Source organism: Saccharopolyspora terrae (assembly GCF_004348435.1).
GTDB classification, from domain to species: Bacteria; Actinomycetota; Actinomycetes; order Mycobacteriales; family Pseudonocardiaceae; genus Saccharopolyspora; species Saccharopolyspora endophytica.
This window is the reverse complement of record NZ_SMKS01000033.1, coordinates 1-57,671: the sequence shown is the minus strand read 5'-3', so window position 1 is coordinate 57,671 and position 57,671 is coordinate 1. Positions and strand designations below refer to the sequence as shown.

The window sequence follows — 57,671 nt, the reverse complement described above, 5'->3', positions numbered from 1 at the left end:
CCGACGTGGTGCACCGGGTGTGCCACGAAGGGCTGGAGCCGGGGCCTGCCGCTGCGGAGTTGTTGGGACGCGAGCGCAAGGCGGAGTGATCCGGTCCGGGCGCTCGCGTCGATCGCGAGTGCGGGAGTGACCACAGTGGATCTTGGGGATTTCGGCGACGGAACGCGCGTGGTGCACGGCGGGCACCCGGAACCGGAGGCGGGCGCGCCGCTGCTGCCGGGGCCGGTGTTCGCCGCGCCGTACCACCTCGGGGAGAACGGTCCCAGCGGTGATTTCTACGGCCGCGCGGGCAATCCCACCTGGCGCGGGCTGGAATCGGCGATCGGCGAGCTCGACGGCGGGCACTGCGTGCTGCTGCCCTCGGGCATGGCCGCGATCAGCACCGTGCTGCGTTCGGTGCTGCGGGCCGGCGACAAGCTGGTGCTGCCCTCGGACGGCTACTACGCGTCGCGGCAGCTCGTCAGCGACGAGCTGACCGAGCTGGGCTTGGACGTGCGCGAGATCCCCACGCCCGGCCCGTGGACCGACGAGGTCTTCGAGGGCGCGCGTCTGGTGCTGCTGGAAACGCCGTCGAACCCGGGCGGGGACGTCTGCGACATCGCCGAGCTGGCCGAGCGCGCCCACGCGGCCGGTGCGCTGCTGGCGGTCGACAACACGACCGCGACACCGCTGGGGCAGCGTCCGCTGGAGCTGGGCGCGGACATCGTCATCGCCAGCGACACCAAGGCCCTGTCCGGGCACAGCGACATCCTGCTGGGGCACGTGTCGGTCCGCGACGAGGAGCTCGCGAACCGGCTGCTGCGCGCGCGTTCGCTGTCCGGTGCGATCCCCGGGCCGTTCGAGACGTGGCTGGCGCACCGCAGCATGGGAACTCTCGACCTGCGGCTGTCCCGGCAGGCCGAGAACGCCGCCGCGCTCGTCGACGCCCTCGCCGACCACCCGGCGGTGACCGGTCTGCGCTGGCCGGGCTGGTCGCAGGACCCGGCGCACGAGCTGGCGAGCCGGCAGATGCGCCGCTTCGGCGGGGTGTTCCGCTTCGAGCTCGCCGACGCCGACGCGGTCCAGTCCTTCATCGCGAAGAGCCGGTTGGTCGTCGCGGCCACCAGCTTCGGCGGCCTGCACAGCACGGCCGACCGCCGAGCCCAGTGGGGCGACCCGGTCCCGGAGGGCTTCCTCCGCTTCTCAGCAGGCTGCGAAAACCCCCAGGACCTCGTCCAAGACGTCCTCCAAGCCCTCTCCTGACCATCACCCGTCCCACCTGACCCGTCCCGACCACTCCTGTCCCACCCGCACCTCATCCCGGTCGCGGCGGGACGGATTACTCCGGTATTCCGGGTCCTGATTACGGCGGTATTCCGGGTTTCCGGACCGGACACCGCCTGTGATCGGTACCCGGAATACCGCCGTAATCGGGGTTGGGCGACGGAACACTGCCGTAATCAGGTTCCTGAATACGGCCGTAATCGGGTCGCCTCACTCCAACGGGTGTGAAGTGGGTCGCGGGTCGTGGGCGGTGGGAGTGGGAGGTGGTTGACGGCGGAGTGGGGGACTGGTTGAGTGCGTGGCGTGTTGAAGCGCGCGTTCATCGGCCGACGGGGTCACATCGACCTGCACCGCGTCGCCAGCGCGCTCTGTTCGTGTTCTTCGTGTTGATCGATCTCATCCGCCTCCCGGGTTGATCGCGGCGTCCTCTCGCGCCTGCGCCCCGGGGTTCGTTCACGATCTCCGAAGGACTTCACCGTGTTCGCCGTTCCGCCCAACACCCTTGCCGCGCCCGCTGACCTGAGCATCGCGCACCCGGCCCGCATCGCCCGCGAGTTCGCCGCCGACCGCGAATCCTGGGCGCACCTGCTGCGCTACGACGCCGAGGAGCGCTGGGCCGGGCTGCTCGCCCGCACCGACGCCTACGAGGCGTGGCTGCTGAGCTGGCTGCCCGGCCAGCACACCGATCTGCACGACCACGGCGGCGCCACCGGCGCTTTCACCGTCGTGCAGGGGAATCTGACCGAGCGGGTCGCCCGTCCCGGCAACTCCGAGGTGCTGCACTCGCTGACCACCGGCCAGTCCCGGGTCTTCGGCCCGAACTACGCCCACCAGGTCAGCAACCTCGGCGTCGACCCGGCGGTGACCATCCACGTCTACCGCCCGCAGCGGGCGAACCGCACGATCCGCGGCTGATCCGCTCAGGACCGCCGCAGAACGTGCTCGGGCACGGGCAGTTCCGCGATCAGGTCCGCTGAAGGCACCGGTGCGCCCCAGCTCCGGTGCAGCGGGAGCACGCCGGCCCACGCCTCGTTCGCCTCCACGTCCTCGGCGTCGTCGCCCGGGTCGCCGGTGCGGATCTTCACGGCGGCCTCGGTGAGGTCCAGCGCCAGGACGGCGGTGGCGGCGAGCTCCTTCTTGTTGGGTCGGCGCGCGTAGTCCCACGATCCCGGCGCGAGCTGCTCGGTGATCACCCGCAGCCCTTCCCACCGCTCGGCGGGGTCCTCGACGTGCCGGACGCGTCCGTGGATCACCGCCGAACGGTAGTTGATCGAGTGGTGCATCATCGACCGCGAGTAGACGACGCCGTCCACGTGGGTCACCGAGACGCACACCTCACCGGCTTCCCGGAGGCTGCGCGCCCCGGTCGATCCGTGCAGGTAGAGCGTGTCGCCGCGACGCCCGTAGCCGGTGGGCAGCACGCGCGGCGAACCCTCGACGACCAAGGCCAGGTGGCAGACCAGCCCGGCGTCGAGGGTGGCGTGGAGTTCGCCGCGGTCGGTGCGCGCCCGCTCGGCGCCTCGGCGGATGGTGGACCGTTCGGTGGGGGAGAGCTGCGAAGTCACGTCCCCAGCCTCACCTGAGAAGTGGCATCATCGAAGTGCCAATCAGGGAGAATTCCGAAATGCCACATGACGTGCCCGCGGCCAGCTCACCGCTGCTGGAACTGGCCATCGACCTGCACCGGGACGGCGATCTGCCGCTCGCGGTGCAACTGGCCGACGCGTTGCGGCACGCGGCCACCATCGGCCAGCTGCGCGGCGGCGACCGGTTGCCCTCGACGCGCGCGCTGGCCCGTCACCTGGCCGTCAGCCGCACCGTGACCGCCGCCGCCTACGAGCAGCTGCACGCCGAGGGCTGGATCGTCGGGCGGCGCGGTTCGGGCACCTACGTCACCACCAGCCCGCCGGGCGCGCGCAGCGACGCCGTGCCGCCACCGGTCCTGCAGCACCGGCACGCCGAACGCCCGATGATCGTGCTGGTCCCCGGGGTTCCGTGGGCCGACGGCATCGACCGCGCCATCTGGCGCCGGGCGTGGCGCGCCGCCGCCGACACCGCACCCGATCTGCGCCCGCAGCGGGCGGGCCTGCTCAGCTACCGCGAGGCGGTCGTGGAACACCTGCTGCGCCACCGCGGTCTGGTCGTCGGCGGCTGGACGCCGGAGAACGTGCTGGCCACCGGTGGCACCAGCACCGCGCTCGGTGAGCTCGCCGCCGCCGTGCTGCCGCGCGGGGCGAAGGTCGCCGTCGAGGAACCCGGCTACCAGCGCGCGGTCGGTGCGCTGAAGACGGCCGGCATCGAGGTCGTGCCCGCGCCGGTCGACCACTCCGGTCTCGTCGTCGACGACGTCCCGAGCGACGTGGCGGCCGTCTACTGCTCACCGGCGCACCAGTTCCCGATCGGCGGGAGGCTCCCCGCCGAACGACGCATCGCGCTCATCGAACGCGCCCGCTCCGAGGGCTGGTTGATCGTCGAGGACGACTACGACGGCGAACTCCGCTACGACGTCGCGCCGCTGCCGGTGCTGGCCTCGATGGCGCCGGACGTCGTCGTGCACCTGGGCACCACCAGCAAGATCCTCACCCCGACGCTCGGGGTCGGCTGGATGCTGGCCGCCGAGAAGATCACCACCGCCGTGCAGCGGCACCGCGAGCGCATCGGCGTCGGCCCGGCTGCCGCCGGGCAGCGCGTGCTGGTGGAACTCGCCCGCCACGGAGACCTCGGCAGGCACCTGCGGCGGCTGCGGCGGGAGCTGTCGCAGCGCCGCGCGATCGTCGTCGAACGCCTCGCCGCCGAAGGCGTGAGCGTCTTCGGCGACCGCGCGGGCGCCCACGTCGTGCTGCCGCTGCCGGACGCCGAGACCGAGCAGCGCGTCGTCGACGAAGCGGCGGAGAGGGGGATCGTCCTCGACGGGCTGCGACGTCACCACGACGGTCCGCAGCGGTGGCACGGACTCGCCCTCGGCTACGCCGCCTGCACCCGCGATGAGCTCGAAGCCGCGCTGCCGGTCGTGGCGAGGTTGTGCCGAACCGGCGCGTGACCGCATCGTGTCGCAGGCGGTAGGGCTTCGTAGAACGACGCGTGCTCGCGCGAGGTATGGTCCGGCGCATGACTTCGCGCAAGACCCGGGTGGCCGTCGTCTTCGGCGGGCGCAGCACCGAGCACGGCATCTCCTGCGTGTCCGGCGGTAGCGTGCTCGCCCACCTGGACCAGGACCGTTTCGAGATCGTGCCGGTCGGCATCACTCAGGAAGGCGCCTGGGTGCTCGGCACCGACGACCCGAAGCAGCTGGAGATCCGGGACCGCAAGGAACCCCAGGTGGTCTCCGGCACCGCGCTGGCCCTGCCGGGCGACCCGACCCGCCAGGAACTCGTGCTGCTCGAACCGGAGAGGGGCGGCGAGGTCCTCTCCGGCGTCGACGTCGTCTTCCCGGTGCTGCACGGCGCCTTCGGCGAGGACGGCACCATCCAGGGCCTGCTGGAGATGGCCGACGTGCCCTACGTGGGCCCGGGCGTGCTCTCCAGCGCGGTGTCGATGGACAAGGAGTACACCAAGAAGCTGCTCGCGGCCGAAGGCATCGAGGTCGGCACCTACGAGGTGCTGCGCCGGGGCCAGGAGACGCTGACCGAGGCGCAGCGCGACCGGCTGACCCTGCCGGTGTTCGTCAAGCCCGCGCGCGCCGGTTCGTCGCTGGGCATCACCAAGGTCACCGATTGGGCCGACCTGGACGCCGCGATCGCCGAAGCCCGCCGCACGGACCCGAAGGTCATCATCGAGACCGGTGTGGTCGGGCGCGAGATCGAGTGCGGCGTCCTGGAGTTCCCCGACGGCCGCGTCGAGGCGTCGCAGCCCGCCGAGCTGCGGGTCACCGGTGAGAGCGACTGGTACGACTACGAGTCGAAGTACCTCGACGACGTCACCGAGTTCGACCTGCCCGCCAAGATCAGCGACGAGCACACCGCCGAGCTGCGCGACATGGCGGTGCGCGCCTTCGCCGCGCTGGAGTGCCAGGGACTCGCCCGCGTCGACTTCTTCCTGTCCGACGAGGGCAAGCTGATCATCAACGAGGTCAACACGATGCCGGGCTTCACCCCGATCTCGCTGTACCCGCGGATGTGGGCGCACAGCGGCATCGACTACCCGGCGCTGCTGACCACGCTGGTCGACACGGCGCTGGCGCGAGGCACCGGCCTGCGCTGAACCAGACACGAGAAGGCCGTCCCCCACTTCGGTGAGGGACGGCCTTCTCGCGTCGTGAGCTGGTCCCCGACTTCCACTGAAATCGCGTCACCCCCGGGGCAGGCCCCTGACTTCCACTGAATTCCGGTTCCCGATTTCCACTGAAATCCGGTTCCAGGCGCGCGGAGTCCGCGGAGCGGGTCGGGTTCGGCCGCCCGCTCCGGCGGGCGAGCTCCTACGGGAAGACGGGCTGCTTGGGGAGTTTCCCGCCGATCAGCTTCGACAGGTCCTGCAGCGGGCCCGTTCCGATGTCGGCCGGGGCGCTCAGCGCCACGTAGACCGGCCGGTCCACGGCCAGCCACGAGGAATCGCCGCCCTGGTTGATCTCCAACCAGCTGACCCCGGAGACGTCCATCAGCTGCGAGGTCGGGGTCAGCTCGGCGGGCGCGTCGATGCCGCAGCGCACGGTCACCGGGTCGTGCTCGGCGTCGCCCCAGGCGACGGTCGCCGCCGGTGCGGGCTCGGCCAGGGGCCTGCGCGGCACCTGGGCACCACCGATCGACAGCTGCGCGGGCAGCGCGGACATCACCGCCGCGCACTCCGGGGACTGCGCCTCGGGGGCCGGGATCGGTGCCGCCGCCAGCGGACCGGTGCGACGGGCGGCCTCGGCGGCCGCGGTCTCCTGACGGAGCCGGTGCTCGCCGTACCAGCCGTAGACGCCGACACCGGCCACGCCCGCGGCCAGCAGCACGCCGAGCGCGATCGCGATGATCAGAACCGGCCTGGGAACGCCGGAATCCTCGTGCTCAACCACGCCGTCCATCACAGCACCACGCCGCGAACCGGCCCGAACAGGGGTTCCTCAGAGGTGAACCACCGGACAGGTCAGCGTGCGCGTGATGCCCTCGACGTTCTGGATCTTCGCGACGACCATCTTGCCGAGCAGGTCGACGTTCTCGGCCTCGGCGCGCACGATGACGTCATAGGGACCGGTGACGTCCTCGGCGCTGATGACACCTTCGGACCCTGCGATCTCGCCGGCGACGGCGGCTGCCTTGCCGACCTCTGTCTGGATGAGGATGTATGCCTGTACCACGGCGTGCCCCTTCGTCTAGCCCGTGTGCTCGGGGTAGGAAACTGGCAGAAAGCTACCCCATCTGACCGAGCTGATGCTCAAGGAAGGAAGGTCCCAGTTGGGTCCTGACTCGTCCCAGGAACCACAGACCATTTCCCAGGTGGGTGAGTTCAATCTCATCGATCGAGTGACAGCTGGTCGTCATCAGTCGCCGGGCACGCTCCTCGGCCCGGGTGACGACGCCGCCGTGCTGGCCGCTCCCGACGGTCGCGTGGTGGCCAGCACCGATGTGCTGGTGGAACAGGTCCACTTCCGCTTCGACTGGTCCACACCGCACCAGGTGGGCCGCAAAGCGGTCGCGGTGAACCTCTCCGACATCAACGCCATGGGCGCGGTGCCCACGGGTCTGCTGGTCGGTCTCGGCTGCCCGCCCGACACGCCCGCGACCGTGGTCGACGAGCTCGCCGACGGCCTGTGGGAAGAGGCGCAGCAGGCCGGGATCGGGATCGTCGGCGGCGACATGGTGTCGTCACCGTCACTGACGATCTCGATCACAGCCCTCGGCGACCTGCAGGGCAGGGAACCCGTCACCCGCTCCGGCGCGCGTCCGGGTGACGTCGTCGCGGTGGCGGGCAGGCTCGGCTGGTCGGCGGCGGGGTTAGCCGTCCTGGGGCGAGGATTCCGCTCCCCGGTCGCCGTCGTCGGCGCGCACCGCGTGCCCGAACCGCCCTACGGCGCCGGACCGCAGGCCGCCGTTGCCGGTGCCACGTCCATGGTGGACACCTCCGACGGGCTGCTGGCCGACCTGGGCCACATCGCCACCGCCTCGAAGGTCGCCATCGACCTCCGCCTGGAGCAGGTCGAGGTCCCTCAGCGGCTCACCGAGGTCGCCTCCGCACTGGGGGCCGACGCCCGCCACTGGGTGCTCACCGGTGGTGAGGACCAGGCCCTGATCGCGACCTTCCCCGCCAACCGGCCGCTGCCGCCGGACTTCCGCGAGATCGGCGTCGTCGCGGAGGGTTCGGGCGTGACCATCGACGGCAAGGACTACGAAGGCCCCACCGGCTGGGAGCACTGGCGGTAGGAGCGAAGAGGAGGACGCCCCCCGGATGAACCAGGGGGCGTCCTCGAATGTGGTGGGTTCGGCGCAGTCAGCTCGCCGGGGCCGCCGCGGGGGCGTCCTGCATCAGCGGCTTCCTCGCGGTCTCCTTCATGAGCAGGATCGGCACCAGGGCGATCAGTGCCGCGCCCATCAGGTAGAAGGCGGGGAAGTAGCTGTTGCCGGTGTTGGTCACGACGGCGTCGTTGACCAGTGGCGCAGTGCCACCGAAGACGGCAGTGGAGATGTTATAGCCGACCGAGAAGGCCGCGTAGCGGACCTTGGTCGGGAACATCGCCGGCAGCGTCGCGGCCAGCGGCCCGATCAGCTGCACGTGACCGACGGCCAGCAGCGCCAGGCCGAGGATGGTGGTCAGCACCGTGCCCTGGCCGATCAGCCAGAACGCGGGGACCGGCAGCACCAGGAAGCAGATGGCCGCCGAGATGAACAGCGGTTTCCGGCCGACGCGGTCCGACAGCGCGCCGATGGGCGTGATGATGCACATCATGAACGCGACCGTCAGCAGCAGCGGGACCAGCACCTGGTGCTCCTGCCCGTCGGGCACGTTGAGCGTGTCCGAGAGATAGGTCTCCATGTAGGTCAGGATCGTGTAGTTGGCGACGTTGATCAGGATCACGATGCCCATGAGGATCAGCAGCTGGCGCCACCACTCGCGGACCAGGTCCCGCAGCGGGGACTTGGCGACCTGGTGGGTGTTCTCCAGCTGCTTGAACGCCGGGGTGTCCTCCAGCCTGGACCGCAGGTACAGACCGACGCCGCCGAGCGGACCGGCGATCAGGAACGGGATGCGCCAGCCCCACGTCTCCATGGAAGTGCTGTCCAGTGTGAGGATCAGGATGGTCGGCACCAGCGCGCCGAGTCCGAATCCTACGAGGGTGCCGAATTCGAGCCAGCTGCCCCAGAAGCCGCGCTTGCGGTCGGGGGCGTACTCGGCGATGTAGGTCGCCGCGCCTCCGTATTCGCCACCGGTGGAGAAGCCCTGCAGCAACCGGCACAGCAGCAACAGCATCGGCGCGAAGATGCCGATGGTGCCGTAGGTCGGCAGCAGACCAATGACGAACGTCGAGCCCGACATCAGCAGAATCGTCACCGCGAGGACCTTCTGCCTGCCGATCCGGTCGCCGAGCGGGCCGAAGAACAGGCTGCCCAGCGGGCGGAACAGGAAGGAGATGGCGAAGACGCCGAACGCGGAGACGGTCTCCCACGGACCGGGGAAGAACTGGTGGCCGACATATGCGGCCACATACGCGTAGACGCCGAAGTCGTACCACTCCGTGCAGTTACCGATTGCGGCTGCGCCGACCGCTCGACGCAGCAACGACTTCTGCTCGGCCTCTGATTCGGCTGTTTCCTGAGAAGTCATGAGATGCGGCCCACCTCCGGGTGTTGTCTCCACGGCCGTGGTCGTTTTGGAACTTCGCCAGAACCTAGCCGAGTGGCCAGGGGGAGGCCACCAAAAGCGCGACATCGAGCATTCCCACGTTATTTGCTTTATGCGCCACCGCACGTTCGAAGTGCCGAAACCTGCTCCCGAAGCGTCACTGATTTGACGAGTGCATTTCCGCGATGACGGGCGAAAATGGCTCTTTCGGAGTAGTTCCGATTACGCATGCGGGCAAGGTCGCGATCACCGTTACGTCATCGGTATGTGACGTGTGACACTGTCGAGTGGTTGTGGGGCTGTGCGTGAGGCCGTCGATGTCGATCGCTAACCTGCTCGGCATGGCAGCACGTCCCCTGCACGAAACCGTCGAAGCCGGCTGGGCGGAGGCGCTCGCGCCGGTCGCGGATCAGATCGCGTCGATGGGCGCCTTCCTGCGTTCCGAGGTCGCCGAGGGCCGCACCTACCTGCCGGCCCCGGAGAACGTGCTGCGCGCCTTCCAGCAGCCGTTCCACGACGTGCGCGTGCTCATCGTCGGCCAGGACCCGTACCCGACGCCCGGTCATCCGGTGGGTCTGAGCTTCTCGGTCGCCCAGGGCGTCGCGCCGCCGCGCAGCCTGGTCAACATCTTCCGCGAGTACAGCGAGGACCTCGGTCACCCGAAGCCCTCCAGCGGGGACCTCACGCCCTGGACCGAGCGCGGCGTGCTGCTGCTCAACCGCGCCCTCACGGTCAGCCCGGGCAAGCCCGGCTCGCACCGCGGCAAGGGCTGGGAGCAGGTCACCGCGCAGGCGATCAAGGCCCTGGCCGCGCGCGACGAGCCGCTGGTGGCGATCCTGTGGGGACGCGACGCCCGCGACCTGCGTCCGCTCATGCCCGGCGTGGAGTGCGTCGAGTCGCCCCACCCGAGCCCGATGTCGGCCGACCGCGGGTTCTTCGGATCGAAGCCCTTCAGCCGGGCCAATGAGATCCTGCAGCGCAAGGGCTGGCAACCCATCGACTGGAAGCTTCCGTAGGCTTCGGAACTTCTCAGTGGTCTTGCTGCTCGGCGGTGCGGGTAGCGGAACCTCAGACGCCTTCTGGCTCCGGGATCCGCGACTGATGTATGTCCAATACACGGCGCTGCGGCTGTCCTCACCAGAAGACGTCTGAGAACCCGCGGCGGTGCCGGTTGCTCTGGTCGGGTACTGAGAAAGCACCTTCGGTGCTTGACGTGCCTGGGTCGCGCACGTTGACGTTGGCCCTGAGCAGCAGAAAGCCCCGAGGTTCTATCACCTCGGGGCTCCTAGCTAAGAACACATCCTCAGCCGCGGGCGACCTTGCCTGCCTTCATGCAGGAGGTGCACACGTTCATGCGCTTGCGCTGGGACAGACCGATCTTGGCGTGCACGGTCTGAATGTTCGGGTTCCACCGGCGCTTGGTCTTCCGGTGGGAGTGCGAGACCGAGTTGCCGAAGCCTGGTCCCTTGCCACAGACGTCGCAGACGGCAGCCACGTCAGACACCCCTTACTTTGCTTGACGGTTACAGCGATGAGAGCTCCGCTGTCGTGCCACGCCGAATCGGAGAGGCATTGCGGGAGCGCTTCCTGCTCACCGCCGTGCGGCGGACTGAGCCCGGAGAACCCGGTTGCCCGGGGTCATCGCCACCCTGGGACCCGATGAGTCTAGCCCACGGCCACCGGCTGCTCCTGAGCCGGGGGCCGATGTGCGGCGGAGCACCGTGCGGGCGCCGCCTGCGGATAGTCTCGGCTGCGACCGATCCTAACGTGCGTGGGAGGTTCCCGGGTGTTGCGGACGCTGAGCGCGGCGACTGCCCGCCGCTGGGCGGACCTGGCCATGTCGGCGCTGTCGGCCGAGCGCGAGGCGATCGACCGGATCAACGTCTTCCCGGTCGCCGACGGCGACACCGGGACAAACCTGCTGCAGACCATGCGCGCGGCGGTGCGCACCCTCGACGAGGCCGCTCCGGACACCCTCGGCGGCGTGTTCGCCGCGCTGGCCAAGGGCGCCCTCGGTGGCGCATGCGGGAACTCCGGGATGCTGTTGTCGCAGGCCATCAGGGGTGTGGCCGAGCAGCTGCGGGACGCCGAGACCGCGGACGGCGTGGCGTGGCGGGAGGCCCTGCGGCGAGCCGATGAGCTGGCCCGGCGGGCCGTCGCCGAGCCGCAGGAGGGAACCGTGCTGTCGGTCCTGCGCGCCGCGGCCCGCGGTGCGCAGCACTCCGAGGACCTCGCCGAGGTGGTGCGCTCCTCGACGCGCGCGGCGATCGACGCGCTGGCCGCCACGCCCGCGCAGCTGCCGGTGCTGTCGGAGGCGGGCGTCGTCGACGCGGGCGGGCGGGGCCTGGTGATCCTGCTCGACGCGCTGCACGCGGTGGTCGTCGACGGCGAGTGGCTGGCCCCGAACTCGCCGGTGCCCGCCGAGTCGGACCTGCTGGAGCACGAGTCGAGCTTCGACTACGAGGTCATGTACCTGCTGGCCGACACCGACGCGGAGCGGGCCGAGTCGCTGCGCGGGCGGCTGGGAGGCCTTGGCGACTGCGTGTCGGTCGTCGGTGACGGAGCCGACGCCTGGGCGGTCCACGTGCACTGCGACGACATCGGGGGAGCGATCGAGGCGGGGGTCGAGACCGGCCGGGTGCACCGGATCAAGGTGACGCGCTTCGCCGATCAGCAGGCCGCCTACGCCCGCGACGTGGCGGTGCTGGCGTGCGTGCCGGGGGACGTGCTCGGCGAGGTCTTCGCCGCCGAGGGCGCCGATGTGCTGGTCACCGGCTCGATCCCGGTCCCGGCGGAGCTGCGGGAGGCGATCGTCGGCACCGGTGCCGGCCACGTGGTCGTGCTGCCCAACGACCTGGACACGGCCCTGGTCGTGGAGCGGGCCGTGGCCGGTCAGTCCGGCGAGGGACCCGAGGTCGTGGTGGTGCCGACCGCGTCGCCGGTGCAGGGGCTGGCCGCGCTGGCGGTGCACGATCCGCACCGGCGCCGCGCCGACGACCAGGTCGCGATGGCCGAGGCCGCCGCGGCGACCCGTCGCGGTGAGCTCTACGTCGCCGACGCCGAGGCCCTGACCTGGGTCGGTCGGTGCCGTCCCGGCGACATCCTCGGTCTGATCGACGGGGAGGTCGTGCTCATCGGCGAAGACCTGACCACCACGGCGCGGGAGCTGCTGACCCGGATGCTCACCGCCGGTGGTGAGCTGGCCACCGCGCTCGTCGGCGACAACACCCCGCCCGAGCTGCCCGGGGAGCTGTCGGCTCACCTGCGTCGCGCCCACCCCGAAGTGGAGATGACCAGCTACCCGGCGGGCGCTCTGGACTCGTTGCTGCTGATCGGCATCGAGTAGTTCCGCTCTGCGCGCGGGGGCCTCCGGGTTCCCCTCGTTCGTCGTGCCCGGTTCCGAAATGAACCGGATGGTGCTAGTTTCATTGGCACCATGTTGCTCACGTTGGACATCGAGGACGGGCGGCCGCTGCACGAGCAGGCCGCCGATGCGATCCGGCGCGCCATCGCCGACGGGGAGGTCGAGCCGGGTGACCGGCTGCCGCCCGCCCGCGACCTGGCCGACGCGATGAGCATCAACGCCAACACCGTGCTGCGAGCGCTGCGCGAACTGCGCGCTGAGGGCCTGCTGGAGTTCCGCCGCGGCCGAGGGGTGACCGTGCTGCGGCGTCCCGACCCGGAGACGGGGCTGCGCGCCCAGCTGCGCGACCTGGTGGCCGAGGCGCGGCGCCGGGGCTTCACCACCGCCGACCTGGCGCGGTGGATCGAGGAGGAATCGTGAACCACCGCAAGGCATTCCTGGTCCTGTCGATCGCGTGGACGGTGCTGGTGACCGTCGCGCTGGTCCTGCCGATGGTCGTGCTGCGCGAGCGGCTCCCGGACCCGATCGCCACCCACTTCAGCGGCTCCGGCGTTCCCGACGGATCCACGTCCCTGGCGACGTTCCCACTGGTCGTGCTGCCGGGGTGGGTGCTGTTCGCCGGGTTCGCGGTGGTCGTGGGAGCGGTGGGCGAACGCCGGGCGCACCGGGCGGGTTCGGCGGCGGTCCTGGGTGCGGTGGCCGCCTTCTTCGGGGGCATCACGGCCTCGACGCTGTGGACGAACCTCGACCACACCGCCTGGCAGGACACCCGGTTGCCGATGTGGCACGTGCTCCCCGTGCTGGTGGGGGCGGCGGTGGCGGGCTTCGCCGGCTGGCTGGTCGGCAACCGGGGCCCTGACGAGTCTGGAGCCGAATCCGACGAGGTCGATGGCACCGCCGGGCTCGACCTCGAACCGGGTCGCCGAGCGGTGTGGATCTCCTCGGTGTCCAGCCGGGTCCTCGTCATCGTCGGAGCCGCCGGGGTGCTGGTGGGCGTGGGGATGGTCGTCCTGACCGGCTGGCAGGTCGCGCTGCCCGCGCTGCTCGTGGGAATCGTCGTGTCAGCGCTGTCGACGGTGCGCATCCGCGTCGACGAGCAGGGCGTGCGCGCCGCGTTCGGCCCGCAGCGCTTCCCGGTGCGCCGGATCCGGTTGGAGCAGATCAGCAGCGCCCGGGTCGCCAGCCACCGCGCCCTGGAGGTCGGCGGCTGGGGTTATCGGGTCCTTCCCGCCACGACCGCGATCATGCTGCGCGGCGGCGAATGCTTGGTGCTGCGCCTAAACTCCGGGCGCGACTTCGTCATCAGCGTGGACAAGCCCGATCGCGGGGCGGATCTGATCAACGCGCTGCTCGCGGAGCGCTCGGCGATGTGAGCGTGCCGAACCTCGTCGCGCCCGCGCGTCGTCCCGGGTGGTCGGCGGTGATCACCGGCGGTGCCGCTAACCTCGAACCGAGTCATCAAGTGACGCGGGAGACAGCAGTGCGCATCCGGAGCCGGTACGTGTGGTTGATCGCCGGCTGGACGCTGTCCGTGGCCGTGCTGATGGTCGCCGTGCCGCTGCTGGTGGGCGCGCGGCTGCCCGAACCCATCGCCGTGGAGTGGACCTCCACCGGATCACCCGAGAGTTCGAGCTCGCTGCGCGATTTCCTGGTCGGCAAGCTGGTGTGGTGGCTGGTGGTCGCCGCGGTGTGGAGCGCGCTGGTGCTGCGCGGGGTGCTGCGCGCGCGGGCCACCGCGCTGGCCGCGGCCGTGATGGCGGTGTTCGGCTGGGTGATGCTGGGAACCGTCGTGTTGACCACGATCGCCAACCTGGACGCGCCGGACTTCCGCGACGCCACCGAACTGTCCGGCGAGGGCTGGCTGCTGCTCGGCGCGCTGCCGGTGGCGTGGGCCGGCTGGCGGGTCGGCGGCCGGGAAACCGTCGGTGCCGCCGAGTAGCCTGCGGTGCCATCCGAGTACGCAGGCGGAGGACTTGCAGTGACCACATTGGACGCGAAGCTCGACCGGTTGTTGGGTGCCAAGACTGGCAAGGCGCTCGAGTCTGCGCTGGGCCTGGTCACCGTCGGCGATCTGCTGCGGCACTACCCCCGCCGCTACGCCGAGCGCGGGGAGCTGACCGCGATCGCCGGGCTGGAGCTCGGCGAGCACGCGACCGTGCTGGCCAAGGTCGAGCGGGTCACCAAGCGCACCATGAAGTCCCGCCGCGGCACGATCGTCGAGGCCCGCATCACCGACGGGCACCGGTCGCTGTCGTGCACGTTCTTCAACCAGGCGTGGCGCGAGCGGGAGCTGATCCCCGGCAAGCGCGGCATGTTCGCGGGCAAGGTCACCGCCTTCCGCGAGCAGCTCCAGCTCGCGCACCCCGAGTACCAGCTGTTCGACTCGGAGGCCACCGACGTCGGTGCCGTCGCCGAGGAGTTCGCGAGCGCGCTGCTGCCGGTCTACCCGTCGGCGCAGGGTTTGCCGTCGTGGTCGATCGCGCGCTGCGTGAAGCAGGTGCTCGACGTGTGGGACGGGACCGACGACCCGCTGCCGACCGAGCTGCGCGAGCGCCTGGGCATGTCGGTGCTGGAGGAGGCGCTGCGCAAGATCCACCTGCCGCAGAACTTCGGCGAGGTCGCCGCGGCGCAGGAGCGGCTCAAGTGGGACGAGGCGCTGGCCGTGCAGCTCACGCTGGCGCAGCGGCGCAGCAACACCAAGTCGCACCCGGCGCCGGTGTGCGAGCGCCGCGACGACGGAGTGCGGGTGGCCTTCGACGAGCGGATGCCGTTCGAGCTCACCCAGGGCCAGCAGGAGATCGGCGAGCAGATCGCCACCGACCTCGGCACCGAGCACCCGATGAACCGCCTGGTCCAGGGCGAGGTGGGCAGCGGCAAGACCGTGGTCGCGCTGCGCGCGATGTTGCAGGTGGTCGATGCCGGGCGGCAGGCGGCGATGCTCGCGCCGACCGAGGTCCTGGCGGCGCAGCACGCTCGTTCGCTGCGCGAACTGCTCGGCGACCTGGCCATGGCCGGGGAGCTGGGCGGGGCGGAGAACGCGACGCGGGTGACGCTGCTGACCGGTTCGCTCAACACCGCGCAGCGGCGCAAGGCGATGCTGGAGGCGGCCTCCGGCGAGGCGGGGATCGTCGTCGGCACGCACGCGTTGATCCAGGACAAGGTGTCCTTCGCCGATCTGGGGCTGGTCGTGGTCGACGAGCAGCACCGCTTCGGCGTCGAGCAGCGCGACGCCCTGCGCGCCCGTGCGGGTGAGGAGACCGCGCCGCACGTGCTGGTGATGACGGCGACGCCGATCCCGCGCACGGTGGCGATGACGGTCTACGGCGATCTGGAGACCTCTGCGCTGCGCGAGCTCCCGCAGGGCCGTTCCCCGATCAGCACGAGCGTGGTGCCGGTGGCTGAGAAGCCGGCGTGGCTGGACCGGGCGTGGGCGCGGATCCACGAGGAGGTCGCCGCCGGGCACCAGGTCTACGTGGTGTGCCCGCGCATCGGTGACGACGAGGAGCCCTCGGGCAAGGGCAAGAAGTCGAAGAAGCCCACTGTGGATGACGGTGACGGCGAGGAGCCGCCGCCGGACGACGGTGGTGAGCAGCGGCGTCCGCCGGTCGCGGTGATCGACGTGGCCGAGCAGCTGGCGGCCGGGCCGCTGTCGGGCCTGCGGCTGGGGATCCTGCACGGCAGGCTGGCCGCCGACGACAAGGACGCGGTGATGCGCGCCTTCGCCGCGGGCGAGCTGGACGTGCTGGTGGCGACCACGGTGATCGAGGTCGGCGTCAACGTTCCCAACGCGACCGTCATGGTGATCATGGATGCGGACCGGTTCGGCGTCTCGCAGCTGCACCAGCTGCGCGGCCGGGTCGGCCGGGGCAGCGCGCCGGGGCTGTGCCTGCTGGTCACCGAGGCCATGGGCGGCACGACGACGCGCGAGCGGCTGGACGCGGTCGCCTCCACCACCGACGGTTTCGAGCTGGCGCGGCTGGACCTGGAGCTGCGCCGGGAGGGCGACATCCTGGGTGCGGCGCAGTCGGGTCGCAAGTCCGGGTTGAAGATGTTGTCGTTGTTGCGCGACGAGGACGTGATCGCTCAGGCGCGCGAGGAGGCGGACCGCTTCGTCGCCGCGGATCCCGCGCTGCGGGAGCACCCGGGGTTGGCCCGGATGGTGGCCGAGGTCGTCGACGAAGAGCGCGCGGAGTACCTCGAAAAGTCCTGATCGTCTTCCGGTAGGACGTGAATTTCCCGGATGCTGGGCAGTTTTGGCCTGAACTGCTCGGGAAAATGCGACACGACCCCCGGGCGGTTCGGACCAGAACCGCCCCTTGCTGTCGCCCGGATGGCCGCGAGGTGACCTCCAGGCTTCGAATAGGCGATCGAAAGTTCTGCGACGGGAAAGAAGTCATGATTTTCTTTCCGCTACAGCTTGTGTGCGTCACGCGTTTGAGCTGGTCATGAGGGGTGCCGAGGTCTTCGTCACCTGACAGGTTCTCCCGTTAAGGGGAATTTTCGCGGTAGTGTCACTCACACCGACCGACGCCTGTTATCCGAGGGAGCCGGCATGTTCCGCAAGGTGCTCGTCGCCAACCGCGGCGAGATCGCGATTCGCGCTTTTCGCGCCTCCTACGAGCTGGGAGCGGGGACCGTCGCGGTCTTCCCGCACGAAGATCGCAACTCGCTGCACCGCCTGAAAGCCGACGAGTCGTACGAGATCGGCGAACCCGGCCACCCGGTCCGGGCCTACCTGTCCGTCGACGAGATCATCAAGGCCGCGCGCCAGGCGGGAGCCGACGCGGTCTACCCGGGCTACGGCTTCCTCTCCGAGAATCCCGAGCTGGCCGGTGCGTGCCGCGAAGCAGGCATCACGTTCGTCGGTCCGCGCCAGGAGATCCTGGAGATGACCGGCAACAAGGCCACCGCCGTGGCCGCCGCGCGCGAAGCCGGCGTGCCGGTGCTGGACTCCTCGGCCCCGTCCCGGGACATCGACGAGCTGCTGGCCGCCTCCGAGCAGATGACCTTCCCGGTCTTCGTCAAGGCCGTCGCCGGTGGTGGCGGTCGCGGCATGCGCCGCGTCGATGACCCCTCCGCGCTGCGCGAGGCGCTCGAAGCCGCCATGCGCGAAGCCGAGTCCGCCTTCGGCGACCCGACGGTGTTCCTGGAGCAGGCCGTGGTCAACCCGCGGCACATCGAGGTCCAGATCCTCGCCGACAGCCACGGCAACGTCGTGCACCTCTTCGAGCGCGACTGCTCCGTGCAGCGGCGCCACCAGAAGGTCATCGAGATCGCCCCGGCCCCGAACCTCGACCCGCAGCTGCGGGAGCGGATCTGCGCCGACGCGGTCGCCTTCGCCCGCAAGATCGGCTACGTCAACGCCGGAACCGTCGAGTTCCTCGTCGACGAGCGCGGCAACCACGTCTTCATCGAGATGAACCCGCGCATCCAGGTCGAGCACACGGTCACCGAAGAGGTCACCGACGCCGACCTGGTCCAGTCGCAGCTGCGCATCGCCGGTGGCGAGTCGCTGGAGGACCTGGGCATGACCCAGGACAAGATCCAGCTGCGCGGCGCCGCCCTGCAGTGCCGCATCACCACCGAGGACCCGGCCAACGGGTTCCGGCCCGACACCGGCATGATCAGCGCCTACCGTTCGCCGGGCGGCGCGGGCATCCGCCTCGACGGCGGCACCGCCTTCGCCGGCACCAGCATCAGCGCGCACTTCGACTCGATGCTGGTCAAGCTGTCCTGCCGGGGCCGCGACTTCCAGACCGCCGTGGGTCGCGCCCGCCGCGCCCTCGCCGAGTTCCGGATCCGCGGTGTCTCCACGAACATCCCGTTCCTGCAGGCGGTGCTCGACGACGACGACTTCGCCGAAGGCCGCGTCACCACCTCGTTCATCGACCAGCGCCCGCAGCTGCTCACCGCCCGGCACTCCGCCGACCGCGGCACCCGGCTGCTCAACTACCTCGCCGACGTCACCGTCAACCGGCCCAACGGGGCGCGCCCGAGCGCGGCCGACCCGAGCTTCAAGCTCCCCGAGGTCGACCTGACAGCCACCCCGCTGCCCGGCTCGAAGCAGAAGCTCACCGAGCTCGGCCCGGAGGGCTTCGCGCGCTGGATGCGCGAGGCCAACAACGTCGGCGTCACCGACACCACCTTCCGCGACGCCCACCAGTCGCTGCTGGCCACCCGAGTGCGCAGCAAGGACCTGCTGGCCGTCGCGCCGCACGTGGCGCGGATGACGCCGGACCTGCTGTCGGTGGAGTGCTGGGGCGGCGCCACCTACGACGTCGCGCTGCGGTTCCTCGCCGAGGACCCGTGGGAGCGGCTGGCCAAGCTCCGCGAGGCAATCCCCAACATCTGCCTGCAGATGCTGCTGCGCGGCCGCAACACCGTCGGCTACACGCCGTACCCGACGGAGGTGACCGAGCACTTCGTGCAGGAGGCCACCGACACCGGCATCGACATCTTCCGGATCTTCGACGCGCTCAACGACGTCGAGCAGATGCGCCCGGCCATCGAAGCCGTGCGCAACACCGGGAAGTCCGTCGCCGAGGTCGCGCTGTGCTACACCGCTGATCTGTCCAATCCGGACGAGAAGCTGTACACACTGGACTACTACCTGCGGCTCGCCGAGCAGATCGTCGAGGCGGGCGCGCACGTGCTGGCCATCAAGGACATGGCGGGACTGCTGCGCGCGCCTGCCGCGGCGACGCTGGTCACCGCGCTGCGCAACGAGTTCGGCCTCCCGGTCCACCTGCACACCCACGACACCGCGGGCGGGCAGCTGGCCACCTACATGGCCGCCATCCAGTCCGGTGTGGACGCCGTGGACGCGGCGACCGCGTCGATGGCCGGAACCACCTCGCAGCCCGCGCTGTCGTCGCTGGTCGCCGCGACCGACTACACCGAGCGCACCACCGGCCTGGACCTGCAGTCCGTGTGCGACCTGGAGCCCTACTGGGAGTCGGTGCGCAAGATCTACCAGCCCTTCGAGGCGGGCCTGGCCTCGCCGACCGGCCGCGTGTACTCCCACGAGATCCCCGGCGGTCAGCTGTCCAACCTGCGCACCCAGGCGGTCGCGCTCGGTCTCGGCGACAAGTTCGAGGAGATCGAGGCCATGTACGCGGCGGCCGACCGGATCCTCGGCCGGCTGGTCAAGGTCACCCCGTCCTCCAAGGTCGTCGGTGACCTCGCCCTGCACCTGGTGGGTGCGGGCGTCGACCCGGCCGACTTCGAGGCCGAGCCGCGCAAGTTCGACATCCCCGACTCGGTGATCGGCTTCCTGCAGGGCGAGCTGGGCGACCCGCCGGCCGGCTGGCCGGAGCCGTTCCGGACCCGCGCGCTGGAAGGCCGCACCACCACCCGCAAGATCGCCGAACTGTCCACCGAAGATCGCGACGGGCTGGTCAACGACCGGCGCAACACGCTCAACCGGTTGATGTTCGCCAAGCCCACCAAGGAGTTCCAGGACCACCGCGACGCCTACGGCGACACCTCGCTGCTGCGCAGCAAGGACTTCTTCTACGGCCTCAAGCCGGGGGAGGAGTACTCGGTGGACCTGGAGCCCGGCGTGCGGCTGCTCATCGGGCTGGAGGCGATCAGCGAACCCGACGAGCGCGGCATGCGCACCGTGATGGCGGTGCTCAACGGGCAGCTGCGACCCATCCAGGTGCGCGACCGCTCGGTGGCCAGCGACCTGCCGGTCGCGGAGAAGGCCGACCGCTCCAACCCGGGTCACGTCCCCGCCCCGTTCGCCGGTGTGGTCACCCTCGCGGTCGCCGAAGGTGACGCCGTCGAGTCGGGCCAGACGGTCGCGACGATCGAGGCGATGAAGATGGAGGCCGCCATCACCGCCCCGCAGAGCGGTCAGGTCAAGCGCCTCGCCATCGGCGCGGTGCAGCAGGTCGAGGGTGGAGACCTCATCATCGAACTCGGCTGACCCTGAGCAACGGACCCCACGACGCCGGACCCCTGGAACGGGCCGCTTCCCCCGCGGGAGGCGGCCCGCTTCGTTCGCGGCTTTCGAATTTCGCGCGAAATTCGACCTCGAACTTTGGCGGTCGAATTTCGCGCGAAATTCGAAAGGTCGAGGGCGCGCGGGAGCTGCGGGTGGAGCGTCCTTCATCCGATGCGGTGAATGCGGGGATGTGCGGCAACTGGATCGCGTTGAGCCCCCGTGTCTTCGGCAGCGGACTACGACGCGATCGAGACAGGGGGACGTCATGCGCGAGCGGGTCATGGCGGGCGCGTGGGCGCTCGTGGCCGCGGGGCTGATCGCCGGGAGCGGTGCGGCTGCGGCCGACGTGCAGCAGGTCGACTGGCACAACGCCGAATTCGAGGTACCGCAGGTGGGATCCTGCCCGAGGCAGGTGGTTTCGTTCACCGACGGAGCCGGTGAAGCCGGAGACCGGGTCTACCGGTTCACCCCGGACAAGCCGATCGGCTACGCCGACGTGACCGGCGAAGGGGTCGAGGACGCCCTGATCCTGATCGAGTGCGGGCCGCGGGACGCCGAGTACTCCCGGGCGTTGATCGGCATGACCACGGACCCGGGTGGCGCCGCGCCGCGCACGCTGGGAACCGTGGTCAGCCCGCCGGTGTGGACCCAGGTGCCGGAGGAGTTCCAGGTGTTCCACCACGACATCGCCGTGTGGATCAACGACTTCGACACCGGCCAGGGCCACACCGAGCACTACCGCTGGGCCTCCTCGGCCCAGGCGTTCGTCCGGATCGACGGTCAGTAACCGGCCTCCGACCAGGACGCCAGGATGCCGGTGACCTGCTCGCGCTGCTGCGAGGACAGGCCACCGGCCGGTGGCCGGACCCCTTCACCGCACAGCCCCTGCTGGGCCAGGGCCTCCTTGACCACCGCCACGTTGCAGGCGGTGGCGTCCTCGGCCCGCATCTTCTCGAACGGGGCGATCAGCGACCACAGCCGCCGGATCTCGGCCCGGTCGCCGCTGCACAGGGCCAACAGGTAGTCCAGCGAGAGCCTCGGCGCGACGTTGACGCCGCCCGAGGTGAAACCGGCCGCGCCCAGCGGCCAGAACGACGGCGCCCACCGCTCGGCGAGCCCGCAGGACCAGGCCACCCGGTCGGCGCCGAGCGCGGCGCAGATCTCGCCGAAGCGCAGCGGATCGGCGACCGCGTACTTGATGCCGACCACGTTGGGGCACGCGTCGAACAGCGAGCCCAGCGCGTCGGCGTCGATGCGGGAATCCTTGACGTAGAGCACGAAACCGAGCCCTGGCGCGGACTGTGCGATCAGCCGGTTGTAGGCCGCCCACCCGGCCACCGACTGGTGCGGGTGCACCGGCTGGTGCAGCATCGCCAGCGGCGCGCCGAGCTGCTGCACCGCCACCGCCATGTCCTGGGCGGTGGCGATGTCGTAGCCGATGCCGGGCATCACCACCGAGTCGCCGGCGGCGGCCATCGTGACCTCGTTGGCCCGCTGCCACTCCTGGCGGGACAGCGCGTAGAACTCGCTGGTGTTGCCGTTGGGCGTGATCACGTGGACTCCGGCCGCACCCATCCGCGCCACGATCGCCTCGTAGCCGGACCAGTCGGGTGCGCCCGTGCCGTCGAACGGGGTCACGGTGATCGCGGTGACCCCGCGCAGCGCGTTGACGCTGGTGGACATCCGAGCCTCCGCTCGCGTCAGTGGATCGCCGGTTCGGGCGCGCCGCCGGTGCCTTCGAGGAAGTCGAAGTCGCAGCCCTTGTCGGCCTGGGTGATGTGCTGGGCGAACAACTTGCCGTAGCCGCGCGAGAAGACCGGTTCCGGCCGCGTCCACTCGGCCCGTCTGCGCTCCAGCTTCTCGGCGTCGACGTGCAGGTCGAGCCGGCGTCCGGGCACGTCGAGCTCGACGACGTCGCCGTCGCGCACCAGCGCCAGCGGCCCGCCCGCGACCGACTCCGGCGCCACGTGCAGCACGCAGGTGCCGTAGCTGGTGCCGCTCATGCGCGCGTCGGAGATCCGGACCATGTCCGTAACCCCTCTTCGCAGCAGCTTCTTCGGGATCGGCAGCATGCCCCACTCCGGCATGCCCGGCCCGCCCAGCGGCCCGGCGCCGCGCAGGATCAGCACCGAGTTCTCGTCGACGTCGAGGTCCTCGGCGTCGATGCGGGCCTCCATGTCGTCGTAGGAGTCGAACACGATCGCCCTGCCCCGGTGCTGCAGCAGTTCCGGACTGGCCGCGCTGGTCTTGATCACGCAGCCGTCGGGCGCCAGCGAACCGCGCAGCACCGCCAGCCCGCCCTGCTCGGTCAGCGGGGCGTCGCGGCGGCGGATCACGTCGGTGTCGTGGATCTCGGCGCCTTCGAGGTTCTCGCCGAGCGTGCGGCCGTTGACGGTGATCGCGTCGCGGTGCAGCAGTTCGCCGAGCTCGGCCATCAGCCCGCGCAGGCCGCCCGCGTCGTAGAAGTCCTCCATCAGGTACTCGCCGGAGGGCCGGATGTTGGCCAGCGCCGGAACCGCGCGGGAGAGGTCGTCGAAGACCTCCAGCGGCAGGTCGACCTCGGCGCGACCGGCCATCGCCACCAGGTGGATCACCGCGTTCGTGGAACCGCCCATCGCCATCACCACCGCGATGGCGTTCTCGAAGGCCTCCCGCGTCAGGACCTCGCGCGGGGTGACGTCCTCCCAGACGAGGTCGACGATCCGGCGTCCGGTGGCCACCGCCAGCTGCGGGTGGTGGGAGAACGCGGCGGGGACCGAGGAACCGCCGGTCAGCGTCAGCCCCAGCGCCTCGGCGGCGGCGGTCATCGTCGAAGCGGTGCCCATCGTCATGCAGTGGCCCGGTGAACGGGCGATGCCGTCCTCGATCTCGCCCCACTCCCGCTCGCCGAGGGTGCCCGCGCGGCGCTGCGCCCAGTACTTCCAGGTGTCGGAGCCGCTGCCGAGGGTCACGCCCTTCCACCGCCCCTTGAGCATCGGGCCGGCGGGCAGGAAGATCGAGGGCACGTCGACGCTGGTCGCGCCCATGATCAGGCCCGGTGTGGTCTTGTCGCAGCCGCCCATCAGCACGCAGCCGTCGATGGGGTAGGAGCGCAGCAGCTCCTCGGTCTCCATCGCGAGCATGTTCCGGTAGAGCATCGTGGTCGGCTTCTGGAACGGCTCCGACAGCGACATCGCCGGCAGCTCCAGCGGGAACCCGCCCGCCTGGAGGACGCCGCGCTTGACGTCCTCGGCGCGCTCCCGGAAGTGCGTGTGGCACGGGTTGATCTCGCTCCAGGTGTTGACGATGCCGATCACCGGCTTGCCCGAGTAGTCCTCGGCGTCGAAGCCCATCTGCTTGGCGCGGGACTTGTGCCCGAACGAGCGCATGGTGTCCACGCCGAACCAGCGGTGACTGCGCAGCTGCTCGGCGGTGAGCCTGGGACGGGACATGCCGGCGAGCCCCCTTCCGGTGTCTGGAACTTCGTCGTTCGCGTGACTTGATTGGTCGGTGTCGTGACCGGGCCGGGTGTGCGGTATATGATATCTCAGATGTCCGACGATGCGAAGGGTCGAAGATGGTGGACACCTCGATCAAGGCTCACGATCCGCTGCCGGAGGGCACCCTGCAGGCGCTGCGCCGCGCGAGCACGGCGACCATCACCACGCAGCTGCTCTCGCGCGGCCTGCGCAACCAGTTCATGCAGGGCCTGCGGGCGCTGAACCCGGCGCAGGTGAACATGGTCGGCGTCGCGTTCACCTTGCGCTACATCCCGGCGCGGGAGGACGTCGACGTGCTGTCGGTGTTCCAGGACTACGACCACCCGCAGCGCAAGGCCGTCGAATCGGTGGGCCGCGGCGAGGTCATGGTCATCGACTCGCGCGGGCAGCAGCGCGCCGCCTCGCTCGGCCACATCCTGGCGACCCGGCTGCTGCACCGCGGTTGCGCCGGCGTGGTGACCGACGGCTCGGTGCGCGACTCGGACGGCTTCGCGACGCTGGAGATGCCGACGTTCGCGAAGAGCCCGTCCGCCAACACCAACCTGATCCAGCACCACGCGGTGGACATGCAGGTGCCCATCGGCTGCGGCGAGGTCGCCGTCTACCCGGGCGACGTGCTCGTCGGCGACTCCGACGGCGTCGTGTGCCTTCCGCGCCACCTGGCCGAGGAGGTCGCCGAAGCCGCTGCCGCGCAAGAACATCTCGAATCCTTCGTCCTTTCCAAAGTGGAATCCGGACGCCCGCTGCGCGGCACGTACCCCCCGGACGAGGCCACCCGCGCCGAGTACGAGGCGTGGGCCGCCGAAAACCCGTGGCGGTGACCGATTTTCGGGCTGACGCAAGTGCGAGGAGAAGCGAGGTGCGGGTTTCCGCCGAGGCAGTGCGCACGCTGATCATCGACGTCCTCGCCGCGTGGGGCATGGACCACGACCTGGCCGAGACCACCGCCGAGGTGATGGCCGAGACGGACCTGGCCGGCATCGACTCGCACGGCGTGTCGATGCTCATGACCTACGAGCAGTTCCGCGCCGAGGGCAGGATCGACCTGCGCGCCAGGCCCACCGTCGAGCGCGAGAACGCCGCATCCGCGCTGGTCGACGCCCACGGCGGCTTCGGGCACCCGGCCGGGGAGTTCGCCATGCGGATGGCCATCGACAAGGCGAGGGCCGGCACCGTCGGCGTGGTGTCGGTGGTCAACTCGCACCACTTCGGCGCGGCCGGTCACTACGCCGAGATGGCCGCGCGGCAGGGCCTGGTCGGACTGGTCACCAGCTCGGCGAACCTGCCCGCCTCGCCGCCCACGGGATCGGTGGTGCCGATGCTGGCCACCAACCCGATCGCCTTCGCCGCGCCCGCCCGGCGCAATCCCCACCTCCTGCTCGACATCGCCACCACCACGGCCGCCGTCAACAAGGTCAAGGTCTACGACTTCCACGGCGAACCCCTCCCCGAAGGCTGGGTGGTCGACGACTCCGCCCAGCCGGTGACCGACGCGCACCGGGCGCTCGGCATCCTCCGCAACGACGACATCGGCGGCCTCACCCCGCTCGGTGGCACACCCGAGATGGGTTCGCACAAGGGCTACGGGCTGAGCATGATGGCCCACGTCCTGGCCGCCACGCTGTGCGGCGGCGCGTTCCCGGCGAGCCGGAAACCCGAGGATCCCCACAACATCGGGCACTTCTTCCTCGCGCTCGACCCGAGCGGGTTCCGCCCACCCGGCGAGTTCGAGGACGACCTCGACGACGCCATCGACCGGCTCCACGCGACACCACCGCTGAACCCGGACGAACCCGTTCTGGTGGCGGGAGATCCGCAGGCCGCCTCACGGGAAGTGCGTCGCCGGGAAGGGATTCCGATGCCGGACACCCTCGTCGAGCAGCTGCGCGGTGTCGCCCAACGCGCGGGAGTGCGCTCAGCTCTCTAAGAAGTCCGCCAGCCGTGCGTCCGCGGTGAGCACGTCGGGATCGATGCGCACGTCCAGCACGCACGGCCGGTCCTCGGCCAGCGCTCTCCTGATCGCCGGCTCCAGCTGGTCGCGCGTGTCGACGGTGTGCCCGGCGGCGCCGAGGCTCCGCGCCCAGCCCGCGAAGTCCACCGCTCCGATGTCCACCGCGGACATCGGGCGGTTGCTCTTGACCTGGTGCAGCGCGATCGTGCCGTACAGGCCGTTCTGGAACACCACCACGACCACGGGCGCCTCGTGCCGCACGGCCGTTTCGATCTCCTGACCGGTCATCAGCGCGCCGCCGTCGCCGACCATCGCGAGCACGGTGCGCTCCGGCGCGACGAGCTTCGCCGCCACCGCCGAGGGGACCGCGTAGCCCATCGCCCCGTTGCACGGGCCGAGCTGCGTGCGCGGCTCGGTGAAGCACCAGTAGCGGTGCGCGAATCCGGAGAAGTTGCCTGCGTCGTTGGTGACCACCGCGTCGCGCGGAGCGAGCCGCCGCAGCTCGCGCACCACCTCGGTCGGGTGCGGGGCGGAGGTGGCGTCGAGTTCCGGTGGGGTCATGAACTCGCGCACCGCCGCGTGGGCGGCCGAGAGGTCACGCCGTCGACCCGGGGTCCTCGCGCGCAGCTCGGCGAGAGCCGAGGGCGGCAACCGCAGGTGGTCCTGCTCGGGCAGAGGGAACCGGAAGCCCTGGCTGGTCACCTCGTCGAGCCGCATGCCCACCGTGAGCACCACGTCGGCGTTCTCCAACGCCTTGAGCTGCGCGCCCGGCACCGACAGGCCGAGGTGGCCGGCGAAGTGCGGGTGGTCCTCGGGGAAGGCGTCCTGCCGCCGGAAACCCGTGTACACCGCGAGTCCGAGCTCCTCGGCGGTCGCGACCAGCTCGCGGTGGCTCGCGCGATCACGTGCTCCGGTGATCACCACGGGACTGCGCGCGGCACCGAGCCGTTCGGCCGCGGCGGCGACGTCGGGAGCCTCGGCGGGCGGCGGCTCGGGAACCGGCAGCGGGCCGGGGAAGGGCTCGTCCCAGAAGTCGCTGGGCACCGCCACCACGGCCGGACCCGGGCGCGGTCCGGTCGCCCGCGCGAGCGCCTCGGCGACCGCGCCCGGGACTTCGGCGGCGGAGGTGGGCTGGGACGACCAGTTGGCCAGCGGGGCGAACATCGCCGCGAGGTCGACCTCCTGGAAGCTCTCCCGGCCCAGCTTGGTGGAGGGGACCTGCCCGAGCAGCACCACCATCGGGGTGTGGTCCTGCCGGGCGGTGTGCACGCCGATGGACAGGTTCGTCGCGCCGGGGCCTCGACTCGCCATCGCCACGGCGGGGACGCCGCGCAGCTTGCCGCACGCCTCGGCCATGAACGCCGCGCCGCTCTCGTGCCGCGTCGAAACCAGTGTCAGCTCCGGTGTTCGGGCGAACGCGTCGAGCAAGCCCAGGAACGATTCCCCGGGCACGGTGAAGCCGTGTTCGACTCCCGCGTCGGCGAGCACGCGGGCCACGGCCTGGGCGACTGTACGCATGAGTTCCTCGCAGCTGTCCGATCCGTCGGCGATGTTGGTATATCATACATCAGGTGGTCGGCCAGGTGCGGAATCCGCTGGTCGCTCGGGTGTGTCGGAACGGCTTGATATATCATCGGGGGCGTGACACAGCTGGCCAGTGATTCCTCCGGACTGCGTCCCCTCAGCGGGCCCGCCAGCCGCACCGACCTGGTCGCGGACTCCATCCGCAACGCGATCCTGGCCGGTGAGCTGCGCCCAGGCGAGACGCTGGTGGAGCGGCGCCTGTCGGAACTGCTCGGCGTGTCGAAGACGCCCGTGCGCGAGGCCCTGATCGGCATGGCCCACACCGGTCTGGTCACGGTGGTGCCGAACAAGGGCATCACCGTCCGCAAGCTCTCGCTCGAAGACGTCCGCAAGGTCTACGAGGTCCGCAGGCTGCTCGAACCGTGGGCCGCCAAGATGACCACGATTGCCGGTTCACCCGACGTGGTCCACCGCGCGCAGGACGCGCTCAACGAGGCCGCCGGGCTGCTCAGCGCGGGCGACAACCACGCGCTGAGCATGGCCAACCGCCGCTTCCACCGGTCGCTGTACTCCGGCTGCGGCAACGCCCTGGTCATCGACCAGCTCGACGACCTGCAGGATCTCACCGCGCTGGGCGTGGTGAACCTGCTGTGGGACCGCTGGCCCACCTGGCGCGAGGAGTTCGTCGAGCACGCCGAGATCCTGGCCGCGGTCAACGACGGAAACGCCGACGAAGCCGAGCGCCTCGTGAGCAAGCACGTCCAGCAGTCCCTGACCAACCTCGAATCGGCCGAGAAGGCCGAGTCCTGACCCTTTTCCGCGCTGCGCGCTGCGCGGCGGCGCCGTGAGGGCCGCTCAGGCACCGCCGCGCAGCGCGAGTCGCGCTCAGAACATCGGTCTTTGCTCGTCCAAGGGCTTGACCTGCACCACGAAGGCGTAGAAGAACGCGCCCAGCACGCACATCGCGCCGGCGAACACCAGCGGCCACACGTAGGCGAACTGCCCGGTGCCCAGCAGGAACCCGATCACGATCGGCCCGATGATCCCACCCAGCTGCGAACCGAAGTTCTGCACGCCGGTCAGCGACGCCACGTTGCGCGGTGTCGGGGCCACGTCCGCCGGGAGCGACAGCAGCGCGCCCGTGGACACCGCCGCGCTGCAGTAGGAGAGGGTGAGGAACACCAGCGCCCACGCCGGATTCGGCGCGATCGAGGCCAGCGCGATCGTCGACGCACCGACCATGCCGATCACCAGCGGGATCTTGCGGGCCATCGCCAGCGGAGTCCCGCGCCGCACCAGCCAGTCGGAGAACAACCCGCCCAGCCAGTTCGCCACCATCGCCGCCAGACCCGGGATCGCCCCGAACAGGCCCAGTTCCAGCAGCGAGAAGCCCTGCTGGTTGACCAGGAAGTCCGGGTACCAGGTGATGAAGAAGTAGATGATCACGCCGCGGCAGGTGTAGCCGGCCACCAGCGCCCAGGTCGTCGAGTAGCGGAACAGGTCGCGCCACTTCATCGGCTGCTTGCCCGCGTCGCCGAGCTCCTTCTCCTCGGTGCGGCCGCCGCCCTGCTCGATGTAGTCGACCTCGGCCTGGTTGGCCCACTTCTGCTTGCGCGGCGAGCGGTAGATCAGCAGCCACGCCACGACCCAGACCAGGCCCAGCGCTCCGGTGACCACGAACGAACCGCGCCAGCCGACCAGCGCGATCAGCAACGTCACCAGCGGGACCGACAGCGCGCTGCCGAACTCCGAGCCGGTGTCGAAGATGGACGACGCGAAAGCCCGCTCCTTGCGCGGGAACCACTCCGACACCACCCGGGCGTTGGCCGACTGCACCGGGGCCTCGCCGATGCCCAGCGCCAGCCGGCAGCCGATCACCCCGGCGAAACCCCTGGTGAGCGCGGTGGCCGCGGTGCCGATCGACCACCACACGACCGCGATCGCGTAGAGCGCTCGTGGGCCGTAGCGGTCGACGAGCCAGCCTCCCGGGAGCTGGAATATCGCGTAGGTCCAGAAGAACGACGACAGCATGACGCCCTTGAGCTCGTCGGAGAACTGGAGCTCCTGCTGCATGGAATCGCTCGCGACGCTGAGGTTCGCGCGGTCGATGTAGGCGATGGCGGTGGCCAGGGCGACCAGGCCGACCATCAACCACCGGATCTGGGACCGCTTACCGGTGGACTGCTTCGGGGCCGCAGTGGACATGGCGGGTTCGTGCATGCAACCACCCCGTCGTGACGCATGATATCTCATATCCCACGCTAGGTGAGCTGCGTTACAGGGTCAACAGGTCGCGGAGGAGAGGTGGCCCGTCGGTCCGGCGGGCCACCTCCGGTGTCAGCTGGGCCGGATCGCCGTGAGCAGCTGGGTGGCCCGGCTGAGGGCGACGTACAGCGCCCTCCGGCCGGTGGTCGATTCCGCGGCGAGGCCGTCGGGGTCGACGACCGCCACCGCGTCGTACTCCATGCCCTTGGAATCGAGGCTGCCGACCACCCTGAGCCTGGGGTCGTCCACATCGGACAACCAGGCCCGCACCTCGTCGCTGCGGTCCATCGTGGTGATGACGCCGATCGTGCCCTCGGCCCGTTCCAGCAGGTCGCGGGCGGCGTCCCGGGTCGTCGCGGCCAGCTGGTCCGCCGGGACCTCGCGCACGTCCGGCTCGACGCCGGTGGTGCGCACCGCCGTCGGCAAGTCGTCCGGGTTGACCAGGTCGCGGACCGCGTCCGAGGCGTAGTCGAAGATCTCCGCCGAGTTCCGGTAGTTCGTGCGCAGCGTGAACTTGCGGTGGGTGCGCTGGGCGCTGAGCGCCTCCTCGCGCGCGGTCGCGGCCTCCGCCGGGTCCGGCCAGGAGGACTGCACGGGGTCGCCCACGATCGTCCAGCTCGCGTGCTTTCCGCGACGGCCGACCATCCGCCACTGCATCGGGGAGAGGTCCTGCGCCTCGTCGATCACCACGTGCGCGTACTCGTCGTAGTTGACGGCGCGGCGCGGCTGCTCCGCCTCGGGCTCGGCCCGGCGGGGGCGCTTGGGCGGCGGGCCGATCTGCACCCGCAGCTCGTCGATCAGCGCGATGTCGGCCACCGTCCACTCGGAGACGTCAGCCCACGACTTGGCCAGCACGTCGACCTCCTCGGCCGCCAGCAGCCGCCGGGCCGCGCGGGCCAGCCGTTCCGGATCGGACAGCCAGCGCAGCACCTGCATCGGGTACAGCGCGGGCCACCAGGCGACCAGGAAGCGGTGGAACTCGATGCGCTCGCCGATCTCGCTGATCAGCTGATCGCGGTCCGGCTGGAAATCGCCGCCGGCCAGGCCCCGGGCCTGCTGCCACAGGGCTTCCAGCAGCGCGTCGGCGGCCTTCATCCGGGTCTTGTTCGGCTGGCCGCCCTTGTTGTGCAGCGTGCGGCGGATCCGCTTGAGGTCGTCGGCCTCCAGCTTGAGCACCGTGCCCCGGTAGAACAGCTGCAACGTCTCCGGGGCGTCCGGCGGCGGCAGGCGCAGCGCGCGACGCAGCACCTTGACCATCCGCGACGAGCCCTTGACCTCGGCGGTGCGCGGGTCGTCGATCTTCCCTGCGCTGATGCCGTCGAGCACCTCGCCCAGCGCGCGCAGCTCCACGTTGTGCTCGCCCATCGACGGCAGCACCCGCGAGATGTAGCTCATGAACACCGGAGACGGGCCGATGACCAGCACGCCCGGCCCGCCGAGCCTGCGCTGCTCCCGGTACAGCAGGTAGGCCGCGCGGTGCAGCGCGACGGCCGTCTTGCCGGTGCCGGGGCCGCCGGTGATCTCGGTGACGCCGCTCTCCGGAGCCCGGATCGCCTCGTCCTGCTCCTTCTGGATGGTGGCCACGATGTTGCGCATCGTCTCGCCGCGCGAGCGGGTCAGCGCCGCCATCAGCGCGCCGTCACCGATCACCCGCATGTCGGACGGAGCCCGGTCCGGGTCGAGCAGGTCGTCGGAGACGTCGACCACCTGCTCGCGCGAGCAGCGGATCACCCGTCGCCGGATCACGTCCTGCGGGTGCTCGGGAGTGGCCTGGTAGAAGGCGGCGGCCAGCGGGGCGCGCCAGTCCACCAGCAGGTTGTCGAAGCGCTGGTCGCGGATGCCCAGGCGGCCGATGTGCACGGCGTCCCCGGTACCGAGGTCCAGGCGGCCGAACACCAAGCCCTCGGACTCGGCGTTGAGCGCCTGCAACGTCCGGTTGGCGTGGTGCAGCATCACGTCCCGCTCGTTGAGCGCCTCGGGCGTGGCCTCCCGGCCGTACTCGTAGCTCTTGTCGCGCATCGCCTCGGCTTCGGAGCGCAGCTCGTCGAGCCGGGCGTACACGCGGTCCACGTGATCCTGCTCGACCGCGATCTCGGCCTGCTTTTCGGATGCTTCGGACACCTGTGACTTTCTCCCGGTCTGGCGCGGTGGGCAGACCCAACAGAGTACGCGCGATGCCGCACCGCCCGACGTGTCCCGCCTGCCGTCGAGGCCGGTTCGCGGGCGTAAGATGCGCGGTGGCGGCGGACCCGCGAAACACCTGCCCACCAGCGGTGCGCGACGATGTCCGGGTGACGCGGATCGTGGCGGGGAGTGCGGGCGGACGACGCCTGGAAGTGCCCCCGAAGGGAACCAGGCCAACTTCCGAGCGGGTGCGCGAGGCGCTGTTCAACTCGCTGGAGACGATGCTCGACATCGACGGCCTCCGCGTGCTCGACCTCTACGGCGGTTCCGGGGCGCTGGGCCTGGAGGCCCTCTCCCGAGGTGCAGGGCACGCCACCTTCGTCGAATCCGACCGCCGAGCCGCCCAGATCCTCAAGCGCAACGTCACCACCCTGGGATTCCGCGACGTGCGCGTCGAGCAGGTCAAGGCCGAGACGCTGACCGCCGCGGCGACCGCCGAACCGTTCGACGTCGTCCTGGCCGACCCGCCCTACGACCTGCCCGGTGACCTGCTGCAACGCGTGCTGGACGGGCTCGTCGCCAACGGCTGGGTCGGGCCGGGCAGCGTGGTGATCGTCGAACGCGCGGTCCGCAGCGGCGACCCGGACTGGCCCGCCCCGCTGGAGGCGCTGCGCTCCAAGCGCTACGGGGACACGTCGGTGCACTGGGCCGTGATCGAACAGCGGTGAGCCAGGACACGTCGATCTGGGGGGTTGCCGTTCCGGCTGCTAACGTCCCAGCACATGAGGCGTGCGGTATGTCCAGGTTCTTACGACCCCGTCACCAACGGGCATCTGGACATCATCGAGCGAGCGTCCGGCCTGTTCGATGAGGTCGTCGTCGCGGTGCTGATCAACAAGAGCAAGAAGGGCTTGTTCTCCGTTGAGGAGCGCCTCGAAATGCTGCGCGAAGTCACCGCCCAGTGGCCCAACGTGCGCATCGACTCCTGGCACGGCCTGCTGGTCGACTACTGCAAGGCCAACGAGATCGGCGCGATCGTCAAGGGCCTGCGCGCCGTCAGCGACTTCGACTACGAGCTGCAGATGGCGCAGATGAACCAGCAGCTGTCCGGGGTCGAGACCATGTTCATGTCGACCAACCCGCTCTACAGCTTCCTGGCGTCCTCCCTGGTCAAGGAGGTCGCCACCTACGGCGGCGACGTCTCCAACCTGCTCCCGCCGAAGATCGAGCAGCGGCTGCGCGAGCGCATCGCCGAGAACGGTTAACCTCCGCAACACCACCCGGTCACGCGAACTTCTGTGAATCTTGCGCGCTTTCCTTCGGGTTCCCGCCATTTCCGCAGCGTGTCGGCCTGCCGCGGTTAGCGTGATCGACATGATGAAGTCAGTTCAGATCCTGCTGGCCGCCCTGCTCGCCGTGGCGGGGCTCGTCGGCTTCCAGTCCAGCGCCTTCTCCGCCGTCCCCGCCCCGGCCGCCGTCGCGCAGGCCGAGTGCGGTGACACCACCGGGTTCGACCAGGTCACCCTGTCGTCCCTGCCGCCCGAAGCCGCCGAGACGGTCGAGCTCATCAAGGCCGGCGGCCCCTTCCCGTACCCCGAGGACGGGCAGACCTTCGGCAACCGCGAAGGGCTCCTGCCCGACTGCGCGGACGGGTACTACAAGGAGTACACCGTGGAGACCCCGGGCAGCGACGACCGCGGCGCCCGCCGCTTCGTCGTCGGCGAAGCCGGTGAGTTCTTCTGGACAGAAGACCACTACGAAACCTTCGCCCTCACCGACATCAACGCTTGATCCTTTTGCTGATCGGTGCGGGTAGCGGAACCTGAGACGCCGTCTGGACTGCGGGTGCCACTCCTGATGTATGTCCAATACACGGCGGAGTGGCCGTCCTCGCCAGACGACGTCTCAGAACCCGCGGCGGTGCCAGTTGCTCAGGTGGTGAAAGAGGAAGCACCTCCGGTGCTTGCCTGACGTGAACAAGGGAACCTTCCTGCCGCCGCTTCTGGTGGCGGGGAGGTTCTTTTCTTGTTCGTGCGCGAACGGTGGCTTGACACGCGGATGGCGGATTTCCCCCGCGTACGGGGGTCGCGCAGGCAGACTGTGGAGGGGAACGGCCCGTGATCGGCATCGCGCGGTGTTCTGACATGCTTGGGCGGCGCGGCGCTGAACGACTGCAGGGAGATCATGGTGTACCGGGTGTTCGAGGCCCTCGACGAGCTGGTCACGATCGTCGAAGAGGCGCGTGGTGTCCCCATGACCTCGGGTTGTGTGGTGCCCCGCGGTGACGTGCTGGAGCTGCTCGACGACGTGCGGGACGCGATCCCGCAGGAGCTCGACGACGCCCAGGACGTGCTGGACCACCGCGACGAGGTGGTCACCAAGGCCCAGACCGAGGCCGACAAGTCGGTCGCGGAGGCCCGCAGCGAGGCCGAGCGCACCATCGCCGAGGCCCGGGCAGAAGCGGAGCAGATGCTCGCCGAGGCCCGCGAGCAGGCCGATCACCTGCTCTCCGACGCGCGCGGCCAGGCAGAGCAGACCGTCACCGCGGGCCGCCGCGAGTACGAGGACTACATCAGCCGCGCCCAGTCCGAGTCCGACCGCATGGTGCAGGCCGGGCGCGCCGCCTACGAGCAGTCGGTGCACGAGGGCAAGGCCGAGCAGGCCCGCCTGGTCACCGACACCGAGGTCGCGCAGGCCGCCAGCGCCGAGGCCAAGCGGATCGCGGAGGAGGCCAACGAGGAGGCCGAGCGGCTGCGCAGCGAGTGCGACGCCTACGTCGACTCCCGCCTGGCCGACTTCGAGGACCTGCTCGGCCGCACGCTGCGCACGGTCGGCAAGGGCCGTCAGCAGCTGCGCAGCCCGATGGGCGCGCCCTTCGACTACGAGGAGTGGCAGCCCTCCGCGGGCGCCAACTGAGCCGCTCCTCAGTCCGGCCGCGGAACCGCCTTGAACAGGGGCTGGTGTCGTTCGCGGCTGGACGTCACGTACGCTGGGAGGGCTGACTTGGGGTGCAGTGCCCGATTCGTCGTGGTCCGTTCCCAAGATCGGCCCAATGCCCATTCACCAAGCACCGAAATTCGTGATGTCTCAGAGCCATGAAACGCGCACTGCGCAAGCCGGCCCGTGGGTGATCGACACCCGGGAAATCGGTCACCGGGCCGGTAGCAGCCGTGCCTACACGCGCAAGGCCCCGGCGCCCGCCGGCTTCGGGCTCGACATGATCAAGGTGCCCGAGGGCGAGCCGGTGGAGCTTGATCTGCTGGCCGAGTCCGTGGTGGAGGGCGTGTTGGTGTCGGGCACGGCGTCGGCCCAGCTGACCGGTGAATGCGTCCGGTGCCTCGACCCGGTCTCCGAGGAGATCGAGATCGAGGTCCGGGAGCTCTTCGCGTACCCGGACAGCGCGACCGACACCAGCACCGATGACGATGAGGTCGAGCGGGTCGTGGACGACCTCATCGATCTCGAACCGGTGGTGCGGGACGCGATGCTGCTGTCGCTTCCCTCGGCGCCGGTGTGCTCGCCGGACTGCCAGGGGCTGTGCTCCGGGTGCGGCGTGAAGTGGGCCGAACTCGCCCCCGAGCACACGCATGAGACCATTGATTCTCGCTGGGCCGCGCTTCAAGAGCGGCTCGGCGGTACCGAAGAGGAGAAGTAGTCGTGGCCGTCCCGAAGCGCAAGATGTCCCGGGCCAACACCCGTCACCGCCGTTCGTCGTGGAAGACCTCGGCGCCGACGCTGGTCGAGTGCTCGAACCGCTCCTGCCGTGAGCAGAAGCTGCCGCACGTCGTCTGCCCGGCCTGCGGTCAGTACGACGGCCGTCAGGTCGTTCAGCCGGCCTGAGCGGCGGTCACGTAGTGGGGGGAAAGCAGTCGAGGGCCCGTCAGGTGGACAGGGCTCCGTTGTTGGCAGCGCTCGGCGTCGAACTGGACGCCGAGCTGCTCACCCTTGCCCTCACCCACCGGTCGTACGCGTACGAGAACGGCGGTCTTCCGCCGAACGAGCGGCTGGAGTTCCTCGGCGACGCGGTGCTCGGACTGGTGATCACCGATCACCTCTACAACGAGCACCCGGACCTGCCGGAGGGACAGCTCGCGAAGCTGCGCGCCAGCGTGGTCAACATGCACGCGTTGGCCGGGGTGGCCCGCGGGCTCGGTGAGGGCGGACTCGGCGAGTACCTGCTGCTGGGTCGTGGCGAGGAGCTCACGGGGGGCCGTGACAAGGCGAGCATCCTCGCGGACGGTTTGGAGGCGGTGCTCGGCGCCGTCTACCTGGCCGAAGGCATCGACGTCGCGCGCGGCGTCGTGCACAAGCTCTTCCAGCCGTTGCTGGCCGAGGCTCCGCAGCGCGGAGCCGGTCTGGACTGGAAGACCAGCCTCCAGGAACTGACCGCCTCCGCGGCTCTCGGCGTTCCCGAGTACCGCGTCGAGGAGGAGGGCCCTGATCACCGCAAGGAGTTCAGCGCTTTCGTGGCGGTCGGTGGCCAGACCTACGGGCGAGGCGACGGCAGCACCAAGAAGGAAGCCGAGCAGAAGGCGGCCGAAGCGGCTTGGCGCCAGCTCAACGAGCAGGTCAACGCCGTTCAGGCCGAGGACTCGGCGGACTCCGCATCGTGAGTCGGTCGGTTCGATCGCGAACCGACCGTGACGAAGGGACATGATCGAGGGCCCCGCCCTGATCATGTCCCTTTTTCACGCCCGCCTCCAGCCGCGTTCCGGGCGTGGGTGAGGATGGGTTCGTGCCTGAGTTGCCCGAGGTCGAGGTGGTCCGCCGCGGTGTTTCCGATCATGCGGTGGGACGGAAGCTCTCCAGCGTCGAAGTGCTGCACCCGCGTGCCGTCCGCCGTCACGTGCCCGGAGCGCAGGACCTCGCGGCCAGGCTCGCCGGGAGAGTGCTGACCGCGGCCCGCCGGCGCGGCAAGTACCTGTGGATCGAACTCGGTGACGGCCCCGACGAGACCGACGGCGAAGCGGTGGTCGTGCACCTGGGCATGAGCGGGCAGCTGCTCGTGCAGCCCACCGATGCGCCCGACGAGAAGCACCTGCGGGTGCGGATGCGCTTCACCGACGGCGGTTCCGAGCTGCGGTTCGTCGACCAGCGCACGTTCGGCGGGCTGCAGCTGGCCGAGCTCGTCGAGGTGGACGGCGTGGCACTGCCCCAACCGGTCGCGCACATCGCACCTGATCCGCTGGAGCCGGTGTTCGACCTGGCCAGGCTGACCGAGCGGCTGCGCGGTCGCCGCACCGGCATCAAGCGCGCCCTGCTCGACCAGAGCCTGGTCTCCGGCATCGGCAACATCTACGCCGACGAAGCCCTGTGGCGGGCCAAGCTGCACTGGGCCCGTCCGACCGCGACCATGACCCGCCCCAAGGTCCGCGAACTGTTCGAGGCCGTCACCGACGTCATCGGCGAAGCGCTGCGCGCGGGCGGCACCTCGTTCGACGCGCTCTACGTCAACGTCAACGGCGAATCGGGTTACTTCGACCGCTCGCTGGCGGTCTACGGCCAGGAAGGCAACCCCTGCCCGCGCTGCGGAGCGTCGATCCGCCGCGACCCGTGGATGAACCGCTCCGCCTACACCTGCCCGGTCTGCCAACCGAAACCCCGCAACGCGCACCTGTGAGCCACGCCGCGCCTCGGCAGTCGCGGAGGTGCGAGGTCGTGCCACCGCCGTAGGCCGCCGGGCCCGCTCTTGAAGCGAGGACTCCCACCAGCCGGCGAGGGGACGCCTCCTGCCACGCCCGTCGTGGGCGGGGGAACCGTCATCGCGACACCGGCCACGTGCGAGTTGCTCGCACACGCGTCGGGGAGAGCCGCTCCCAGCCGATTCCCAGCTTCCGCCAACGGCGTTCGCACCTGCGTCCGGCTTGATGGATGCCGAACCGGATGAGAGGTGGGTGGGAGATGAGTGCCGTGCCGCAGCTCGGCGCCGAGGCAGCGCAGGGCGCGTCGAACCGGACCGCGACCGTCGACGTGGTGGTCCCGGTCCACAACGAGGAACGTTCCCTTCCCGGATGCCTGGAAGTGCTGAGCAGGTACCTGGGCGAAGGGTTCCCCTTCTCGTGGTCGATCACCGTCGTCGACAACGCCAGCACGGATGCGACCCTGCAGGTGGCGCACGGGCTCGCTCGGAAGATGCCCCACGTGCGGGTGCTGCACCTGGACCGCAAGGGACGCGGCTTGGCGCTGCGGACCGCGTGGGGGTACAGCGACGCCGACGTCGTGGTCTACATGGACGTGGATCTGTCGACCGGGCTGGACGCGCTGCTGCCGTTGGTCGCGCCGCTGGTCAACGGGCACTCCGATCTCGCCATCGGTTCACGGCTGGCCCCCGGTTCGCGGACCGTGCGGGGCGGGAAGCGGGAGTTGATCTCGCGCGGCTACAACAAGATGATCAGGTGGACCCACGGCGCCCGATTCACCGACGCCCAGTGCGGGTTCAAAGCGGCTCGCACCGAGGTCATTCGCCCGCTGTTGCGACGGGTCGAGGACGATTCCTGGTTCTTCGACACCGAACTGCTGCTGCTGGCCGAGCACAACGGTCTGCGGGTGCACGAGGTGCCGGTCGACTGGATCGAGGACGTCGACACGCGGGTGAACGTGCTGCGCACGGCGACCGACGACCTCGCCGGGCTCGTGCGGGTCGCGCGCGCCAAGATCACCGGTGCCGCGAGGGTCCCGGGACTGCCGCAACGTCCCGAGCCCCGTGCGGCGCACCCGCAAGCGGTGCTGGCAAAGCGGGAGAACGGCCTGCTGTGGCAACTGGTCTCGTTCGGCGCGATCGGGTTGGTGTCCACGGTGCTCACGTCGCTGCTGTACGCGCTCTTGCGCGGTTGGTGGCCGCCGCTGCTGGCGAACCTGGTCGCGCTGACCGTCACGACGGTGTGGAACACCGAGGCCAACCGGCGCTACACGTTCCTGCAGCAGCGCGGCTCGTCCGGTCGCGTGCACGCCCAAGGGCTGATCGTGTTCGCGCTGTACTACGTGGTGACCTCCGGCGCGCTGCTCGGCTTGCACGCCTACGCGGCGAATCCGTCGCGCTGGCTGGAGGTCCTGGTTCTGATTCTGTCCTCAGTGGTCGGTACCGCGCTGAGGTTCGTACTGCTCCGCTCGTGGGTCTTCGCGGCCCCGGCCAGGGAAGAGGAAATGTCATGATCGCAGTCGAAGAGGCTGTGCCGCAGGCGAGATCGAGCAGCGGCCCGCCACCGGTGTGGCACCGGATCGCCCTGGCGGGAACCTGCGCGCTCGCGGCCGTGCTGCACCTGTGGGGCATCGGGAGCTCCTGGGGCAACAGCTACTACACGGCGGCCGTGAAGTCGATGTCGTCGAACTTCGAGGCGTTCTTCTTCGGGGCGTTCGACTCGGTCGGCGTGATCACCGTCGACAAGCCGCCGATGGCCCTGTGGTTGCAGGTGCTGTCGGTGAAGGTCTTCGGTTTCAACCAGTTCGCGGTGCTGTTCCCGCAGGTCGTGTGCGGTGTCGCGGCCGTGTTCCTGCTGCACCGGACGGTGCGTCGGTGGGCCGGTGAGAACGCCGCGCTGATCGCCTCGCTGGTGCTGGCGCTGAGCCCCATCACGGTGCTGATCAACCGGGACAACAACCCGGACACGCTGCTGGTGCTGCTGGTGGTCGCCGCCGCCTACGCGATGACGCGGGCGGTGTCCGACCGCCGCTCGACCGGTTGGATCGCGTTGGCCGCGTTCCTGGTCGGCTGCGGGTTCATGACCAAGATGTTGCAGGCCTGGATGGTGCTGCCGGCGTTCGTCGCCGCCTACCTGGTGGGCAGCCGGAACGGCTGGGGTCGCAAGGTTCTCGACCTCGGCGTGGCGGCCGCGGTGCTGCTGGTGAGCTCGTTCTGGTGGGTGGTGGCGACCGAGCTGTGGCCTTCGCCCAAGCCCTACATCGGTGGCAGCACCGATGGTTCGGCGTGGGACCTGATCTTCGGGTACAACGGCTTCGGCCGGATCCTCGGCAACAGCGCCGGAAACGGCGGCGGTGGGCCCGGTGGCGGGGGAGGTCCTGGTGGCGGCGGAGGGTTCTCCGGAACCGCCGGTGTGCTGCGGCTGTTCAACGAGCAGCTGGCGGGGCAGATCAGCTGGCTGCTGCCGTTGAGCGCGTTGATCCTGGTCACGATGCTGGTGCTGGGTGTCCGGCACTGGCGCGCGGGAGGTTCCCTCCAGCGCGAGCTGACCGCCGGATGGGTGCTGTGGGGTGGCTGGCTGGGCGTCATCGGCGTGATGTTCAGCTTCGCCCAGGGCACCATGCACCCCTACTACACGACGATGCTGGCGCCCGCGGTCGGCGCGGTTGTCGGCGTTGGGCTCGTCCGGTTCTGGCGGTGGTACCGGCAGCCGGGCGGGAAGGCCTGGTTGCTGCTGCCCGCCGGTGTCGCGATCACGGTCCCCTGGGCGATGGCCGTGGTGGCGAGGGACCTGAGCTGGCACCCGTGGACCGGCTACCTGGCCGTGGGGCTCGGAGCGCTGGCTCTGGTGGTGCTGATGATCGGTCGTCGCCGACGCGCGGGTCTGGCCGAGGCCGGGTTCGTGCTGGCGGTGACCGCGATGCTCACCGTGCCCGCGACCTGGTCGGCGATCGGTGCCGTCGGCGGGAGCACCGGGATGATGGGCGGCGCCAACCCGATGGCCGGACCGCAGACGTCGATGGGCGGCCCCGGCGCCGGGTCGCGCGATGGCCGCATGCCGGGCATGAACGGTCAGGTGCCTCCCGGAGGGATGCCTCCCGGGATGTCCCGAGACCGCGGTGGCACGGGTGGCGGCCCGGGTGGTGCCTCGCTGAGCGCCGACCAGCAGAAGATCGTCGACCACGTGAAGGCCAACGCGGGTGACGCGCAGATCCCCCTGGCGGTGGAGGGCGGCGCGAACGGCGCGTCGAGCTACATCATCAACACGGATCTGACGGTGGTCGGCATGGGCGGCTTCACGGGATCCGATGACGCACCGTCGGTCGCCCAGCTCACCGAGTGGAAGCAGAACGGCCAACTCGCCTTCGTCCTGCTGGGCGGCGGCCCGGGCGGCATGACGCGCGCCCACGACGCCCAGTCCGGTCAGGCGCAGCGGGGACAGCCCCAGGGCGGCGATCGGGCCGGTTCCGGGATGCAGGTGCCCGGGGGCGGGAGAGGTGGCCAGGCGGCAACGGACCGGGAGAACTGGGTGAAGCAGAACTGCACCCTCGTCGCCCCCGTCACCTACGGCCTCTCGACCGACTCCGCCCAGCAGCTCTACCGCTGCGGATGACCCGGGTCACCGCCGCAATCCGGTCCCGGATCACGGCGGCGATCCGGGCTGCGGAGAGAGGGAGTGATCGGGGACCGGACCACAGCGGTGATCGGGGGACGGATTACTCCCGTAATCGGGGGACGGAATACGGGAGTAATCCGTCCCCCGAACGCGGGCGTGAGGTGGGGTGGGACACGGGGGTGAGCTTTCAGCGAGTTTCCAGGGTTTTCCCAGGGAGGTGGGTGATGCTGGGGGACGTGGTGGAGAGCAGCGGAGCGCGGGTGCTCGTCGTGGACGACGAGCCGAACATCCTGGAACTGCTGGCCGCGGCGTTGCGCCTGAGCGGTTTCGAGGTGCGCGGTGCCGCGACCGGTGCGGAGGCGCTGCGCGCGGCGGCCGAGTTCCACCCGGACATCGTCGTGCTGGACGTGATGCTCCCCGACCGCGACGGCTTCTCCGTCGCCACCGAGCTGCGCGGCGGAGGCAACACCGTCCCGGTGCTGTTCCTGACCGCGCGCGACGCGGTGGAGGACCGCATCGCCGGCCTGACGGCGGGCGGCGACGACTACGTCACCAAGCCGTTCAGCCTGGACGAGGTCGTCCTGCGGCTGCGCGCGATCCTGCGGCGGGTCCGTCCCGAGCAGGACGACAGCGCCAAGCTGCGCTACCAGGACCTGGCGCTCGACGAGGACACCTACGAGGTCCGCCGGGCCGGGCAGCTGGTGAGCCTGTCGCCGACCGAGTTCAAGCTGCTGCGCTACCTGCTGATCAACGCCGAGAAGGTGGTCAGCAAGGTGCAGATCCTGGACCGGGTGTGGAACTACGAGTTCGGCGGTGATTCGCGGATCGTGGAGTCCTACATCAGCTACCTGCGGCGCAAGGTCGACTCGGTGTCACCTCCGCTGATCCACACCATCCGCGGTGTCGGCTACGTGCTGCGGCTCCCGCCGGAGAACCGATGAGGTTCGTGCGCACGTTGCGCGGACGCCTGGTGCTCGTGCTGGTCGGGGCGCTGGTCGTGGGTCTGCTGCTGATGGGGTTCACCAGCGTCGCGCTGCTCAACCGCTCCCTGGTGGAGCGCACCGACGACCGGCTCGCCGAGATGTCGATGCCCTGGGAGAAAGGGCGCATGCCTCCCCCGGACCCGACGCACCGGCATCCCGAGGGCCCCGGCAGGGGAGAGCTGCCGACGGACTTCCGGGTGCTGATCTTCGACTCCACCGGCCGCCAGGTGGGGGGAACGCTCGGCGCGACCGAGGGTGAGCCGGGAGGCCCCCTTCTGCTCAACCCGGAGCGCGGGCCGCTGGTCGGCACGGTCCCGGATCGGGCGGGCGGTTCGGATTGGCGGGTGCGGCGCGTTCACCTGCCCGACGGGCGCAACGTGGTGCTGTCGTTGTCGCTGGACAACGCCCAAGCGACGGTGCAGCAGCTGGTCGTCATCGAACTGGTGGTCGGCGGGCTGGTGCTGCTGGTGCTGGCGCTGGCCGCTGCGGGGACGGTCCGGCTCAGCCTGCGCCCGCTGGCGCGGATCGAGGACACCGCCGACGCCATCGCCGCCGGTCAGCTGGATCGCCGGGTGCCGGATCAGGATCCGCGCACCGAGACCGGCCGGCTCGGCGAGGCGCTGAACACGATGCTGGGCAGGCTGACCGATGCGCTGCAGCAGCGGGAGCGTTCCGAGGACCGGCTGCGCAGGTTCGTCGCCGACGCCTCGCACGAGCTGCGCACGCCGCTGACCTCGATCCGCGGGTTCGCCGAGCTCTACCGCCGCAGCGAGGAGCACCGGCCGGAGGACGTGCGAATGATGATGCGCCGCATCGAGTCCGAGTCGGTGCGGATGGGCGGTCTGGTGGAGGACATGCTGCTGCTGGCGCGGCTCGACCGGGAACGCACCATCGACCTGGTCGACCTCGACCTGGTCCCGCTGGTCCGCGACGCCGTGCACGACGCCAGGGCGCGCGACCCGGAACGCGCGATCACCCTGCAGAGCCCGGACGAACTGCGGGTTCTCGGTGATGGCGCCCGGCTGCGGCAGGTGCTCACGAACCTGGTGAACAACGCCCTGGTGCACACCCCTGCCGGTTCGCCGATCGCGGTCGACATCGCCCACGCCGAGGTGAGCGACAGGGCCGTCGCCGCGACGGGCGCGGACATCGGCCACGGGACGAGGATGGTCGCGGTCTCGGTCACCGACACCGGTCCGGGGATCGCGCCGGAGCACGCGACGAGGATCTTCGACCGCTTCTACCGCGTCGACGAGGGCCGGACCCGTGCTGCCGGCGGGACCGGGCTGGGGCTGGCGATCACCGCTGCCCTGGCGCAGGCGCACAACGGCCGTCTCGAACTCCACGGAGACCCCGGCGGTGGCAGCACTTTCCGCCTCCTGCTGCCGGTCGACTGACAGCGAGGGGGGAGCCGCGACTCGGGTGGGAAGTGCGGCTCCCCTCCTCACGTCTCACGCGGTCAGAGCTTGACCGTGGGGTTGTGGATGTCGAACCAGACCGACAGGTCGAGGGCGCGCTCGAAGGTGTAGCGAGCGGCCATGTCGATGTTGGCCGGGTCCTGCTCGATGGCCTCGGCGATCCACTTCTCGTTCAGCAGCGACAGCGCGGGGCTGTCGGCCTTGACCAGGTCGCGGACCTGGCGCTGCAGGACCGCCGCGTACTTCGGGTCCTGAGTGGACGGGTACGGGCTCTTGACCCGCTCGACCACCGACTGCGGGAGGGTGTCGGCGGTGGCGTGGCGGAGCAGGCTCTTCTCGCGGCCGTCGAAGGTCTTCAGCGACCACGGGGTGTTGAAGACGTACTCGACCAGGCGGTGGTCGCAGAACGGCACGCGCACCTCCAGGCCGACCGCCATGCTCATCCGGTCCTTGCGGTCGAGCAGGATGCGCACGAAGCGGGTCAGGTGCAGGTAGCAGATCTCCCGCATCCGCCGCTCCAGGTCGCTCTCCCCGTCGAGGGCGGGGACCTCGCCGAGCGCGGTGCGGTAGCCGTCGGCGATGAACGACGGGATGTCGAGCGCGGCGGCGACTCCGGGGTCGAGCATGTCGAAGCCGGCCCCCTGGCTCTGCACGGCGGCCAGCCAGGGGAAGGTGTCGGCCGCGCGCACGTCCGGGTCGTGGAACCACTTGTAGCCGCCGAAGACCTCGTCCGCGGACTCACCGGACAGCGCCACCGTGGAGTGCTGCCGGATCGCCTTGAACAGCAGGTACAGCGACTGGTCCATGTCGCCCAGGCCCATCGGGAAGTCGCGCGCCTGCACGGTCGCGCGGCGCACCTCCGGGTCGGCGAGGGTGTCGGGGTCCAGCACGATGTCCTGGTGCTGCGATCCGACGTGCTCGGCGACGTCGCGCACGTAGGGGCCGTCCGGGGTGGCGCGCATGGGGTCGGGGACGAAGTTCTCGGTCTGGCCGAGGAAGTCGACCGCGAAGCTGCGCACCTGCTCGCCGCTCTTCGCCAGGTGCAGCCCGGACAGCGCGGTGATGGCGCTGGAGTCGAGGCCGCCGGAGAGCAGCACGCAGCGCGGCACGTCGGAGACCAGCTGGCGCTGCACGATGTCGTCCATCAGCTCGCGCACGTGCGCCACGGAAGCCTGCTGGTCGTCGGTGTGCTCGGTGGCCTGCAGCTTCCAGTAGGTCTGCTCGCGCAGGCCCTTGCGGTCGAGGGTGACGACGGTGCCCGGCTCGACCTCGCGCATGCCCGCCCACACGGCCTGGCCGGGGGTCTTGACCATGCCGAACAGCTCGCGCATGCCGTCGGCGTCGACGACCTTGTCGGCGAGCGGGTTGGCCAGGATCGCCTTGGGCTCGGAGCCGAAGAGCACGCCGTGCTCGGTGGGGTAGTAGTACAGCGGCTTGATGCCCATCCGGTCGCGGATGAGCAGCAGCTTCTCCTCGCGGGAGTCCCAGATGGCGAAGGCGAACATGCCGTTGAGGTGCTCGGCGACCTGGGCGCCCCACTCGAGGTAGCCGTGCAGGACGACCTCGGTGTCGCTGTCGGTGTCGAACCGGTGGCCGCGACGGCGGAGCTCGTCGCGCAGCTCGGTGAAGTTGTAGGCTTCACCGCTGTAGACGATGGCGACCTGGCCGCTCTCGGCCTCCATCGGCTGCGCGCCTCCGGGCAGGTCGATGATGGCCAGCCGCCGGTGTCCGAGTGCGGCGTGCCTGCTGACCCACGTGTCACCGGCGTCCGGGCCGCGACAGGTCATGGTGTCGCACATGGCGTCGACTGTGGAGCGGTGCTCGGTCAGGTTGCGCTGGAAGTCGATCCAGCCGGAGATTCCGCACATTTCCGGATTTATCCCCAATCTTGTTTGTTCCGTGCCGGTTTCGGGCGTTTCACGGCGAGGTTTCAACGCACCGACTTGTTAGCGACAGTAACGAGATCGTTGCATCGATGAAACCAACTAGCGGAGTGAAGTCACCCACCCGCAAAACGCGCAGACCTGCTGAAAACGGGAGGAAAGCGGCCCCGTCAAGAACGCATCAAGGCCGCCCTCCGCCGCGTCAAGGACTCGTCATGGGACTCGACCGCGCATCCGGTGCGGGGCTTGGCTGGACCACGGTCGTCGAAGAGAGCTCGAGAAGGAGTTGACCGGTCGTGGTCGATCTCGCCTACGCGGCGTTGTTGGTCGGCGGATTCCTGGTGCTGGCGCTGATGCTGCGCGGTGTGGAGCGGTTATGAGCGCGCTGGTCGCCAACGTCGCCGGCGGTGTGCTGGCGCTGCTGCTCATCGGATACCTGTTCGTCGCGCTGGTCCGGCCGGAGAGGTTCTGATGGGACTGCTCCAAGCAGGCCTGCTGGTGGCCGTGCTCGCGGTCGTCCACAAGCCCTTCGGGGACTACATGGCGCGCGTCTACACCGCCGAAACCGACTGGCGCGTCGAGAAGTTCGTCTACCGGTTGGTCGGCGTGAACTCCTCGACCCGGCAGCGCTGGACCAGCTACGCGACGGGTGTGCTCGCGTTCTCGCTGGTCTCGATCGCGCTGCTCTACGCGGTGCAGCGGCTGCAACCGCTGCTGCCGCTGAGCCTCGGGCGCGGCTCCGTGCCGCCGTCGATGGCGTTCAACACCGCCGTCAGCTTCGCCACCAATACCAACTGGCAGTCCTACGTGCCCGAAGAAGTCCTCGGACACGGCGTCCAGATGGCCGGGCTGACCGTGCAGAACTTCGTCTCCGCGGCGGTGGGGATGGCCGTCGCCGTCGCCCTCGTGCGCGGCTTCGCGGGCGACGGCACCGGCCGGATCGGCAACGTGTGGGTCGACATCACCCGCGGCTGCACCCGGATCCTGCTGCCGATCTCGGTCGTGGCCGCGATCGTGCTGGTCGCGCTGGGTGCGGCGATGAGCTTCGCGCCCGGCATCGAGGTGACCGGCCTCGACGGGCAGGCGCGCACCATCGCCACCGCCCCGATCGCGAGCCAGGAGGTCATCAAGGAACTCGGCACCAATGGCGGCGGCGTGCTCAACGCCAACTCCGCGCACCCGCTGTCCAACCCCGGCGGCGTCTCGAACCTGCTGGAGATCTTCCTGCTGCTGGTCATCCCGGTCTCGCTGACCCGCACCTTCGGCACCATGGTCGGCGACCGCCGGCAGGGCCACGTCCTGGTGTCGGTGATGGCGACCCTGTGGGCGGCGATGCTGGCCGTGACGTGGTGGGCCGAAACGCACCCGAACGGCCCGGCGGCCCTGGCGGCCGGAGCCGCGTTGGAGGGCAAGGAGGCCCGGTTCGGCATCGACGCCTCCGTGCTGTGGGCGGTGAGCACCACCGGCACCTCCACCGGCGCGGTCAACGCGATGCACGACAGCTTCACCGGCCTCGGCGGCGGGACCGTTCTGCTCAACATGCTCATCGGCGAGGTCGCTCCCGGCGGAGTCGGCGCCGGGCTCTACGGAATCCTCGTGCTGGCCGTGATCGCCGTGTTCCTCGCAGGGCTCATGGTCGGGCGCACCCCGGAGTACCTCGGCAAGAAGCTGGGCCGTCGCGAGGTGACGGCCGCCGCCCTGTCAGTGCTGGCGATGCCGACCGCGGTCCTGCTGGGCACCGGGCTCGCGATGGCGCTTCCCGCCACCCGGGACGCGCTGAGCAACACCGGCGCGCACGGGCTCTCCGAAGTCATCTACGCCTTCGCCTCCGCGGGCAACAACAACGGCAGCGCCTTCGCCGGGCTCACCGCGACCAGCCCCTTCCTCCAGACCGCGCTGGGCGTGGTGATGCTGGTGGGACGGTTCGTGCCGATCCTGGCCGTGCTGATGCTCGCCGGCTCGGTCGCGCAGCAGCAACGCGTCCCCGCCACCGCAGGGACGTTGCCGACCACCGGGCCGCTGTTCGCCGGTCTGCTCGGCGGCACGGTCGTGCTCGTCGCAGCGCTGACCTTCCTGCCCGCACTCGCACTAGGCCCGATCGCGGAGGCCCTGGCATGACCACCACCCTCGAACCCGCGCTCGACACGCCCGCCGAGCACCGGCGAACCGCCGCGGGAACCTTCCGACCACGCCGGCTGCTGAGCTCGGTTCCCGAAGCGCTGCGCAAGCTTCACCCGCGACACCAGCTGCGCAATCCGGTGATGTTCGTGGTGTGGGCCGGATCCGCGCTGACCACCGTCCTCGCCGCGTTCTCCCCGAGCGCCTTCACGATCGCGGTCGCGGCGTGGCTGTGGTTCACCGTGCTGTTCGCGAACCTCGCCGAAGCGGTCGCCGAAGGACGGGGCCGCGCGCAGGCGGAGTCGCTGCGGCGCACCAGGACCGAAGCCGTCGCCCGCAAGCTCGTCGACGGCGGTGAGCGGAAGGTTCCCGGCACCGCGCTGACGATCGGCGACGAGGTCGTGGTCGAGGCGGGCGAGACCATCCCCGGCGACGGCGACGTGGTCGAGGGCATCGCGACCGTCGACGAATCGGCCATCACCGGTGAATCCGCGCCCGTCATCCGGGAATTCGGCGGTGACCGCTCCGCGGTGACGGCGGGAACCACCGTGCTCTCCGACCGCATCGTCGTGCGGATCACCGCCGCACCGGGCGAGACCTTCGTGGACCGCATGATCGCTCTCGTCGAAGGCGCGCAACGGCAGAAGACGCCCAACGAGATCGCGCTGACCATCCTGCTGTCCACGCTGACGATCATCTTCCTGCTCGCCGTGGTCGCCCTGCAGCCGATGGCGGCCTACTCCGGTTCGCTGATCGAGGTCACGACTTTGACCGCGCTGCTGGTGTGCCTGATCCCGACCACGATCGGAGCGCTGCTCTCGGCGATCGGCATCGCGGGGATGGACCGGCTCGTGCAGCGCAACGTCCTCGCCAAGTCCGGCCGCGCGGTCGAGGCCGCAGGCGACGTGGACACGCTGCTGCTGGACAAGACCGGGACCATCACCTTCGGCAACCGCAGGTGCACCGAACTCGTCCCCGTCGACGGCGTCGGCCCGGACGAGCTCGCGGAGGTCGCCCGCCTGTCGAGCCTCGCCGACCCCACGCCGGAAGGCACCAGCGTCGTGGCCTTCTGCGCGCAGGAGTTCGGCCTGCCCGAGGGAGCCGTTGGCGCGGAGGTGGGTGCGAGGAAGGTTCCCTTCACCGCGCAGACCCGGATGAGCGGCATCGACCTCGACGGCCGCAGCATCCGCAAGGGAGCTCTCAGCGCACTCCGCGACCAGGTGGGGGAACTTCCCGAGCAGGTCGTGCGATGCGCCGACGAGATCGCCGCGTCCGGTGCGACGCCGCTGGTCATCGCCGAGAACCACCGCGTGATGGGCGTCATCCGACTGTCCGATGTCGTCAAACCCGGGATGCGGGAGCGCTTCGCCGAACTGCGCGCGATGGGCATCCGCACGGTGATGATCACCGGCGACAACGAGCTCACCGCCCGCGCCATCGCCGCCGAAGCCGGCGTGGACGACTACCTCGCCGAGGCCAAGCCCGAGGACAAGATGGCCTTGATCAAGCGGGAGCAGGCCGGTGGGCGGATGGTGGCCATGACCGGTGACGGCACCAACGACGCCCCCGCGCTCGCCCAGGCCGACGTCGGGGTCGCGATGAACACCGGCACCAGCGCTGCCAAGGAAGCCGGCAACATGGTCGATCTCGACTCGGATCCGACCAAGCTGATCGAGATCGTCGAGATCGGCAAGCAGCTGCTGATCACCCGCGGCGCGTTGACGACCTTCAGCATCGCCAACGACCTGGCCAAGTACTTCGCGATCCTGCCCGCGCTGTTCGTGGGCATCCACCCGCAGCTGGGCGCGCTGAACGTGATGGGCCTGTCGACCCCGAACTCGGCGGTGCTGTCGGCGGTGGTGTTCAACGCGCTGATCATCGTCGCGCTGATCCCGCTGGCGCTGCGCGGTGTCCGCTACCGGCCGTCCACCGCGGCCGTCCTGCTGCGGCGGAACCTGCTGGTCTACGGCCTCGGCGGCGTGGTGACGCCGTTCGCCGGGATCTGGCTGATCGACCTGGTGATCCGATTCGTGCCCGGAATCGGGTGAGGGGAGTGAGCGCGTTGCTGCGTCAGTGCGCGGCGGGACTTCGGCTGCTGCTGGTGGCCACGGTCCTGCTCGGCATCGGCTATCCGATGGCGATCTGGGGAGTCAGCCGGCTTCCGGGACTTCTGGCCCACGCGGAGGGCTCGCAGATCGTGGCCGACGGCCGCGTGATCGGCTCCTCGCTGATCGGAATCGACCCCGTGCCCGAAGACCCGGCGAGGGATCCCTACTTCCACACCCGGCCCTCGGCGTCGGCGGAAGGTTCCCTCGGTCCCGGCGACCCGGCCACGTCGGGCGGCTCGAACCTCGGTGGCTTCAACGGCGATCTCCTCGCCGCGGTCCAGGAGCGCCGCACCGCCATCGCCGCCCGGGAGGTAGTCGCCCCCGAAGTGGTCCCGGCCGACGCGGTCACCGCCTCGGCGAGCGGGGTCGACCCGCACATCAGCCCCGCCTACGCCGAGCTCCAGGCGTCCCGGGTGGCGAGGGTGACGGGACTGCCCCTCGCAGAGGTCCACCGCCTCATCGCCGACTGCGAGGAAGGCGGCCTCGTGTCACCGAGGGCCGTCAACGTCACGACCCTCAACGTTGCCGTGCACCGGGCCGCGCGGTGACGAGGGGAACGAACGTGTCGCGCGGCCCTGTCGCTCAGCCGAGACTGGAGGCGCCTCGGCTGGGGCGCGAGCGATGACACCGGATGATGTTCGGCGCTAATAGCAGCGGGCAGTAGGAGACTGGACGTCGTGGAACAGGGGCGAAAGCGCGGTGAGCTGCGGATATACCTCGGGGCGGCGCCGGGGGTCGGCAAGACCTACGCGATGCTCAACGAGGCGCATCGCAGGGCCGGGCGCGGCACCGACGTGGTCGCGGGGTTCATCGAGGACCACGGTCGCGCCAAGACCGCGGCGCTTCTCGACGGCCTGGAGGTGCTGCCGAGGGCGGAGAGGTCGCATCGTGGGGTGGCGCTGACCGAGTTCGACGTGGACGGGATGCTCGCCCGCCGGCCGGAGGTCGCCGTCGTCGACGAGCTCGCCCACACCAACGTCCCCGGCAGCCGCAACGAGAAGCGCTGGCAGGACGTCGAGGAGCTCCTCGACGCCGGCATCACCGTGCTCTCCACCGTCAACGTCCAGCACCTGGACAGCCTCAACGACGTCGTGGAGACCATCACCGGAGTCCGCCAGCAGGAAACCGTCCCCGACGAGGTGGTCCGCAGGGCGGGGCAGATCGAGCTGGTCGACATCACCCCGCAGGCGCTGCGCCGCCGCATGGCTCACGGCAACGTCTACCCGGCCGAGCGGGTCGACGCGGCCCTGGGCAACTACTTCCGCACCGGGAACCTGACCGCGCTGCGCGAACTGGCCCTGCTGTGGCTGGCAGACCAGGTGGACGTCGCGCTGCGCCGGTACCGGGCGGAGGAGCAGATCACCGCCACCTGGGAGACGCGGGAACGGGTCGTGGTCGCGGTGACCGGCGGGCCGGAGAGCGAGACGCTGATCCGCCGGGCCCGCCGGATCGCCGCCCGCGCCGGTGCCGAGCTGCAGGTCGTGCACGTCCTGCGCGGCGACGGGCTGTCCGGGACGTCCCCTCGCGCGCTGGGCAAGGCCCGCAAGGTCGCCGACGCCGTGGGCGCCAGCTTCCACACCGTCGTCGGCGACGACGTCCCGGAAGCGCTGCTGGAGTTCGCCCGCGCCGCCGACGCCACCCAGCTCGTGCTGGGAACGTCTCGCCGATCGCGCTGGGCGCGGGTGTTCGACGAGGGGATCGGCTCGACCACGGTGCAGAAGTCCGGGCCGATCGACGTGCACATGGTCACCCACGACGAAGCGGGCACCAGGCGGCTGCGGAAGAACCTGGCCCGCAACCCGCTGTCGGCGACCCGCCAGGCGTGGGGCTGGGTGCTCGCGGTGGTGCTGCCCGCGCTGGTCACGCTGCTCGCCACGACGTGGGTGGACGTCGCGGTGTCCACCGACGTCGTCGGCTACTTCCTGGCCACGATCGTGGTCGCGCTGGTGGGAGGAATGGCCCCTTCCATCGCGGCCGCGCTGCTGGCGGGTGGGCTGCTGAACTTCTTCCTCACCGAACCGCGCTACTCGCTGATGGTCACCGATCCGGAGAACGTGGTCACGCTGGTCGGGATGATGCTGGTCGGGGTGCTGGTGGCCTTCACCGTCGACCGGGCGGCCCGGCTCGCCGAGCAGGCGGCCCGCGCCGGCACGGAGGCGGCCTTGCTCACCTCCTACGCCCGCACCGTGCTGACCCATCCCGCGCCCCTGGCCCGGCTGCTGGAGAAGGTCGCCGAGAACTTCGGCCTCACGTCGGTGGCCCTGCTGGAGCGCGTCGACGACTCCTGGCGGGTCGCCGCGAGCACCGGGGGCGATCCGTGCCGACGGCCCGATGAGTCCGATGTGGACATCGAGGTGACCAAGGACGCCCACCTGTCACTGCGCCGCGCGGGCAAACGTCCCCTTCCCGCCGCCGACCGCGTCGTCCTGGAAGGCGCGGCCGGGCAGGCGTTGCTGGCGCTGCGGCAGCAGCGGATGGCCGACGGCGCCAGGGAGGCGCAACGCCGCGCCGATGCCACGCAGCTGCGCACCGCCCTGCTGTCGGCCGTGGGCCACGACCTGCGCACCCCGCTGGCGTCCATCAAGGCGTCGGTGAGCAGCCTGCGCGCCCCCGACCTCCAGCTGTCCCCGGACGACACCGCGGAACTCCTGGCGGGAGTGGAGGAATCCGCCGACCGGCTCACCCGGCTCGTCGACAACCTGCTGGACTCCTCGCGCCTGGCCACCGGTGCCGTGACACCGCGGCTGCACCCCGTCGGCTACGACGAGGTCGTCGCCCGCGCGCTGGCCGGCCTGGACGGGTGGCACCACATCGACCTCGACATCTCCGAGCGGCTGCCGCGCGTGCTGGCCGATCCCGGGCTGCTGGAGCGGGTCGTGGCCAACGTCGTGCAGAACGCGCTCAAGTACGGCCGGCCTGATGAGGGCCGCATCCGGGTCGGCGCCAGCGCCCACGCCTCCCGGGTCGAGCTGCGCGTCGTCGACCACGGGCCAGGGCTTCCCGCCGGTGCCGACGACGACGCGTTCGCCCCCTTCGAGCGCCTCGGCGAGCACGGCGAGCGGGGTGACGCGGGACCGGGTGGTGTCGGCCTCGGGCTGAGCGTGGCGCAGGGTTTCGTGGACGCGATGAGGGGAACCATCCGCGCGGAGGACACTCCTGGTGGCGGGCTGACGATCGTGGTCTCGCTGCCCGCGGCGGACCGACAGGGGGAGTAGATGACCAAGGTCCTGGTGGTCGACGACGAACCGCAGCTGCTGCGCGCCCTGCGCATCAACCTGGCCGCGCGCGGGTACCAGGTGCTCACCGCCGTCGACGGGAGGTCGGCGCTGCGCGCGGCCGGCGACGGCAAGCCCGACGCCGTCGTGCTGGACCTCGGGTTGCCGGACCTGGACGGCACCGAGGTGATCGCCGGGCTGCGCGGGTGGACGACGGTTCCCATCATCGTGCTGTCGGCCCGCACCGACTCCGCCGACAAGGTCCACGCCCTCGACGCCGGAGCCGACGACTACGTCACCAAACCCTTCGGCATGGACGAACTCCTGGCGCGGCTGCGCGCCGCCGTCCGCCGGGCCAGCACCAGCGGCTCGGGCGACCAGCCGGTGGTCGAGACGGCGACCTTCACCGTCGACCTCTCCGCGAAGAAGGTCCTGCGCGACGGAGTCGAGATCCACCTCACGCCCACCGAGTGGGGAATGCTGGAACTGCTGGCGCGCAACCAGGGACGCCTCGTGGCGCAGAAGCAGCTGCTGCACGAGGTCTGGGGTCCGCAGTACGCCAACGAGACCCACTACCTGCGCGTTTACCTCGCCCAGCTCCGCCGCAAGCTGGAACTCGACCCGAGCCGCCCCCGACACCTGCTGACGGAACCGGGAATGGGGTACCGGCTGGAGCTCTAAGCCTTCCCATGCGTGCTCGCGAATAGGGGTGGGAAGTTCCGGGAAGTGGGTGCTGGCCGGGTTGGAGCGCTGCTACTGTCGGTTCCGACCGGGTGATCAAATGCCGCCGCGACCTGGGGGTTTCCGCGATGACGACACCACCACCGCCTCCCGCGCCGGATGCCGGTGTTGCCGGGCAGACCATCACGGTCAACAAGGACAACGTCCTCGCGGTCCGCAGGACCATCCTGGCCGCGGCCGAGGACGCGAGCGAGCGGCTCAACGACCTCGCTCCGAGCCTGGCCGTCAGCCCGCCGGCTCGCGACGAGATTTCCCAGCGCGCCGCAGCTGTCTGGACCGCGAACCTGCTGGGAAATCCCGACTCGCACTTCCGCCGCTTGCAGCAGTACGTGGACAACGTGATCGCGCTCGGGGAGCAGTTGGGCGAAGCCGCCAAGCAGTACGGCTACACCGATGAAGAGATCAGCGCTTCGTTCCAGTCGAAGCGGGGACCGCAGTGAGAGGAATCCCAGTGCGTTTCGGTAGCCGGTTCGCAGCGGTGATCCCCGCTGCAGCTGTGATCGCGTTGGCCGGTTGCACGGTGAACGGTCCCGACCCGGCGCCGCCCGCCCCGAAGCCCGAATCGATGAACCTGCCGCAGCGTCCGGAGGATCTGCCCGTCGAGGGCAAGCAAGATGCCGACGTGTGCACTTGGATGAGTGCCGAGCAGGCGAGATCTATGCAGTTGGGTCCCGGTGAGCCGTTGCCCAAGGACGGCAGCAACTACAACGGGTGCGGCTACCTCGGCGATACCGGTGCCGCGCGGTTCGCCATCGGCGTGCGGATCATCCCCGAGGCGATCGACATGTTCCTCCAGAAGATCAACTCCAGCCCGGGAACGCGGCAGGTCTACGAGCTCAACGGTTTCGGCACCGTGCAGAGCCAGATCAACGGCGGCGAGAGCCTCGGTTGCGACGCGTTCATCGACGCGGCGCAAGGCCAGACGGTCTGGGTCAACATGCAGTTGCAGACGCCCGGTGCCATGAACGCCGACCAGATGTGCGAGAAGGCCCAGACGGCGGCGCATTCCGCCGTCAGCACGTTGCAGGCTCAGAGCTAGGGGGCTGGCGTGACCTACATCGACCCGATCCGCGACATCCGCTTCAAGGGAATGGACATCCCCGAGCTCCAGGAGTGGATCGCTCAGATCAAGCAGGGCCAGGGCACCCAGGCGATGCAGGGAGCTGTTCGAGCGTTGGACAAGTGCGTGCAGGTCGTGGTCGACCTCGACGACACGCTGCGCCGCGAGCTCGGCAAGCTGCACGTCGAGTGGGAGGGCAGCGCGGGCAGTCTCGCCGCCGAGGCGACCCGGCAGCAGAGCGTGGCCCTCGGCAACGCCCCCGACCCGCTCGCGGTGTCCGCGAGCAGCGTCGACGCGCAGGCCGGCGGGTACGAGTCGGCGCGGCACCGGCTGCCCAACGCCGAGGAGCTGCGGCACAAGCAGTCGGAGAACGTCTTCGAGTGGGCCGGCGGTGGGTTCGGCTACGAGAGCGACTACGACGAGGAAGCCAAGAAGATCGAGGCGGAGAAGCAGGCCGCGCAGGCGGCGCTGTCGAACTACCGCGACACCTCGGTCGAGCAGGCCCAGGCCTACCAGCCGCTGCCGACGATGCCGGCCGCTGCGGTGGCGCCCGCGTCGTCGTCCGGGGCCACGCCTTCGTCCGGGATCGGATCGTTCGGGACCGCCACGGGTGGCTCCCAGGGGGACCTCGCGGGTGGCGCGGTCGTCGGCGGTGCGATCGCCGGTGGCACGGTCGCCGGAGGTCAGGTCGGGGGTGACCGGACGGGTGCGCCGAGGACGCCCGTCGAGCAGCCGTCGGCCGGGCAGCCGCCCGCGGGGAGGCGTCCCGGAGACCAGGAACGCCCCGGAGACGAGGAACGTCCCGGCCAGGGCGAGGACGAGCACGCCGCCGAGTTCGACGCCGATCCGGACCCGCAGGCCGGGGCCGACGACGGCGGAGTCAGCACGGGAACGGTCCTCGGCATCGCCGCCGGTGGCGCGGCGGTGGCCGGGATCGGCGCGTACGCGGCGAGCAAGGCCCTCGGCGGCCGGCTCCCGGCGACCGCGTCCGGTCCCAAGGTCGTGCCCGGCGCGGGCGAGTCGAAGACGCCCACGACGCGGGGCGGGACCATCGGCGGAGGCCCGGGCGACACGGTGGCGGGCAAGGCCGCGGGAAGCACCCCGGGCAGCCGACCCGCGCCGGGATCGATGATGTCGCCTGCGGCCACGCGCGGCGAGAAGCCGGGCGAGGACTCCGAGCACGAGAACAAGTACACCGCCGAGGAAACCCCGTTCGACGACGACCGGCTGGTCGCTCCCGCGGTCCTGGGCCACGTCGAGCCGGCGGCCACCGAGAGCGAAGACGAAGACGACGACGCCGAGCCGGAGAAGCAGGACTGACGTTGCGCCCCGGAGCCGAAGCCGACCCGATCTACCTGTCCGCGCTGGAGTTCGACGTCGTCTGCGAGTCGGCCGGGTTCGACGAGCGGCGGCACATCATCCTCGACGTGCCGAGCCCGGGTTCCACCTACACCGAGCGCGCGGAACTCGTCGCGCAGGCGTGGGAGTCGTTGCGGCACAAGCGACTCGCCGAGACCAGGCGCGACCGGGTCGAGGTGGAGTTCGCCGACCTGCTCGGACTGCTGGACCGGCCGCAGCGCAGCATCGACGTCCGCATCTGGGCCGATCGCCCGATCCGCGCGCTGGCCTGCGCGAACGGCGGTGAAGGGCTGCTCACGGTGGTGGACGGCGACGTGGTCGAGATGACTCCGATCCGGGGCGGTTCGCTGGCCGAGGCCGCCGTGTCGGTCGCCGGTGACGTGCCGCCGGGTCCCGGGCGCGCCGTCAGCCTGCCCAACGGCGCCCTGCGCAAGGCCTCGGACGTCGCCGGAGCGGGGAACCCGCTGGTCTTCACCGATGAGCTGCGCATCCTCGGCGTCGCTCACGACGACGCGGCGGACGTCGCGAACATGGCCAACAACATGGGGATCCGCGGCCAGTTCGGGGCCGAGAGCAGCGCGGGCCGCAGCAAGCCCGCCCGAGCTGGTCGCGTGGTGGCCTTCCACGACACCGATCGCGGCCGCTACCTCCACGTGGTGCGCAGCAGCGGCGACGGCCGGGCCTGGAGCACCATCGCACCGGCCGACAACGGCCGCCTCGCCGAGTACGTCCGGGAACTCCTCGCCGAGGTCTGGGACGACTCCGCGGCCCACGATTTCAGTGGAAGTCCATACCCCGATTTCCACTGAAATCCGGTTACCCCGGGGTGGACGGCGTTGGCAGTGGGCGGTTCTGGCCCGAACCATCCATGGTCGATGTCGGGTCAAGTCGGAGCACAACCGCCCAGTGCCGTGGGATCGAAGACCGGGGTGCGGGGCGGCGGACTTAGGGTGGGGTCGTGTATTCGGAGTTGATCTCGCGGGCGAAGCGCCTCGCGGAGAGCGGGACGCGCGCGATCCTGGGGATCGCCGGAGCGCCCGGAGCGGGCAAGGGCACCGTGGCCGAGCGGGTGCTCAGCGAGGTCGCCGACTCCGCCGTGCTGGTGCCGATGGACGGGTTCCACCTGGCCGACGAGCAGCTGCGGCGTCTGGGCCGGGCCGACCGCAAGGGAGCCCCCGACACCTTCGACGCCGCCGGGTACGTCGCGCTGCTGCGGCGGATCCGAGAAGGTTCGGAGGCCGTGTACGCGCCCCGGTTCCACCGCGAGATCGAGGAGTCCTTCGCCGCCGAGATCGTCGTGGAGCCCGACGTCCCGCTGGTGATCACCGAGGGCAACTACCTGCTGCTGGACACCCCGCCCTGGTCGCAGGTGCGCGGGCTGCTCGACGAGTGCTGGTTCCTCGCGCCCGACGACGAGTTGCGCGTGCAGCGGCTGATCGACCGCCACGTCCGCTACGGCCGGTCGCCGGAGGCCGCGGCCGAGTGGGTCCGCCGCAGCGATGAGCGCAACGCCGCCCTCGTCGCGGGCACCCGCGACCGCGCGGATCTCGTCGTGGAGGGCGACCCGAGCTGACTCAGCGCTGCCGGAGTTCCGCGCGCACGTCGTCGGGGATGCGGCCGGTGTGGTCGATCGGCGTCCACGCCTCGCTGCGGATCCACTGCGAACCGCAGCCCCGGCAGGCCAGCAGGGGAAGTCCGTCGAGCTGCGCGGGAGTCCGGTGCCACGAGCACAACGACCGGCACGCGTGCACTGCCAGCGACATCAGTTCGACGTCTGGGTCGAGCTGGGGCCGTGCGTGGCGGTGGGCTCCGGCGGGTCGGGCTCGGTCGTGGTGGTCGGCGTCGGCGACGGGCGGGTG

The 57,671-nt window shown here is 70.5% G+C and carries 52 protein-coding genes (1 of these 52 running past the window's edge); 40 read left to right on the top strand and 12 right to left on the bottom strand.

Annotated elements, in window-relative coordinates; translation table 11 throughout:
- From E1181_RS18815 to E1181_RS18805, 3 genes are all read left to right on the top strand, one after another.
- Positions 1 to 89 carry the 3' end of an NAD(P)H-dependent glycerol-3-phosphate dehydrogenase gene (locus E1181_RS18815; RefSeq protein WP_132676569.1) on the top strand. It extends 919 nt beyond the left edge of the window, so the window shows 89 of its 1,008 coding nt (coding positions 920–1,008); its start codon lies beyond the left edge, outside the window; its stop codon occupies positions 87 to 89.
- A gap of 46 nt (positions 90 to 135) precedes the next feature.
- The gene (locus tag E1181_RS18810; protein ID WP_408010162.1) at positions 136 to 1,242 is read left to right on the top strand and encodes a cystathionine gamma-lyase; all 1,107 of its coding nucleotides are present in this window, start codon (positions 136 to 138) and stop codon (positions 1,240 to 1,242) included.
- Positions 1,243 to 1,740: 498 nt separating this feature from the next.
- On the top strand, positions 1,741 to 2,178 hold the full coding sequence (locus E1181_RS18805; RefSeq protein ID WP_132676565.1) for a cysteine dioxygenase: 438 nt from the start codon (positions 1,741 to 1,743) through the stop codon (positions 2,176 to 2,178).
- 5 nt (positions 2,179 to 2,183) lie between these two features.
- Here the strand turns inward: E1181_RS18805 and E1181_RS18800 are convergent, their stop codons facing one another.
- Complete coding sequence (locus E1181_RS18800) at positions 2,184 to 2,828, bottom strand: pyridoxamine 5'-phosphate oxidase family protein (protein WP_207922208.1); 645 nt, start codon at positions 2,826 to 2,828, stop codon at positions 2,184 to 2,186.
- Between the two features lie 59 nt (positions 2,829 to 2,887).
- Here E1181_RS18800 and pdxR point away from each other — a divergent pair, with 59 nt between their 5' ends.
- Complete coding sequence (gene pdxR, locus E1181_RS18795) at positions 2,888 to 4,303, top strand: MocR-like pyridoxine biosynthesis transcription factor PdxR (RefSeq protein WP_132676563.1); 1,416 nt, start codon at positions 2,888 to 2,890, stop codon at positions 4,301 to 4,303.
- Between the two features lie 68 nt (positions 4,304 to 4,371).
- Entirely contained in the window at positions 4,372 to 5,463 is a 1,092-nt protein-coding gene (locus E1181_RS18790) for a D-alanine--D-alanine ligase family protein (protein ID WP_132676561.1), read from the top strand.
- 214 nt (positions 5,464 to 5,677) lie between these two features.
- Here E1181_RS18790 and E1181_RS18785 read toward each other — a convergent pair whose 3' ends face one another.
- Both E1181_RS18785 and E1181_RS18780 read right to left on the bottom strand, forming a co-directional pair.
- A complete protein-coding gene (locus E1181_RS18785; RefSeq protein WP_132676559.1) occupies positions 5,678 to 6,265 on the bottom strand; it encodes a DUF3515 domain-containing protein in 588 nt (195 codons plus the stop codon).
- A gap of 39 nt (positions 6,266 to 6,304) precedes the next feature.
- Positions 6,305 to 6,538 carry an Lrp/AsnC ligand binding domain-containing protein gene (locus E1181_RS18780; RefSeq protein ID WP_132625365.1) on the bottom strand — a complete coding sequence of 78 codons (234 nt, stop codon included), beginning with the start codon at positions 6,536 to 6,538 and terminating at the stop codon, positions 6,305 to 6,307.
- A gap of 73 nt (positions 6,539 to 6,611) precedes the next feature.
- Between E1181_RS18780 and E1181_RS18775 the strand changes: the two genes are divergently transcribed.
- Complete coding sequence (locus E1181_RS18775; protein ID WP_165944670.1) at positions 6,612 to 7,601, top strand: thiamine-phosphate kinase; 990 nt, start codon at positions 6,612 to 6,614, stop codon at positions 7,599 to 7,601.
- Between the two features lie 67 nt (positions 7,602 to 7,668).
- Here the strand turns inward: E1181_RS18775 and E1181_RS18770 are convergent, their stop codons facing one another.
- Positions 7,669 to 9,000, bottom strand: coding sequence for an MFS transporter (locus E1181_RS18770; RefSeq protein WP_132676555.1), 1,332 nt, complete (start codon positions 8,998 to 9,000; stop codon positions 7,669 to 7,671).
- A gap of 359 nt (positions 9,001 to 9,359) precedes the next feature.
- On the opposite strand from E1181_RS18770, the gene E1181_RS18765 reads away from it, so the two are divergent.
- Positions 9,360 to 10,034, top strand: a complete 675-nt coding sequence (locus E1181_RS18765) for a uracil-DNA glycosylase (protein ID WP_132676553.1) — start codon at positions 9,360 to 9,362, stop codon at positions 10,032 to 10,034.
- A gap of 287 nt (positions 10,035 to 10,321) precedes the next feature.
- Here E1181_RS18765 and rpmB read toward each other — a convergent pair whose 3' ends face one another.
- Positions 10,322 to 10,513: a 50S ribosomal protein L28 gene (gene rpmB, locus E1181_RS18760; RefSeq protein ID WP_132625373.1), complete on the bottom strand. Its 192-nt coding sequence runs from the start codon at positions 10,511 to 10,513 to the stop codon at positions 10,322 to 10,324.
- 291 nt (positions 10,514 to 10,804) lie between these two features.
- Between rpmB and E1181_RS18755 the strand changes: the two genes are divergently transcribed.
- The 7 genes from E1181_RS18755 (at position 10,805) to E1181_RS18725 (ending at position 21,117) form a co-directional block, all read left to right on the top strand.
- A complete protein-coding gene (locus tag E1181_RS18755) occupies positions 10,805 to 12,364 on the top strand; it encodes a DAK2 domain-containing protein (protein WP_132676551.1) in 1,560 nt (519 codons plus the stop codon).
- 90 nt (positions 12,365 to 12,454) lie between these two features.
- The gene (locus tag E1181_RS18750; protein ID WP_165944669.1) at positions 12,455 to 12,802 is read left to right on the top strand and encodes a GntR family transcriptional regulator; all 348 of its coding nucleotides are present in this window, start codon (positions 12,455 to 12,457) and stop codon (positions 12,800 to 12,802) included.
- Positions 12,799 to 13,755, top strand: a complete 957-nt coding sequence (locus E1181_RS18745; RefSeq protein ID WP_132676549.1) for a DUF1648 domain-containing protein — start codon at positions 12,799 to 12,801, stop codon at positions 13,753 to 13,755. The genes E1181_RS18750 and E1181_RS18745 overlap by 4 nt, the downstream gene beginning before the upstream one ends.
- A 107-nt stretch (positions 13,756 to 13,862) precedes the next feature.
- The gene (locus E1181_RS18740; RefSeq protein WP_132676547.1) at positions 13,863 to 14,321 is read left to right on the top strand and encodes a hypothetical protein; all 459 of its coding nucleotides are present in this window, start codon (positions 13,863 to 13,865) and stop codon (positions 14,319 to 14,321) included.
- A gap of 39 nt (positions 14,322 to 14,360) precedes the next feature.
- Positions 14,361 to 16,592, top strand: coding sequence for an ATP-dependent DNA helicase RecG (recG, locus tag E1181_RS18735; protein WP_132676545.1), 2,232 nt, complete (start codon positions 14,361 to 14,363; stop codon positions 16,590 to 16,592).
- A 342-nt stretch (positions 16,593 to 16,934) separates the two neighbouring features.
- Positions 16,935 to 20,312: a pyruvate carboxylase gene (locus tag E1181_RS18730; protein ID WP_132676543.1), complete on the top strand. Its 3,378-nt coding sequence runs from the start codon at positions 16,935 to 16,937 to the stop codon at positions 20,310 to 20,312.
- Positions 20,313 to 20,595: 283 nt separating this feature from the next.
- Entirely contained in the window at positions 20,596 to 21,117 is a 522-nt protein-coding gene (locus tag E1181_RS18725) for a hypothetical protein (protein WP_235876867.1), read from the top strand.
- On the opposite strand, the gene E1181_RS18720 is transcribed toward E1181_RS18725, so the two are convergent.
- Both E1181_RS18720 and araD read right to left on the bottom strand, forming a co-directional pair.
- The gene (locus tag E1181_RS18720) at positions 21,111 to 22,013 is read right to left on the bottom strand and encodes a dihydrodipicolinate synthase family protein (RefSeq protein ID WP_132676541.1); all 903 of its coding nucleotides are present in this window, start codon (positions 22,011 to 22,013) and stop codon (positions 21,111 to 21,113) included. The two genes, E1181_RS18725 and E1181_RS18720, sit on opposite strands and share 7 nt — an antisense overlap.
- A 17-nt stretch (positions 22,014 to 22,030) precedes the next feature.
- The gene (araD, locus tag E1181_RS18715) at positions 22,031 to 23,761 is read right to left on the bottom strand and encodes an L-arabinonate dehydratase (RefSeq protein ID WP_132676539.1); all 1,731 of its coding nucleotides are present in this window, start codon (positions 23,759 to 23,761) and stop codon (positions 22,031 to 22,033) included.
- Positions 23,762 to 23,886: 125 nt separating this feature from the next.
- Between araD and E1181_RS18710 the strand changes: the two genes are divergently transcribed.
- Both E1181_RS18710 and E1181_RS18705 read left to right on the top strand, forming a co-directional pair.
- On the top strand, positions 23,887 to 24,630 hold the full coding sequence (locus E1181_RS18710) for a ribonuclease activity regulator RraA (RefSeq protein WP_132676537.1): 744 nt from the start codon (positions 23,887 to 23,889) through the stop codon (positions 24,628 to 24,630).
- A gap of 38 nt (positions 24,631 to 24,668) precedes the next feature.
- Entirely contained in the window at positions 24,669 to 25,736 is a 1,068-nt protein-coding gene (locus E1181_RS18705) for an Ldh family oxidoreductase (protein WP_132676535.1), read from the top strand.
- Here E1181_RS18705 and E1181_RS18700 read toward each other — a convergent pair.
- The gene (locus E1181_RS18700) at positions 25,725 to 27,278 is read right to left on the bottom strand and encodes a thiamine pyrophosphate-binding protein (RefSeq protein WP_132676534.1); all 1,554 of its coding nucleotides are present in this window, start codon (positions 27,276 to 27,278) and stop codon (positions 25,725 to 25,727) included. The two genes, E1181_RS18705 and E1181_RS18700, sit on opposite strands and share 12 nt — an antisense overlap.
- 123 nt (positions 27,279 to 27,401) lie before the next feature.
- Between E1181_RS18700 and E1181_RS18695 the strand changes: the two genes are divergently transcribed.
- On the top strand, positions 27,402 to 28,094 hold the full coding sequence (locus E1181_RS18695; protein WP_235876866.1) for a GntR family transcriptional regulator: 693 nt from the start codon (positions 27,402 to 27,404) through the stop codon (positions 28,092 to 28,094).
- 75 nt (positions 28,095 to 28,169) lie between these two features.
- Here E1181_RS18695 and E1181_RS18690 read toward each other — a convergent pair whose 3' ends face one another.
- Together E1181_RS18690 and E1181_RS18685 are read right to left on the bottom strand one after the other, a co-directional pair.
- Positions 28,170 to 29,504, bottom strand: a complete 1,335-nt coding sequence (locus tag E1181_RS18690; protein WP_207922207.1) for an MFS transporter — start codon at positions 29,502 to 29,504, stop codon at positions 28,170 to 28,172.
- 117 nt (positions 29,505 to 29,621) lie between these two features.
- Entirely contained in the window at positions 29,622 to 31,670 is a 2,049-nt protein-coding gene (locus tag E1181_RS18685; protein WP_132676532.1) for a HelD family protein, read from the bottom strand.
- A gap of 170 nt (positions 31,671 to 31,840) precedes the next feature.
- On the opposite strand from E1181_RS18685, the gene rsmD reads away from it, so the two are divergent.
- The 12 genes from rsmD to E1181_RS18625 all read left to right on the top strand — a co-directional run bounded on the left by rsmD (position 31,841) and on the right by E1181_RS18625 (position 43,307).
- The gene (gene rsmD / locus E1181_RS18680; protein ID WP_132676530.1) at positions 31,841 to 32,401 is read left to right on the top strand and encodes a 16S rRNA (guanine(966)-N(2))-methyltransferase RsmD; all 561 of its coding nucleotides are present in this window, start codon (positions 31,841 to 31,843) and stop codon (positions 32,399 to 32,401) included.
- 54 nt (positions 32,402 to 32,455) lie between these two features.
- Positions 32,456 to 32,938 (top strand): pantetheine-phosphate adenylyltransferase, encoded by a 483-nt coding sequence (gene coaD, locus E1181_RS18675; RefSeq protein ID WP_132676528.1) that lies wholly within the window; start codon positions 32,456 to 32,458, stop codon positions 32,936 to 32,938.
- Positions 32,939 to 33,047: 109 nt separating this feature from the next.
- Positions 33,048 to 33,464, top strand: a complete 417-nt coding sequence (locus E1181_RS18670) for a ribonuclease domain-containing protein (RefSeq protein WP_132676526.1) — start codon at positions 33,048 to 33,050, stop codon at positions 33,462 to 33,464.
- Between the two features lie 396 nt (positions 33,465 to 33,860).
- Positions 33,861 to 34,589 (top strand): DivIVA domain-containing protein, encoded by a 729-nt coding sequence (locus E1181_RS18665; RefSeq protein WP_132676587.1) that lies wholly within the window; start codon positions 33,861 to 33,863, stop codon positions 34,587 to 34,589.
- 166 nt (positions 34,590 to 34,755) lie between these two features.
- Positions 34,756 to 35,328 (top strand): YceD family protein, encoded by a 573-nt coding sequence (locus tag E1181_RS18660; protein WP_165944671.1) that lies wholly within the window; start codon positions 34,756 to 34,758, stop codon positions 35,326 to 35,328.
- 2 nt (positions 35,329 to 35,330) lie between these two features.
- Positions 35,331 to 35,513: a 50S ribosomal protein L32 gene (rpmF, locus tag E1181_RS18655; RefSeq protein WP_125091036.1), complete on the top strand. Its 183-nt coding sequence runs from the start codon at positions 35,331 to 35,333 to the stop codon at positions 35,511 to 35,513.
- Positions 35,514 to 35,527: 14 nt separating this feature from the next.
- Positions 35,528 to 36,286 carry a ribonuclease III gene (rnc, locus tag E1181_RS18650; RefSeq protein ID WP_132625405.1) on the top strand — a complete coding sequence of 253 codons (759 nt, stop codon included), beginning with the start codon at positions 35,528 to 35,530 and terminating at the stop codon, positions 36,284 to 36,286.
- 122 nt (positions 36,287 to 36,408) lie between these two features.
- Positions 36,409 to 37,293, top strand: a complete 885-nt coding sequence (gene mutM, locus E1181_RS18645; protein WP_132676524.1) for a bifunctional DNA-formamidopyrimidine glycosylase/DNA-(apurinic or apyrimidinic site) lyase — start codon at positions 36,409 to 36,411, stop codon at positions 37,291 to 37,293.
- Between the two features lie 281 nt (positions 37,294 to 37,574).
- Positions 37,575 to 38,825, top strand: a complete 1,251-nt coding sequence (locus E1181_RS18640) for a bifunctional glycosyltransferase family 2/GtrA family protein (RefSeq protein WP_132676522.1) — start codon at positions 37,575 to 37,577, stop codon at positions 38,823 to 38,825.
- Positions 38,822 to 40,924: a glycosyltransferase family 39 protein gene (locus E1181_RS18635; RefSeq protein WP_132676520.1), complete on the top strand. Its 2,103-nt coding sequence runs from the start codon at positions 38,822 to 38,824 to the stop codon at positions 40,922 to 40,924. The genes E1181_RS18640 and E1181_RS18635 overlap by 4 nt, the downstream gene beginning before the upstream one ends.
- A gap of 227 nt (positions 40,925 to 41,151) precedes the next feature.
- A complete protein-coding gene (locus E1181_RS18630; protein ID WP_132676518.1) occupies positions 41,152 to 41,868 on the top strand; it encodes a response regulator transcription factor in 717 nt (238 codons plus the stop codon).
- Complete coding sequence (locus E1181_RS18625) at positions 41,865 to 43,307, top strand: sensor histidine kinase (protein WP_132676516.1); 1,443 nt, start codon at positions 41,865 to 41,867, stop codon at positions 43,305 to 43,307. The genes E1181_RS18630 and E1181_RS18625 overlap by 4 nt, the downstream gene beginning before the upstream one ends.
- A 62-nt stretch (positions 43,308 to 43,369) precedes the next feature.
- Here E1181_RS18625 and asnB read toward each other — a convergent pair whose 3' ends face one another.
- The gene (gene asnB / locus E1181_RS18620; RefSeq protein WP_132676514.1) at positions 43,370 to 45,196 is read right to left on the bottom strand and encodes an asparagine synthase (glutamine-hydrolyzing); all 1,827 of its coding nucleotides are present in this window, start codon (positions 45,194 to 45,196) and stop codon (positions 43,370 to 43,372) included.
- A gap of 391 nt (positions 45,197 to 45,587) precedes the next feature.
- Here asnB and kdpF point away from each other — a divergent pair, with 391 nt between their 5' ends.
- From kdpF to E1181_RS18565, 11 genes are all read left to right on the top strand, one after another.
- Positions 45,588 to 45,683 (top strand): K(+)-transporting ATPase subunit F, encoded by a 96-nt coding sequence (gene kdpF / locus E1181_RS18615; protein WP_132676512.1) that lies wholly within the window; start codon positions 45,588 to 45,590, stop codon positions 45,681 to 45,683.
- Positions 45,683 to 47,329: a potassium-transporting ATPase subunit KdpA gene (gene kdpA / locus E1181_RS18610; RefSeq protein WP_132676510.1), complete on the top strand. Its 1,647-nt coding sequence runs from the start codon at positions 45,683 to 45,685 to the stop codon at positions 47,327 to 47,329. The genes kdpF and kdpA overlap by 1 nt, the downstream gene beginning before the upstream one ends.
- Positions 47,326 to 49,377: a potassium-transporting ATPase subunit KdpB gene (gene kdpB / locus E1181_RS18605; protein WP_132676508.1), complete on the top strand. Its 2,052-nt coding sequence runs from the start codon at positions 47,326 to 47,328 to the stop codon at positions 49,375 to 49,377. The genes kdpA and kdpB overlap by 4 nt, the downstream gene beginning before the upstream one ends.
- Before the next feature lie 5 nt (positions 49,378 to 49,382).
- Positions 49,383 to 49,985 carry a potassium-transporting ATPase subunit C gene (locus E1181_RS18600; protein WP_132676506.1) on the top strand — a complete coding sequence of 201 codons (603 nt, stop codon included), beginning with the start codon at positions 49,383 to 49,385 and terminating at the stop codon, positions 49,983 to 49,985.
- A gap of 129 nt (positions 49,986 to 50,114) precedes the next feature.
- Positions 50,115 to 52,652, top strand: a complete 2,538-nt coding sequence (locus E1181_RS18595) for a sensor histidine kinase (protein ID WP_132676504.1) — start codon at positions 50,115 to 50,117, stop codon at positions 52,650 to 52,652.
- The gene (locus E1181_RS18590; RefSeq protein WP_132676502.1) at positions 52,653 to 53,333 is read left to right on the top strand and encodes a response regulator; all 681 of its coding nucleotides are present in this window, start codon (positions 52,653 to 52,655) and stop codon (positions 53,331 to 53,333) included.
- Between the two features lie 128 nt (positions 53,334 to 53,461).
- Positions 53,462 to 53,833, top strand: coding sequence for a hypothetical protein (locus E1181_RS18585; protein ID WP_165944668.1), 372 nt, complete (start codon positions 53,462 to 53,464; stop codon positions 53,831 to 53,833).
- A gap of 56 nt (positions 53,834 to 53,889) precedes the next feature.
- Positions 53,890 to 54,432, top strand: a complete 543-nt coding sequence (locus E1181_RS18580) for a DUF3558 family protein (protein WP_165944667.1) — start codon at positions 53,890 to 53,892, stop codon at positions 54,430 to 54,432.
- Between the two features lie 9 nt (positions 54,433 to 54,441).
- Entirely contained in the window at positions 54,442 to 55,773 is a 1,332-nt protein-coding gene (locus tag E1181_RS18575) for a PPE domain-containing protein (protein ID WP_132676498.1), read from the top strand.
- 2 nt (positions 55,774 to 55,775) lie between these two features.
- Positions 55,776 to 56,621: an ESX secretion-associated protein EspG gene (locus E1181_RS18570; protein ID WP_132676496.1), complete on the top strand. Its 846-nt coding sequence runs from the start codon at positions 55,776 to 55,778 to the stop codon at positions 56,619 to 56,621.
- A 149-nt stretch (positions 56,622 to 56,770) separates the two neighbouring features.
- Positions 56,771 to 57,385: a nucleoside/nucleotide kinase family protein gene (locus E1181_RS18565; RefSeq protein WP_132676494.1), complete on the top strand. Its 615-nt coding sequence runs from the start codon at positions 56,771 to 56,773 to the stop codon at positions 57,383 to 57,385.
- 1 nt (position 57,386) lies between these two features.
- On the opposite strand, the gene E1181_RS18560 is transcribed toward E1181_RS18565, so the two are convergent.
- On the bottom strand, positions 57,387 to 57,671 hold a 285-nt coding region (locus E1181_RS18560), incomplete at its 5' end, for a hypothetical protein (RefSeq protein ID WP_235876865.1).

What these genes read in the sequence shown, in the direction of transcription:
- E1181_RS18775 (WP_165944670.1), top strand. Translation starts at nt 6,612, where the DNA reads ATGCTCAAGGAAGGAAGGTCCCAGTTGGGTCCTGACTCGTCCCAGGAA.
- E1181_RS18725 (WP_235876867.1), top strand. Translation starts at nt 20,596, where the DNA reads ATGCGCGAGCGGGTCATGGCGGGCGCGTGGGCGCTCGTGGCCGCGGGG.
- E1181_RS18585 (WP_165944668.1), top strand. Translation starts at nt 53,462, where the DNA reads ATGACGACACCACCACCGCCTCCCGCGCCGGATGCCGGTGTTGCCGGG.
- E1181_RS18625 (WP_132676516.1), top strand. Translation starts at nt 41,865, where the DNA reads ATGAGGTTCGTGCGCACGTTGCGCGGACGCCTGGTGCTCGTGCTGGTC.
- E1181_RS18785 (WP_132676559.1), bottom strand. Translation starts at nt 6,265, where the DNA reads ATGGACGGCGTGGTTGAGCACGAGGATTCCGGCGTTCCCAGGCCGGTT.
- E1181_RS18670 (WP_132676526.1), top strand. Translation starts at nt 33,048, where the DNA reads ATGATGAAGTCAGTTCAGATCCTGCTGGCCGCCCTGCTCGCCGTGGCG.
- E1181_RS18730 (WP_132676543.1), top strand. Translation starts at nt 16,935, where the DNA reads ATGTTCCGCAAGGTGCTCGTCGCCAACCGCGGCGAGATCGCGATTCGC.
- E1181_RS18590 (WP_132676502.1), top strand. Translation starts at nt 52,653, where the DNA reads ATGACCAAGGTCCTGGTGGTCGACGACGAACCGCAGCTGCTGCGCGCC.
- E1181_RS18660 (WP_165944671.1), top strand. Translation starts at nt 34,756, where the DNA reads ATGTCTCAGAGCCATGAAACGCGCACTGCGCAAGCCGGCCCGTGGGTG.
- E1181_RS18720 (WP_132676541.1), bottom strand. Translation starts at nt 22,013, where the DNA reads ATGTCCACCAGCGTCAACGCGCTGCGCGGGGTCACCGCGATCACCGTG.
- kdpB (WP_132676508.1), top strand. Translation starts at nt 47,326, where the DNA reads ATGACCACCACCCTCGAACCCGCGCTCGACACGCCCGCCGAGCACCGG.
- E1181_RS18690 (WP_207922207.1), bottom strand. Translation starts at nt 29,504, where the DNA reads ATGCACGAACCCGCCATGTCCACTGCGGCCCCGAAGCAGTCCACCGGT.
- E1181_RS18770 (WP_132676555.1), bottom strand. Translation starts at nt 9,000, where the DNA reads ATGACTTCTCAGGAAACAGCCGAATCAGAGGCCGAGCAGAAGTCGTTG.
- araD (WP_132676539.1), bottom strand. Translation starts at nt 23,761, where the DNA reads ATGTCCCGTCCCAGGCTCACCGCCGAGCAGCTGCGCAGTCACCGCTGG.
- E1181_RS18640 (WP_132676522.1), top strand. Translation starts at nt 37,575, where the DNA reads ATGAGTGCCGTGCCGCAGCTCGGCGCCGAGGCAGCGCAGGGCGCGTCG.
- E1181_RS18765 (WP_132676553.1), top strand. Translation starts at nt 9,360, where the DNA reads ATGGCAGCACGTCCCCTGCACGAAACCGTCGAAGCCGGCTGGGCGGAG.
- E1181_RS18790 (WP_132676561.1), top strand. Translation starts at nt 4,372, where the DNA reads ATGACTTCGCGCAAGACCCGGGTGGCCGTCGTCTTCGGCGGGCGCAGC.
- E1181_RS18700 (WP_132676534.1), bottom strand. Translation starts at nt 27,278, where the DNA reads ATGCGTACAGTCGCCCAGGCCGTGGCCCGCGTGCTCGCCGACGCGGGA.
- coaD (WP_132676528.1), top strand. Translation starts at nt 32,456, where the DNA reads ATGAGGCGTGCGGTATGTCCAGGTTCTTACGACCCCGTCACCAACGGG.
- kdpF (WP_132676512.1), top strand. Translation starts at nt 45,588, where the DNA reads ATGAGCGCGCTGGTCGCCAACGTCGCCGGCGGTGTGCTGGCGCTGCTG.
- E1181_RS18635 (WP_132676520.1), top strand. Translation starts at nt 38,822, where the DNA reads ATGATCGCAGTCGAAGAGGCTGTGCCGCAGGCGAGATCGAGCAGCGGC.
- pdxR (WP_132676563.1), top strand. Translation starts at nt 2,888, where the DNA reads ATGCCACATGACGTGCCCGCGGCCAGCTCACCGCTGCTGGAACTGGCC.
- E1181_RS18750 (WP_165944669.1), top strand. Translation starts at nt 12,455, where the DNA reads ATGTTGCTCACGTTGGACATCGAGGACGGGCGGCCGCTGCACGAGCAG.
- kdpA (WP_132676510.1), top strand. Translation starts at nt 45,683, where the DNA reads ATGGGACTGCTCCAAGCAGGCCTGCTGGTGGCCGTGCTCGCGGTCGTC.
- E1181_RS18630 (WP_132676518.1), top strand. Translation starts at nt 41,152, where the DNA reads ATGCTGGGGGACGTGGTGGAGAGCAGCGGAGCGCGGGTGCTCGTCGTG.
- asnB (WP_132676514.1), bottom strand. Translation starts at nt 45,196, where the DNA reads ATGTGCGGAATCTCCGGCTGGATCGACTTCCAGCGCAACCTGACCGAG.
- E1181_RS18710 (WP_132676537.1), top strand. Translation starts at nt 23,887, where the DNA reads ATGGTGGACACCTCGATCAAGGCTCACGATCCGCTGCCGGAGGGCACC.